The 56,018-nt window shown below is 62.4% G+C and carries 57 protein-coding genes and 2 pseudogenes (1 of these 59 only partly in view); 17 read left to right on the top strand and 42 right to left on the bottom strand.

Annotation, left to right across the window (positions count from 1 at the left end; genetic code table 11):
* The 10 genes from KIH81_RS05935 to KIH81_RS05890 form a co-directional block, all read right to left on the bottom strand.
* On the bottom strand, positions 1–59 hold the 5' end (the start) of the coding sequence (locus KIH81_RS05935; protein WP_109056110.1) for a small basic family protein. The gene continues 274 nt to the left of window position 1, outside the view; the window shows 59 of its 333 coding nt (coding positions 1–59); its start codon is at positions 57–59; its stop codon lies off the left edge, out of view.
* A complete protein-coding gene (locus KIH81_RS05930; protein WP_214304518.1) occupies positions 59–1,036 on the bottom strand; it encodes a DUF881 domain-containing protein in 978 nt (325 codons plus the stop codon). Before KIH81_RS05930 ends, KIH81_RS05935 begins: the two co-directional genes overlap by 1 nt.
* Complete coding sequence (locus KIH81_RS05925; RefSeq protein ID WP_109056112.1) at positions 1,026–1,643, bottom strand: CDP-alcohol phosphatidyltransferase family protein; 618 nt, start codon at positions 1,641–1,643, stop codon at positions 1,026–1,028. The genes KIH81_RS05930 and KIH81_RS05925 overlap by 11 nt, the downstream gene beginning before the upstream one ends.
* Positions 1,644–1,656: 13 nt before the next feature.
* Positions 1,657–2,508, bottom strand: coding sequence for an ATP phosphoribosyltransferase (gene hisG / locus KIH81_RS05920; protein ID WP_214304517.1), 852 nt, complete (start codon positions 2,506–2,508; stop codon positions 1,657–1,659).
* 121 nt (positions 2,509–2,629) lie between these two features.
* Positions 2,630–2,893 (bottom strand): phosphoribosyl-ATP diphosphatase, encoded by a 264-nt coding sequence (locus tag KIH81_RS05915; RefSeq protein WP_100495722.1) that lies wholly within the window; start codon positions 2,891–2,893, stop codon positions 2,630–2,632.
* Between the two features lie 104 nt (positions 2,894–2,997).
* Complete coding sequence (rpe, locus tag KIH81_RS05910) at positions 2,998–3,666, bottom strand: ribulose-phosphate 3-epimerase (protein WP_214304516.1); 669 nt, start codon at positions 3,664–3,666, stop codon at positions 2,998–3,000.
* 64 nt (positions 3,667–3,730) lie between these two features.
* Positions 3,731–4,663, bottom strand: a complete 933-nt coding sequence (gene lgt / locus KIH81_RS05905) for a prolipoprotein diacylglyceryl transferase (RefSeq protein WP_214304515.1) — start codon at positions 4,661–4,663, stop codon at positions 3,731–3,733.
* Between the two features lie 99 nt (positions 4,664–4,762).
* Positions 4,763–5,632: a tryptophan synthase subunit alpha gene (trpA, locus tag KIH81_RS05900; RefSeq protein WP_214304514.1), complete on the bottom strand. Its 870-nt coding sequence runs from the start codon at positions 5,630–5,632 to the stop codon at positions 4,763–4,765.
* Positions 5,633–5,732: 100 nt separating this feature from the next.
* Positions 5,733–7,820, bottom strand: a complete 2,088-nt coding sequence (locus KIH81_RS05895; protein ID WP_214304513.1) for a bifunctional indole-3-glycerol phosphate synthase/tryptophan synthase subunit beta — start codon at positions 7,818–7,820, stop codon at positions 5,733–5,735.
* Between the two features lie 36 nt (positions 7,821–7,856).
* The gene (locus KIH81_RS05890) at positions 7,857–8,735 is read right to left on the bottom strand and encodes a hypothetical protein (protein WP_214304512.1); all 879 of its coding nucleotides are present in this window, start codon (positions 8,733–8,735) and stop codon (positions 7,857–7,859) included.
* A gap of 508 nt (positions 8,736–9,243) precedes the next feature.
* On the opposite strand from KIH81_RS05890, the gene KIH81_RS05885 reads away from it, so the two are divergent.
* The gene (locus tag KIH81_RS05885) at positions 9,244–10,605 is read left to right on the top strand and encodes an MATE family efflux transporter (protein ID WP_214304511.1); all 1,362 of its coding nucleotides are present in this window, start codon (positions 9,244–9,246) and stop codon (positions 10,603–10,605) included.
* 58 nt (positions 10,606–10,663) lie between these two features.
* On the opposite strand, the gene KIH81_RS05880 is transcribed toward KIH81_RS05885, so the two are convergent.
* The 6 genes and pseudogenes from KIH81_RS05880 to KIH81_RS12060 form a co-directional block, all read right to left on the bottom strand.
* On the bottom strand, positions 10,664–11,359 hold the full coding sequence (locus tag KIH81_RS05880; protein WP_214304510.1) for an SOS response-associated peptidase: 696 nt from the start codon (positions 11,357–11,359) through the stop codon (positions 10,664–10,666).
* Positions 11,360–11,414: 55 nt separating this feature from the next.
* On the bottom strand, positions 11,415–11,714 hold the full coding sequence (locus tag KIH81_RS05875) for a DUF2316 family protein (RefSeq protein ID WP_214304509.1): 300 nt from the start codon (positions 11,712–11,714) through the stop codon (positions 11,415–11,417).
* Between the two features lie 175 nt (positions 11,715–11,889).
* Entirely contained in the window at positions 11,890–12,348 is a 459-nt protein-coding gene (locus KIH81_RS05870; RefSeq protein ID WP_214304508.1) for a hypothetical protein, read from the bottom strand.
* Positions 12,349–12,702: 354 nt separating this feature from the next.
* Positions 12,703–12,777, bottom strand: a pseudogene (locus KIH81_RS05865) (GNAT family N-acetyltransferase); the annotation flags it as partial.
* An 11-nt stretch (positions 12,778–12,788) separates the two neighbouring features.
* Entirely contained in the window at positions 12,789–13,130 is a 342-nt protein-coding gene (locus KIH81_RS05860) for a hypothetical protein (RefSeq protein ID WP_214304507.1), read from the bottom strand.
* Positions 13,131–13,141: 11 nt separating this feature from the next.
* Positions 13,142–13,621, bottom strand: a complete 480-nt coding sequence (locus tag KIH81_RS12060; RefSeq protein ID WP_236029338.1) for a hypothetical protein — start codon at positions 13,619–13,621, stop codon at positions 13,142–13,144.
* A gap of 96 nt (positions 13,622–13,717) precedes the next feature.
* Here KIH81_RS12060 and KIH81_RS05850 point away from each other — a divergent pair, with 96 nt between their 5' ends.
* From KIH81_RS05850 to KIH81_RS05840, 3 genes are all read left to right on the top strand, one after another.
* Positions 13,718–14,038, top strand: coding sequence for a hypothetical protein (locus tag KIH81_RS05850; protein WP_214304506.1), 321 nt, complete (start codon positions 13,718–13,720; stop codon positions 14,036–14,038).
* Between the two features lie 78 nt (positions 14,039–14,116).
* Positions 14,117–14,518 (top strand): helix-turn-helix domain-containing protein, encoded by a 402-nt coding sequence (locus KIH81_RS05845; protein ID WP_214304505.1) that lies wholly within the window; start codon positions 14,117–14,119, stop codon positions 14,516–14,518.
* A 20-nt stretch (positions 14,519–14,538) separates the two neighbouring features.
* On the top strand, positions 14,539–15,021 hold the full coding sequence (locus KIH81_RS05840; RefSeq protein ID WP_214304504.1) for a PIN domain-containing protein: 483 nt from the start codon (positions 14,539–14,541) through the stop codon (positions 15,019–15,021).
* A gap of 83 nt (positions 15,022–15,104) precedes the next feature.
* Here KIH81_RS05840 and KIH81_RS05835 read toward each other — a convergent pair whose 3' ends face one another.
* From KIH81_RS05835 to KIH81_RS05825, 3 genes are read right to left on the bottom strand one after another with little or no spacing between them, the layout of a single operon-like run.
* Positions 15,105–15,794: a hypothetical protein gene (locus tag KIH81_RS05835; protein ID WP_214304503.1), complete on the bottom strand. Its 690-nt coding sequence runs from the start codon at positions 15,792–15,794 to the stop codon at positions 15,105–15,107.
* A 13-nt stretch (positions 15,795–15,807) separates the two neighbouring features.
* Positions 15,808–16,617, bottom strand: coding sequence for a hypothetical protein (locus KIH81_RS05830; protein ID WP_214304502.1), 810 nt, complete (start codon positions 16,615–16,617; stop codon positions 15,808–15,810).
* 5 nt (positions 16,618–16,622) lie between these two features.
* Complete coding sequence (locus KIH81_RS05825; RefSeq protein ID WP_214304501.1) at positions 16,623–17,321, bottom strand: ABC transporter ATP-binding protein; 699 nt, start codon at positions 17,319–17,321, stop codon at positions 16,623–16,625.
* Positions 17,322–17,415: 94 nt separating this feature from the next.
* On the opposite strand from KIH81_RS05825, the gene KIH81_RS05820 reads away from it, so the two are divergent.
* Both KIH81_RS05820 and KIH81_RS05815 read left to right on the top strand, forming a co-directional pair.
* On the top strand, positions 17,416–18,168 hold the full coding sequence (locus KIH81_RS05820; protein WP_236029336.1) for a response regulator: 753 nt from the start codon (positions 17,416–17,418) through the stop codon (positions 18,166–18,168).
* Positions 18,144–19,361, top strand: coding sequence for a histidine kinase (locus KIH81_RS05815; protein ID WP_236029334.1), 1,218 nt, complete (start codon positions 18,144–18,146; stop codon positions 19,359–19,361). Before KIH81_RS05820 ends, KIH81_RS05815 begins: the two co-directional genes overlap by 25 nt.
* Before the next feature lie 289 nt (positions 19,362–19,650).
* Here KIH81_RS05815 and KIH81_RS05810 read toward each other — a convergent pair whose 3' ends face one another.
* The 9 genes from KIH81_RS05810 to KIH81_RS05770 form a co-directional block, all read right to left on the bottom strand.
* Positions 19,651–19,872, bottom strand: a complete 222-nt coding sequence (locus tag KIH81_RS05810) for a hypothetical protein (protein WP_033493609.1) — start codon at positions 19,870–19,872, stop codon at positions 19,651–19,653.
* 180 nt (positions 19,873–20,052) lie between these two features.
* Complete coding sequence (locus KIH81_RS05805; protein WP_214304500.1) at positions 20,053–20,286, bottom strand: hypothetical protein; 234 nt, start codon at positions 20,284–20,286, stop codon at positions 20,053–20,055.
* Positions 20,287–20,445: 159 nt separating this feature from the next.
* Positions 20,446–21,108 (bottom strand): heme ABC exporter ATP-binding protein CcmA, encoded by a 663-nt coding sequence (gene ccmA, locus KIH81_RS05800; RefSeq protein ID WP_214304499.1) that lies wholly within the window; start codon positions 21,106–21,108, stop codon positions 20,446–20,448.
* Positions 21,109–21,111: 3 nt separating this feature from the next.
* Complete coding sequence (locus KIH81_RS05795; RefSeq protein ID WP_214304498.1) at positions 21,112–23,175, bottom strand: hypothetical protein; 2,064 nt, start codon at positions 23,173–23,175, stop codon at positions 21,112–21,114.
* A 217-nt stretch (positions 23,176–23,392) separates the two neighbouring features.
* The gene (locus KIH81_RS05790) at positions 23,393–24,439 is read right to left on the bottom strand and encodes a hypothetical protein (RefSeq protein WP_214304497.1); all 1,047 of its coding nucleotides are present in this window, start codon (positions 24,437–24,439) and stop codon (positions 23,393–23,395) included.
* 45 nt (positions 24,440–24,484) lie between these two features.
* Positions 24,485–25,105, bottom strand: coding sequence for a glycosyltransferase family 39 protein (locus KIH81_RS05785; protein ID WP_214304496.1), 621 nt, complete (start codon positions 25,103–25,105; stop codon positions 24,485–24,487).
* Positions 25,102–26,292, bottom strand: a complete 1,191-nt coding sequence (locus KIH81_RS05780; RefSeq protein WP_236029332.1) for a glycosyltransferase family 2 protein — start codon at positions 26,290–26,292, stop codon at positions 25,102–25,104. The genes KIH81_RS05785 and KIH81_RS05780 overlap by 4 nt, the downstream gene beginning before the upstream one ends.
* Positions 26,293–26,572: 280 nt before the next feature.
* The gene (locus tag KIH81_RS05775; protein WP_236029330.1) at positions 26,573–27,052 is read right to left on the bottom strand and encodes an ASCH domain-containing protein; all 480 of its coding nucleotides are present in this window, start codon (positions 27,050–27,052) and stop codon (positions 26,573–26,575) included.
* Positions 27,045–27,566, bottom strand: a complete 522-nt coding sequence (locus tag KIH81_RS05770; RefSeq protein ID WP_214304495.1) for a GNAT family N-acetyltransferase — start codon at positions 27,564–27,566, stop codon at positions 27,045–27,047. The genes KIH81_RS05775 and KIH81_RS05770 overlap by 8 nt, the downstream gene beginning before the upstream one ends.
* A 184-nt stretch (positions 27,567–27,750) precedes the next feature.
* On the opposite strand from KIH81_RS05770, the gene KIH81_RS05765 reads away from it, so the two are divergent.
* The 3 genes from KIH81_RS05765 (at position 27,751) to KIH81_RS05755 (ending at position 30,036) form a co-directional block, all read left to right on the top strand.
* A complete protein-coding gene (locus KIH81_RS05765; protein ID WP_214304494.1) occupies positions 27,751–29,058 on the top strand; it encodes a DUF2142 domain-containing protein in 1,308 nt (435 codons plus the stop codon).
* Between the two features lie 411 nt (positions 29,059–29,469).
* On the top strand, positions 29,470–29,739 hold the full coding sequence (locus tag KIH81_RS05760) for a type II toxin-antitoxin system RelB/DinJ family antitoxin (RefSeq protein WP_214304493.1): 270 nt from the start codon (positions 29,470–29,472) through the stop codon (positions 29,737–29,739).
* Between the two features lie 3 nt (positions 29,740–29,742).
* Entirely contained in the window at positions 29,743–30,036 is a 294-nt protein-coding gene (locus KIH81_RS05755) for a type II toxin-antitoxin system RelE/ParE family toxin (RefSeq protein WP_214304492.1), read from the top strand.
* Positions 30,037–30,156: 120 nt separating this feature from the next.
* Here KIH81_RS05755 and KIH81_RS05750 read toward each other — a convergent pair whose 3' ends face one another.
* The 4 genes from KIH81_RS05750 to KIH81_RS05735 all read right to left on the bottom strand — a co-directional run bounded on the left by KIH81_RS05750 (position 30,157) and on the right by KIH81_RS05735 (position 33,161).
* Complete coding sequence (locus tag KIH81_RS05750; protein WP_274608203.1) at positions 30,157–30,492, bottom strand: SdpI family protein; 336 nt, start codon at positions 30,490–30,492, stop codon at positions 30,157–30,159.
* A gap of 158 nt (positions 30,493–30,650) precedes the next feature.
* Entirely contained in the window at positions 30,651–31,970 is a 1,320-nt protein-coding gene (locus KIH81_RS05745; RefSeq protein WP_214304490.1) for a sensor histidine kinase, read from the bottom strand.
* The gene (locus KIH81_RS05740) at positions 31,949–32,650 is read right to left on the bottom strand and encodes a response regulator transcription factor (protein ID WP_214304489.1); all 702 of its coding nucleotides are present in this window, start codon (positions 32,648–32,650) and stop codon (positions 31,949–31,951) included. Before KIH81_RS05740 ends, KIH81_RS05745 begins: the two co-directional genes overlap by 22 nt.
* 91 nt (positions 32,651–32,741) lie before the next feature.
* Complete coding sequence (locus KIH81_RS05735; protein ID WP_214304551.1) at positions 32,742–33,161, bottom strand: VOC family protein; 420 nt, start codon at positions 33,159–33,161, stop codon at positions 32,742–32,744.
* Positions 33,162–33,737: 576 nt separating this feature from the next.
* On the opposite strand from KIH81_RS05735, the gene KIH81_RS05730 reads away from it, so the two are divergent.
* Positions 33,738–35,060 (top strand): MFS transporter, encoded by a 1,323-nt coding sequence (locus KIH81_RS05730; protein WP_214304488.1) that lies wholly within the window; start codon positions 33,738–33,740, stop codon positions 35,058–35,060.
* Positions 35,061–35,186: 126 nt separating this feature from the next.
* On the opposite strand, the pseudogene KIH81_RS12360 reads toward KIH81_RS05730, so the two are convergent.
* A pseudogene (locus tag KIH81_RS12360) lies at positions 35,187–35,723 on the bottom strand (Type 1 glutamine amidotransferase-like domain-containing protein); the annotation flags it as partial.
* A 97-nt stretch (positions 35,724–35,820) separates the two neighbouring features.
* Between KIH81_RS12360 and KIH81_RS05725 the strand changes: the two are divergent.
* Positions 35,821–37,254 (top strand): MATE family efflux transporter, encoded by a 1,434-nt coding sequence (locus KIH81_RS05725; protein WP_338024742.1) that lies wholly within the window; start codon positions 35,821–35,823, stop codon positions 37,252–37,254.
* A 2-nt stretch (positions 37,255–37,256) separates the two neighbouring features.
* Here the strand turns inward: KIH81_RS05725 and KIH81_RS05720 are convergent, their stop codons facing one another.
* From KIH81_RS05720 to KIH81_RS05680, 9 genes are all read right to left on the bottom strand, one after another.
* Positions 37,257–37,508, bottom strand: coding sequence for a hypothetical protein (locus tag KIH81_RS05720; protein WP_214304487.1), 252 nt, complete (start codon positions 37,506–37,508; stop codon positions 37,257–37,259).
* Positions 37,509–37,904: 396 nt separating this feature from the next.
* Entirely contained in the window at positions 37,905–41,501 is a 3,597-nt protein-coding gene (locus tag KIH81_RS05715; protein WP_214304486.1) for an ATP-binding protein, read from the bottom strand.
* Positions 41,498–42,343: a DUF4194 domain-containing protein gene (locus KIH81_RS05710; protein ID WP_236029328.1), complete on the bottom strand. Its 846-nt coding sequence runs from the start codon at positions 42,341–42,343 to the stop codon at positions 41,498–41,500. Before KIH81_RS05710 ends, KIH81_RS05715 begins: the two co-directional genes overlap by 4 nt.
* 8 nt (positions 42,344–42,351) lie before the next feature.
* Positions 42,352–43,875 carry a DUF3375 domain-containing protein gene (locus KIH81_RS05705; RefSeq protein WP_214304485.1) on the bottom strand — a complete coding sequence of 508 codons (1,524 nt, stop codon included), beginning with the start codon at positions 43,873–43,875 and terminating at the stop codon, positions 42,352–42,354.
* 212 nt (positions 43,876–44,087) lie between these two features.
* A complete protein-coding gene (locus KIH81_RS05700; protein ID WP_214304548.1) occupies positions 44,088–45,287 on the bottom strand; it encodes an ABC transporter permease in 1,200 nt (399 codons plus the stop codon).
* Positions 45,280–46,056 carry an ABC transporter ATP-binding protein gene (locus tag KIH81_RS05695; protein WP_338024741.1) on the bottom strand — a complete coding sequence of 259 codons (777 nt, stop codon included), beginning with the start codon at positions 46,054–46,056 and terminating at the stop codon, positions 45,280–45,282. The genes KIH81_RS05700 and KIH81_RS05695 overlap by 8 nt, the downstream gene beginning before the upstream one ends.
* Positions 46,053–47,171 (bottom strand): peptidoglycan-binding protein, encoded by a 1,119-nt coding sequence (locus KIH81_RS05690; RefSeq protein ID WP_214304484.1) that lies wholly within the window; start codon positions 47,169–47,171, stop codon positions 46,053–46,055. The genes KIH81_RS05695 and KIH81_RS05690 overlap by 4 nt, the downstream gene beginning before the upstream one ends.
* 270 nt (positions 47,172–47,441) lie before the next feature.
* The gene (locus KIH81_RS05685) at positions 47,442–48,302 is read right to left on the bottom strand and encodes a hypothetical protein (RefSeq protein ID WP_214304483.1); all 861 of its coding nucleotides are present in this window, start codon (positions 48,300–48,302) and stop codon (positions 47,442–47,444) included.
* A 215-nt stretch (positions 48,303–48,517) separates the two neighbouring features.
* Positions 48,518–49,417 (bottom strand): hypothetical protein, encoded by a 900-nt coding sequence (locus KIH81_RS05680; protein ID WP_214304482.1) that lies wholly within the window; start codon positions 49,415–49,417, stop codon positions 48,518–48,520.
* Between the two features lie 305 nt (positions 49,418–49,722).
* Between KIH81_RS05680 and KIH81_RS05675 the strand changes: the two genes are divergently transcribed.
* From KIH81_RS05675 to KIH81_RS05650, 6 genes are all read left to right on the top strand, one after another.
* Positions 49,723–50,394, top strand: a complete 672-nt coding sequence (locus KIH81_RS05675) for a response regulator transcription factor (RefSeq protein ID WP_214304481.1) — start codon at positions 49,723–49,725, stop codon at positions 50,392–50,394.
* Positions 50,391–51,971, top strand: coding sequence for a sensor histidine kinase (locus KIH81_RS05670; RefSeq protein ID WP_214304480.1), 1,581 nt, complete (start codon positions 50,391–50,393; stop codon positions 51,969–51,971). Before KIH81_RS05675 ends, KIH81_RS05670 begins: the two co-directional genes overlap by 4 nt.
* Before the next feature lie 84 nt (positions 51,972–52,055).
* Positions 52,056–52,715 (top strand): MptD family putative ECF transporter S component, encoded by a 660-nt coding sequence (locus KIH81_RS05665; RefSeq protein WP_236029322.1) that lies wholly within the window; start codon positions 52,056–52,058, stop codon positions 52,713–52,715.
* Positions 52,715–53,566 (top strand): energy-coupling factor transporter transmembrane component T, encoded by an 852-nt coding sequence (locus KIH81_RS05660; RefSeq protein ID WP_214304479.1) that lies wholly within the window; start codon positions 52,715–52,717, stop codon positions 53,564–53,566. The genes KIH81_RS05665 and KIH81_RS05660 overlap by 1 nt, the downstream gene beginning before the upstream one ends.
* 74 nt (positions 53,567–53,640) lie before the next feature.
* A complete protein-coding gene (locus KIH81_RS05655) occupies positions 53,641–55,086 on the top strand; it encodes an ABC transporter ATP-binding protein (RefSeq protein WP_236029320.1) in 1,446 nt (481 codons plus the stop codon).
* 141 nt (positions 55,087–55,227) lie between these two features.
* On the top strand, positions 55,228–55,893 hold the full coding sequence (locus KIH81_RS05650) for a hypothetical protein (RefSeq protein ID WP_214304477.1): 666 nt from the start codon (positions 55,228–55,230) through the stop codon (positions 55,891–55,893).
* Positions 55,894–56,018: the final 125 nt, after the last annotated feature.

Below are 56,018 nucleotides of genomic sequence, written 5' to 3'. Positions count from 1 at the left end.
TCCGGCTTCACAAACACGCCGACGACCACGCCGATGATCAGTCCGAGAACGGCTGCCATTACTCGTTCCTTTCCGCGTACTGGACCTCTCCAGCCACCGCTGCCTCAAGTGTAATCGAATTGGATTTGCTCACCTGCGGGTAAATGCCTGCTTCTTTGAAGGATTCGTAAAGGCTTGCGAGTTTTCGTTCCCCCATGGCCTCGGCCAGCGCGTTTTTGTCGCCGATGGCCTCGATGGTATACGGGCTTTGGATTGCGGACATGCCGATGAGGATGTGTCCGCCGGCCTTGCGGATCGAGGTCTGTGCGCCGAGCCGGTTGCCGTTGATGGCGATGGCTTCCGCGCCGTTCTGGAACATCAGGGACACGAGCTGCTGCAGGTCGAGATCGGTGACCACGCGGATGGAGGTGGAGGTGCCGACCCTGGACGAGGAGGTTTGGTCCGACTGGCTGGCGGCGATGGGGTCGGCTAGGGTCATCGTGATGCCTTCGCCTTCGACCGCCACGGTGCCGTTGAGCATCTCGTCCTGCAGGAGGGTGTCGCTTTTGACCGATCCGGAGATCTTCTTGGATTGGGCATCTACCTTACTGCGCAGATCGTTGACCTGCTGGGTGAGTTCGTCGATCTGCGTGTTGCGATCCTCCAGCTGGCTGCTGAGCGTCTGCCGCACTTGTTTGCGAGGGTCGGATTGGAGCTGCTGGACGAACAGGCTGCCGGCGAATCCCACGGCCACGCAGATGAGGAACACGACGATGCGGTTCACCCAGATGGAGAACGTGGAGCGGTGCTCATGGACAAGCCGGGCGTCATGGAACATCGGATCCATGGGACGGTTGACGAGGTCGTCGATGAGGCGCAGGGAGTCGTCGTTGGTCTTGCGGCGTCGACGGGTGCGGATGGCCGCGGCGTCATCCGGGGAAAGCGCATGGTGTGATTCCACCCCGCGCACGGAGGCGGAGAACACCGAGCGACGGCGCACCGGCTCGTTCTCCTTGGATACGGGGAACGAGACCGGGGCCGTGGAATCAAGAGGCATGCCGCTCCCCCAGCTCCTTGCGCAGCAACGAGACGCCCTGCCTGGTGTAGATGTATCCGGCGAGCCAATACATGGCCAGACCCCAGATACCAGCCGCCAGCGCGGCGAGGTAGAGCAGGTGGAAGAAGGTGGACGTGCCCAGATCCGCGAAGATCAGACCCACGATGGAGATCATGAGCAATGCGGTGCCGGCCTTGCCCACGAAATGCACGGGCAGCGGGCCGTAATCGTACTGGGCGAGCCAAAGCACCTGAATGGCCATCCACAGGTCGCGTAGTCCCACGATGATCAGCATCCACCATGGGATGATGCCGGCGATGCCGAGGGCCAGGATCGAGCAGAAGATCAGCAGACGATCGGCGATGGGGTCGAGGATCTGTCCGATCTTGCTGACCTGGTTGAACTTGCGTGCGATGATGCCGTCCAGCCCATCAGATGCCGAGGAGATGGCGATCAGCACCAGTGCGGCGATCATCTCGTGCCGTGACACCAGAACGGTGATGAACGGGATGGAGATGATGCGCAGCGCACTGATGAGATTCGGCACGGTGAAATAGATGTCCCGTGCCTCCGGGCTGTATCTGGTGTTGGCTTTCTGGTTGGTCATACTGCCTAATAGCCTACATGCGCGAAGCCTGCAGGGCGGTAACGATGATGCCTCGCGCGCCGACTTCATACAAATCATCCATCAGCTGGTTCACGGTGGCCTTGGGCACCATCACGCGCACGGCGTTCCACTGCTTGTCGTGCAGCGGGGAGATGGTGGGGCTTTCGAAACCGGGGGTCACGGCCACTGCGGCGGCCACCTTGCTCACCGGGATGTCGTAATCCATGAGCACGTACTGGTGAGCGGTGAGCACGCCCTGGAGACGGCGGGAAAGCACGGCGAGACGCGGGTCGTCGTCGGTCAGGCGCGGCGAACGGATCAGGCAGGCTTCGGAGTGCATGAGCGGTTCGCCGAACACGCGCAGGCCGGCGTTGCGCAGGGTGGTGCCGGTGGAGACCACGTCGGCGATGAGATCGGCCACGCCGAGCTGCACGGAGGATTCGACCGCGCCGTCCAGGTGGATGGTCTCGGCCTCGACGCCGTGCTCCACGAGGTAGTCGTGGACGAGCTTGTCGAACGTGGTGGCCACGCGCTTGCCCTGGATGTCCTCGAGCTTGGAGATCGGGGATTCGTTCGGTGCGGCGAAGCGGAAGGTGGAGGCGCCGAAGCCCAGCGGCAGATGCTCGATGGCCTCCGTGCCGGAGTTCTTGAGCAGGTCCTCGCCGGTGATGCCGACGTCGATGGCGCCGCGGCCCACGTACACGGCGATATCCAGCGGACGCAGGTAGAACAGCTCGATGTCGTTGTCCGGATCCTGGACGACGAGCTGGCGCGGGTTGGTGCGCAGGCGGTAACCGGCTTCGGCCAGCATGTTCCATGCGGGCTCGGAAAGCATGCCCTTGTTCGGTACGGCGATTCTCAGCATGAGTGCTCCTCTCCCCTGGCGGGAGTCTGGTTCGGCGCGAAATTGGTTGATGTGATGATGATGGCGGGGTGAGGTCGGACCGCGTCGGTCCTGTTGTCGGGCCTCACCCCGCCGGGCGCACTCACAGGTGCTTGTAGACGTCCTCAAGGGTCAGGCCGTGCTTGATCATCATGACCTGCACGTGGTAGATGAGCTGGCTCATCTCCTCGGCGGTGCGGTCGGCACCCTCGTATTCGGCGGCCATCCAGGTCTCGGAGGCTTCCTCGACGATCTTCTTGCCGATGAAGTGGGTGCCCTTGTCCAGCTCGTCGACGGTCAGGGAGCCTTCGGGACGGGTCTGGGCCTTCTCGCTCAGTTCGGCGAACAGGGATTCAAACGTCTTCATGTTTTCGTGTTTCCTTGGGTTGTGTGTGGTTTGCTCGCCGGCGAAGGCATCGCGGACTGCGTTCGGGCGCGGTGCGAATGACGATCCCACGCCGGCGAAGTGGCTCAGTCCTTGTATGCGGCCTCGGCCTTGGCGCGGATGTCGTCGATGGCCTGGGCCGGGCTCTTGGCACCGTAGACGGCGGAGCCGGCCACGAGCACGTCGGCGCCGGCCTCGGCCACGATGTGCGCGGTCTTGGGGCTCACGCCGCCATCGACCTGGATGCGGGTCTTGAGGCCGCGGCGGGTGATCTCGTCGCGCAGGCGACGGACCTTGGCCATCTGGTTGTCGAGGAACTTCTGGCCGCCGAAGCCGGGCTCGACGGTCATGACGAGAATCATGTCGAACTCGTCGAGGATGTCGAAGATCGGCTCGACCGGCTCGGCCGGGCGCACGGCGAAGCAGGCCTTGCAGCCCATGTCGCGTAGCTGGCGGGCAAGGCGCACCGGGGCGTGGGTGGCGCCCATGTGGAAGGAGACGGAGGCGGCGCCGAGCTTGGCGTATTCGGGGGCCCAACGGTCCGGATCCTCGATCATGAGGTGGACGTCCACGGGCAGGTCGGTGACCTGGCAGATACGGCCCACGATCGGCTCGCCGAGGGTGAGGTTCGGCACGAAATGATGGTCCATCACATCGACGTGGACCAGATCGGCGTTGGAGATGGCCTTGAGATCGCGCTCAAGGTTGCAGAAGTCGGCGGACAGGATGCTGGGGGCGATTGCAATGTTGCTCATAATTCCTTACCTTATCTTTCAAATCGGACTTGCACCGGGTTGGTGCCCGCGTTGCGAGTCGCCGTTAACGCTTCTTTTGCTTGTTCTTTTCTTCCTCGACGCTTTGGCGTTCGAGCTCCTCCGCGGTGACCTCCTGCAGCCTGCGTGCCTGGGCGTCCACGTCCGGCCCGTACTGGTAGAGCACCACGAAGAGGATGCAGCCGAGCACGAACACGACGATGGCGGTCCACACGTTGGTTCTCAGTCCCAGGATCACCGTGGAGTAGTTGATGCGCACGTTCTCAATCCAGGTGCGGCCCAGTCCGTACCACATCATGTACATGGCGAACTGCTGGCCGGCCTTGAGACGGTCGGCGAGCTTGCGGCCGAGGACGACGATCAGCGCGGCGCCGATGAGGTTCCAGATCATCTCGTACAGGAAGGTGGGGTGGAACAGGGCGGTGGTGTAATCCGGGCACTGGGAGCCGTTGTAGCAGATCTCGGATTTGCCGATGGCGTCCGCATCGTTGAGCTTCAAGCCCCAAGGCAGGTTGGTGGGCCAGCCGTAGAGCTCCTGGTTGAACCAGTTGCCGAGACGGCCGATGGCTTGGGCGACCAGCAACGCGGGGGCGATGGAGTCGGCGAAGATGCCGAACGGGTAGCGGCGGTGGCGGCACCACAGGAAGGCGGTGAGCGCACCCACGGAGATGCCTCCGAAGATGGCCATGCCGCCCTCCCACACCTTGAGGATGTTCACCAGCTCGCCGGTGGGCGGGAAGTAGGCGCTCGGCGTGGTGATGCAGTGGTAGAGTCGCGCGCCTACCAACGCGCATGGCACGGTGACCAGCGTGGTGTCGAGGATCTGGTCGAAATTGCCCCCGTACCGCTTCCACCGTGTGGTGAGAATCCACACGGCCACGCAGATGCCGATCAGGATGCAGATGGCGTACATGTGGATGGTGAACGGGCCGACCTGGAATTTGGAGAAGGTCGGTGAGGGGATATAAGCCAGATTCATAATGCCTCGTGTCTGCTGGTGGTCATGCTCGTTGTGGTACGCCCACTACCCTACCGTGTCGCGCGCGGAATGGGAGCAGGCGCACCGGGCCTTGACCCGTCAGCGGGCGTTGTGGATGCCTTCGGCGAGTTCCTCGCTCTTGGCGGCCAGCAGCTTCAGGCCTTCGGCCGCGTCACGGGCGGTCTTGTTGTCGTCCGCGAGCAGGGTGTGCACGAGGGCGGAACCCACGATCACGCCGTCCGCGTAGGAGCCGACCTTGGCGCCCTGCTCCGCGGTGGACACGCCGATGCCGACGCATACGTTCTTGGCGCCGGCCTTGCGGGTGCGTTCCACGAGCACTTCCGGGGAGGCGTCGATGGTCGAACGCTCGCCGGTCACGCCCATGCGGGCGGCGGCGTAGACGAAGCCGCGGGCGTTGCGGGCCACGGTCTCGAGGCGTTCGTCGGCGGAATCCGGGGAGACCAGGAAGATGCGGTCCAGGCCGTGACGGTCGGAGGCCTCGATCCATTCGCCGGCCTCGTCAGGAATGAGGTCCGGGGTGATGAGGCCCGCGCCGCCGGCGTTCTCGAAATCGGTGGCGAAGCGTTCGACGCCGTAATGGTAGATGAGGTTCCAGTAGCTCATGACCAGCGGCACGCCGCCGGCGTTGGCCACGGTCTCGACGGCCTCGAACACGCGCTTGATGGTCTCGCCGTTCTTGAGGGCGATGGACGAGGCGGCCTGGATCACCGGGCCGTCCATGACCGGATCGGAATACGGCAAACCGATTTCGACAGCATCGACGCCGTGCTCGACCATGGTACGGAAGGCGTCGAGAGAGACTTCCGGATTCGGGAAGCCGTAGGGCAGGTAGCCGATGAAGGCCGGCTTGTTCTGGGCCTTGAACTTGGCGAACATCGCCTCGGTCTGGCTGGGCTTGTGGCTGATGCCCAGCGGCTGGCCGGAGGGCATGGTTGCAGTGTTGGTCATATCAAAATCTCCTTTTGTCCCCTGGCTCCCCTCTTTGAGGGGAGCTGGCAGCGAAGCTGACTGAGGGGAGGTTCCACCTGTGGTTTTTATTGCGGTGAGGTCACGCCACGGTGTTGCCGTGGGCTCCGGTCACGTCAAGCGCCTTGGCCTGATCGTCGGTGAGGTAGCCGAACCACTTGCCGGCGGTGGCCATGTCCTTGTCTCCTCGGCCGGAGATGTTGATGATCATCACGGCCTTGTCGTAACCCTTGGCCTTGAGGTCGGCGGCGGCCTTGTAGGCGCCGGCCACGGCGTGCGAGCTTTCGATGGCGGGGATGATGCCCTCGGTCTGGCTCAGGTCGCGGAAGGCGTTCATGGCCTCTTCGTCGGTGGCCCAGGAGTAGTTCACACGGCCGATGTCCTTGAGCCATGCGTGTTCGGGGCCCACGGAGGCGTAGTCGAGGCCGGCGGAGATGGAGTAGGTGTCGAGCGTCTGGCCTTCGTCGGTCTCCAGCAGGTAGCTCTTGGCGCCCTGGAACATGCCGAGCTGGCCGGTGCCGGGGGCGAAGCGGATGGCGTGCTTGCCGGATTCGGGGCCGTTGCCGCCGGCCTCGTAACCATAGAGGTTCACGCGGTCGTCATCAAGGAAGGCATTCATCACGCCGATGGCGTTGGAGCCGCCACCCACGCACGCGCACACCGCGTCCGGATGGTCGATGCCGTACCAGTCCTGGAGCTGTTCCTTGGCTTCCTCGCCGATGATCTTCTGGAAGTCGCGGACCATGGCGGGGAACGGGTGCGGGCCGGCCACCGTGCCGAGCAGGTAGTGGGTGTCCTTGACGTTGGTCACCCAGTCGCGCAGCGCCTCGTTGATGGCGTCCTTGAGGATCTTGTCGCCGAGGGTGACCTCGACCACCTCGGCGCCGAGCATGCGCATGCGGGCCACGTTGAGGGCCTGGCGGCGGGCGTCGATCTGGCCCATGTAGATGCGGCACTTGAGGCCGAGCATGGCGCACACGGTGGCGGTGGCCACGCCGTGCTGGCCGGCGCCGGTCTCGGCGATCACTCGGGTCTTGCCCATGCGCTTGACGAGCAGGGCCTGGCCGAGCGCGTTGTTGATCTTGTGGGCGCCGGTGTGGTTGAGGTCCTCGCGCTTGAGGAAGATACGGGCGTCAAGGCCGGTCTTGTCCTTGACGAGCTGGGCGAAGCGCGGCGCCTCGGTCAGCGGGCTCGGACGGCCCACGTAACGCTGCTGCAGGGTCATGAACTCCTTGTGGAATTCGGGGTCGGCCTTGGCCTCGTTGTAGACGCGCTCCAGCTCGTCCAGCGCGGTGATCAGTGCCTCGGGCACGTAGCGGCCGCCGAACTGGCCCCAGTACGGTCCCTGATGTTCACTCAGCGGGGTGGATTCGGATGCTTTCACTTGTGCTCCTGCCTTTACTAGTCGTTCCACTGCAAGTTCATGATCGTCGGCGGTGGCCACGCCTTCGCCGACCAGGACCGCGTCCGCGCCCGCACGGGCGTAATCCTCCACCTCGACCGCGCCGAATACGCCGGATTCCGCCACCTTGATGACATCCTCGGGCAGATCCGCGGCCAGTTCGTTGTATTTGTTGACGTCCACACGCAGGTTCTTCAGGTTGCGCGCGTTGATGCCGATCACGCGGGCTCCGGCCTTGCGGGCGCGTTCGATCTCCTCGCGGGTGTGGGTCTCCACGAGTACGGTCATACCGAGTTCGTGCGCGAGGTCAAGCAGGTGCTTGAGCCGGTCGTCGTCCAGCGCGGCCACGATGAGCAGCACCAGGTCGGCACTGTGGGCGCGCGCCTCGAAGATCTGGTAATCGGTGACGATGAAGTCCTTGCGCAGCACCGGGATATGCACGGCGGCGCGGACCTTGTCCAGATCGTCCAGGGAGCCCAGGAAGCGGCGGCCTTCGGTGAGCACGGAAATCGCGCTTGCACCGCCCTTCTCATACTCGCGGGCCAATGCGGCCGGGTCGGGGATATCGCTCAGGTGGCCCTTGGACGGGGAGGCGCGCTTGATTTCGGCAATCACGGGGATGCCGTCCGCGCGCTTAAGCCATCGCGTCGCGTCGATGGGAGCCGGGGCCGCCAGCGCGGCCTTCTTCACTTCCTCCAGCGACACGGTACGCTCACGGGTCTGCTGGTCCTCCAGCGCGCCCGCCACCAGTTCGTCCAAAACCGACATGATCCTCCCTTTGTTGGTGGTCGATCATGCGACACTCTAGCCACAGCGAACCGCGCACGGACCGCCCGTTCTACATTCTGGGCGCAACAATCCGTGATATTCCACAGAGGTCAATGATCGTCCATCATCGGCATGGCCGTTTTCGGCATGGTCGCCGCGCATGATGGCGCTGGCCTTATATTCGTTGCGCTCGTAGTCCGTATAGTAGAGTTCCCAGTCGATGCCGGCGCTGGTTTCGACCACGCAGAACACCGATGCGTCATTGATGATCAGCGACGCATACCCCGGTCCTATGTTGACACCCGAATCCAAGCGGACCTGTTCGATGGGCGCGTCCAGGCCATCGGCGCCTTCGACGAAGGAGTCGCGTAGGTTCTGCTCTCGTTCGGGCACGTCCCACGTATACGCCAGCACGGCCACCGGGGCGAGTGTCTGACAGATTTGTTCACTAATCATGCCGTAGGTGAATATGCCTGTCCCGCCGTCGCGGCCCGAACCGCCGGAATCGCCGAAGAGACCGTCCAACGAGCCATCCGGCGTCAGTTCGCGGTACGGCTCCTCGCCGCCGCCTTGCCAATACCGTTCCCAAGCATCCGTCCAGGCATCCTGTTCCGACGGCATGGCAGCACGCAACGTGCCGTCCGGTTGCGGCAGATGCACGATGGGCATGTATATCGGGAGCACCGATGTGCTGACCCGTATGCCCAATACGCTGAGGACGATAGTAAGTACGGCGATGACTACGCCGATTCCGGAGATGATCACCCGGTCCTTCCTGCGACTGTTCACGACTCCCCCATCCGGTCGCCGCAAGACGGTCCGTCGTATGTGATTGACGATGCGGCACCTTTGCTGGTGCATCGCCGGTCGCTGTACGACAGTGTCCACCCTGCGATTGACAACGTTTGCCATCATCGTGGTTCATTCATGCATATATGCAAGGCCGACGATGATGTTCGCGTTGCTTATTTCCCCACAATCCAATGTACGGTAAGCTTGTTTGCGACTTGCCGAAGCCCAGTGAACTCTAGTGCGGGGTTGACATAATTCGTTTGCGGCGCAGCCTAGCATTCGAGCAGGGTCCGCCGAGCCGGCCGCAAGGAACCATCAATGCTAACGATTGCACTATATGCTGAAGGCAGCGCTTCGGAAGAACGAATGCGCCGCTGAAACAGCCAAACAGAACGTTCGCAACAAGCACGGTTCCGTACACCGGAATTAACCGCGGACTCGATGAGATTACCCTTCAGCCATCTTTATCTGCTTTGGCGAAGCAGATGGGTGTAAGGCACATCGATGCAAGCCGCACGGCGTGTTGTTGTCCGCACTGTGGTTGGTAGCATGCCCGTGGTGATTCGCGTGATGGACGCAACGCAGGCGCACATCCACAATCATGCATCAACGAGAGGCGGCAAGGAGCGGCATGGATAACGAACTGTTCGAGAAAGCACCCATCCCGAAGGCGTATTTCTCGCTGGCCATGCCGGTGGTGCTCAGCATGTTGGTCACGCTGGTTTACAACATGGTCGACACGTACTTCATCGCGCATACCGGGGACACGAACATGGTAGCCGGCGTCTCCCTGACCGCACCCGTATTCACCGTGATGATCGCACTCGGCGACATCTTCGGTCTCGGCGGCGCCTCCGTCATCTCGCGACTGTTCGGGCAACACAAATACGCGGACGGCAAACGACTGAGCGTGTTCTGCTTCTATGCGGCCATCGTCACGGGCCTGCTCATCGTGGTTTTCGGCCTATTGTTCCGACCGCAGATGCTCACACTGCTTGGCGCGGACGACAACACATGGCGGCATGCGTCCGACTTCTACACGCTGATCATCGTCGGTTCGCCGTTCATCATCGTCTCCATGACGCCGACCAACCTGCTGCGTACGGAAGGCCACGCCGTGCAGTCCATGATCGGCTCGATCGCCGGCACGGCGGTCAACATCGTGCTCAACCCGCTGTTCATCCACGTGTTCGGCTGGGGTGCGGCCGGATCGGCCGGCGCGACCGTGATCGCCAACATCTGCACCGACGTGTACTACATCTGGTTCCTCGTCTCACGCAGCCAGAATCTGTCCATCAATCCGCGGCTCATCCTCTCCCACATCGGCGCCGCGATCAACATCGCCGGCCATGAGATCCGCGAGGTCCTCGCCATCGGCATCCCAGCCGCCATCACGAACCTGACGCAAAGCGTGGGCATCGTCATGGTCAACCTGTTCCTGCTCCCCTACGGCACCGACACGGTGGCCGCGATGGGCATCGCGCTCAAGATCATCATGATCGCCGTGCTCATCTTCGCTGGGTTCGCGTTCGGCGCGCAGCCGCTCATCGGCTACAACTACGGTGCCCGCAACATGCCGCGCCTGCGCGCGATCATGCGGTTCTCATATGCGTTCCTGTGCCTGTTCGCGCTCGGCATGACCCTGGTGCTGAGCCTTGCCGACCGTGTGCTGATGCGCTTCTTCATCGCCGACGAGACGATTGTGACACTGGGTGCCGGCATGCTGCGCGTGCAGTTACTGAGTCTGGTGTGCGTGGCGGTGGTGATGGTCACGACCTGCACGTTCCAATCGGCAGGCAAGGCGCTCGGCGCGTTCGTGCTGTCCATCAGCCGTCAGGGTGTGATGCTCGCCGTCACGTTGTTCGTCGGCTCGCGCCTGTTTGGCTATACGGGTGTGATTGCCGCGCAGGCCATGGCCGATCTGCTCACCGCCGTGCTCGCGATCATCCTGTTCGCCGTTATGCTGCCTGAGCTGCGTGGCCGGTCCCGATAATGGCGTCATGCCGGCTTTCGTACATTCTGATGTTCGGAAGCAGGACCACTTTCACACATCAGAACAGGTAATCGGCGTGGAATCGAGGCAATGGTTGAGTCAACTTGTGCCCGTCGTCCGACGGACCGAACGCGGCGACTTCATGGAACGCAAGACCGCGGGATAGGGCGATGCTGCCTTCCTGCATATCCGGCAGCAATGACTCGCCGTCAACCGAGCGGTCAAGCCACGTGTCGGTCATGTCGCGTGGCACGAGCAGCGGCATACGGTCATGGATCGTGGCCGGACCGCCCACGGCCTGACAGGTGAGGATCGTCGCGGTCAGCAGCCACGGGGATTGGCCTGCACGCCACCAGGAGAACAGTCCGGCCAACGGCAACGGGGCGTCATCCGGCGCATGGAAGTAATACGGTCGGCGGCCGTGAAATTCGTAGTATCCGGAAGCGGGGATGACCGCGCGCATGGACTTGGCCGAGTCGGCGAACGTGGGTTTGACGCACGCCGATTCGATGCGCGCATTGTATGTGGGATACGACAGGTTTTTGGTGGTGCCCCACGCCGGAATCAGCGACCAGTACGCGCCGGCCAGGTGACGCCGCCCATCCTTCCCCTGCGCCACGATGCCGATGGTCTGCTTGGGTTGGAAATTGTACGAGGGCTGCGGAAGCGTGGCGGGATCCGTCTGGTCTTGCTCCACATCGAATTGCTCCGCGATCGCATCCCAATCCAAATCAGCGGCAAAGCACCTGCACATGGCGTCAGCATACCATTCCGTGATGCTCCAAAACCGTCAGGTCAGTCCGACTGCCTCAGTCCAGTCGGTTCGCGTCGATGACACGGTCGTCAAGGAACCAGTAGTCGTGCGGGTCGCCGCGCAACGCGCTGAACGGCACGGGTTCCACGCCTGCGGCGGCGGCCTTGTCGAGTAGATAGCGTCGTATGATCCACGGATACTCCAGCACGCCGGACTTGAGTTCGATGATGCGCTCAATGGTCGCGCCGGAAACCCCGAAATCCGCTCCGATCTGGTCTGCGGTCAATCCGAGCAGAGCCATGTTCTCACGAAACTCGCGGATGGTCGCCGCACGCTGTTCGGTCGTCAAAGACATGCTTTACTCCCCTAGCTATCAGTACAAAATCCATGTCCAATCTAGTCCCGAATCATGCCGCATACTACGCATATTGGCCTATGAATGTCTTACGTCGGACGTGATTTCATAAGGCAGTGTGGTCTGACTGATGCCGAATCCGTCTGATGCCGAATCCGTCTGGCAACCCTGCCTGCTATGCCTGTTTGCGTGAACGCCTGTCGGTGACTTCTGCAAACAGAACGCCAATCAGGATGATCGCGGCCAACGCCCAGGCCACGTACTGCAACGGCCTGATTTGAAACATCATGGCGACGATGAACAGGCAGCCCCATAGGTTGATGCCAAGAATGGCCAGCAGCTGCTCGCACAAACGGTCGGACCGACGCAGCCGTTCATCGGACAGCGGATGGGCCGCCTCCCACCTGCGGCAAACGAAACCTCGTATCGCATACGCGAGGGCCGCCAGCAATGCGAGACCGGCGGGCAGCATGATTGTCCAGAACGGTTTGCCCTGCCCGCCGTATTGGATGACGCCGCATGCGATGGCCGTGATGGAACACACCGCCAGAGTGAACGCGACGCCGAACGAACTCACTTGCCGCTCACTGACCGTCATGCGGTGGGAGGTCTTCGAAGCGTTGTTTCCGTTCATGATCATCCGCCTCTTTCATCGCGGCACACATACATCATTACTATCATGACGCGCCACATTCAGTTCGACAACTTGATGTCAAGCGATTGCATGACAGTTGCTTAGCAACCGCATCTTTAGAGGGTCGGTTATCGGAGATAGGCGATGGTTGCATACGCATTATGTGATGATATTGGTTTGCGTCCAACGGACGGATACGACTCCAAGAACCACGCCTGCGGCATCCCTGATTCAGGGACTCTGTTCTAATGGCCATTTCAGAGCATGCGAGTGGCGACGTAAAGAGTTCACATGAATGTCGATACTCGGAAAATGAATATCGACAATGGAGAACCGCCGTTGGTTTCCCTACTATCAATAGTTAATCATTTCGAGCTCCAGCCCCATGTCTTCGGTTTGGGTACGGCCGGTCTCGTGGAAGCCGATGTGCAGTGGCTCAGTCATTTATGCCGACTAAGGGGCACTTGCACGGCGGTGACGCCGAACACGGACTGCACACAGAACAGTCCCGTGAGGAACACCAACACGGCGGGACGGTATGCACGATAGAAATCAACCATGTCCGGTTGTGCATATGGCATAGCGATGGTGTACGCACAACCAGCAAGCAGGGCAACGAGCAACGAACCGATCAGCAGTGTGATGACGGCGAAACGCAGTCGCCGCCGGTCTTCGCACGCATGCGCAAGCCAGCGAAACGCCAGAATTACACAGACGCTGACCAGCAGATAGCACAGTAGCCCGTACGTGGGCAGCATATCGATGATAAGCAGATACTTCATGGGAGATCCTTTCAGATCAGGCATTCGAAGAAATGCCATTCCGAGGAATCAGCATCACGGATGATGATCAGCGTACCGTTCTCGTTGTCTATCTTCCTATGCGGCTGCTCGTACAGATCATCAAGTTGTGTTCCCAGATCCAATTGCAGAGTCGTATTCGCTTCCTTGACCATGCGTATGCTCTCCTGCGACAACCGATTGCTGGAGTACTCTCTGCCGTCCAGAATGGTGCCGTTAACTTTTTCCGGGTCGGCGGTGATCTTCACGTACCTGTACCCGTCTCCGTGGAAACTCTCCTCTTCCTTACTGACGATTGCCCTCGCATCCTTGGGAAATGAGATCGAGAACCTCTGCGACAAATTCGAAACCGGACGGTAGCTTTGGTATCGCGTCCATCCGAACCATAATCCCGCCACCGCCAATGCCGTGACGACCACAATAGCGATGATCGTTCCGACACGGCCGCCATCTTTCCTTACGCGGTTTCCCATCCGTGGTCTCCTAGCCTTCGTCGTGTACCAATAATCTCATTGAATTCATTAAATCCACGCACGTATCGCACCCGCAACATCATGTCAAGCAATCACATGACAGCGATGCCGTTTCATGCCGGGGAGTCAGTGGCCGCCGGCGGTACAGTGGGTGTCATGGGACTTGGGAACGAGCCTGAAGCGGTGGGCGTGATCCGCATCGGCGTGTTGGATAATGATCCGTTCGCGTTGGATGCGATTGACCAGGTCGCTGCGAGTCCGGGTCTCAGCATATCCACCGTTAAAAACTCACATTGGCAATATCCTCAGGAAAACCGTTCAAACCAACCGCGTGCGCCTCATCGCCTGGACCGCTCGGCATTCAATGTAGGTTTGTATTCCATACGCAACATAGCCTATTTCGCTATCAATCGATAGATTGTCCGATATGTCCGATATTGCCGAAATGTCTGGTTTGAGGTAGGCTGGGTTCAAGACTTCAGGAAAGGACTCGCCATGACCATATTCGAGGCAATCCCTATTTCCCAGATCGGTAAAGGATCCGCATACATCACTACGGGTGATGGCAAGGCGTATCCATTGGATGCGGAGCAGCTGCGCCGCGCGTTCGCGGCCATCGTACACGACAATTCGGCAGAAATGATTACTACCGGCGAAGCCGCGCAGATTCTCGGCGTATCGGCAAAGACCGTCGCCCGCATGCTTGATGCCGGCGAGATTCCGTTCGTCCGCTACGGCGCGAAAGGCAATCGCATGGTTTCCCGAGCACAGGTCATCGCCTACCGCGACAAGTCGGAATCCCATGGCCATGAGGCATTGGAGACCATGCGCGAGGCCGCCAGTCAAGGTGGATTGGACGACATCGACTACTCGGCCTATCTGACTCGTTACAGCTGAAAAAACGAGAGGAATTTGAGTTGGTAGTCACTTTTCTCGACGCGAACATCTTCCTGCACACCTGGCTGACGGATGTGCTGCTCACGTTTGCCGACCATCACCTGTTCGACCCCGAGTACTCCGACGACGTGCTTGAAGAAGCCCGCCGGGCATTCGTCGATGTTCTCAACAAAGATCCCATTTGGGTTGACCGCTATCTGTCCGCCATTCGCAATATCAAGCCGTATTATCTTGTCTCCTCCATTCCGGAACTGACCGGTGACGTCGTGTTACCGGACGACGGCGATCGGCATGTGGTGGCCGCCGCCTATAACGGGAATGCGGATATGATCATCACCTTCAACCTGAAAGACTTTCCAGCGAACCAACTCGCCAAGATTGGATTATCCGCCCGTCACCCTGACATGTTTCTGACCAGCGTCGCCGAAGCATATCCTGAGCGTGCGATCAAGGCCATGCTTGAACTGGTCGCATCAAAAAGGCATCCACCACGCACCATGTAGGAGGAACTGGAACGGCTTGAACATTCCGGCATGCCGGGATTCGCCCATATGATGCGCAGACTGATGAATGGATGGTCCCAAATCTAACCCATGTCGATGGCCCTATGCAGTCGCAGCCCCATCGCGGCATAACCTGCGATTATGAAGACAAGCAGCCACATGATTGACACCAACGTCCCGACAAGTGAACAATCTGCAGTCGCCGCGCGTATCGTCTCCGGGTAGGACAGTCCGTTCGTAGCAGGTATCAGATACATGATGAATGGTTTGAGCAGTATGGGTACGAACAGGTAAATGGATAGGCCGAGCAGTACATTCCCGGTGAACATGGACAGCGACAGCGCTGCAATGCCGTTCATGACCGCCAGCAGCAGGCAACAGAGCAAAAGACAGCCGACGTCGCCGTCTCCATAGACGACGACGTTGCCGATGATGTCCAGCATGGCCAGAAACAGTCCGGCGATGAGAATAATCACGACCTTTTCCGTTATCAAGGCATAGGCCATGCGACGTCGGGAGCCGGCGATAAGCGCTGCCATCACCGTTTCTCCTGAACCAATCTCGATGTTCGACAGAACAACGGCAATGATCACCGTCGCCTGAGATGCAAGCGTCATACTGCTTTCGGCGTTCAGCGGGTTGTTTCCGGACTCATCCATGCTGATCGGCATGAGTGCGACCGCGTATACGACAATCACCCAGCACATGGCTGTCAGACATGCGATTCGCAGGGGGCGAGACGTCACATCTTTATAGAGCAGGGCCTTGACCATATGAGACTACCTCCTACGCCTGTGACCGCTGAAGAAACTGTCCGCGAATGATCACCGCAGCGCAGAACGTCACTGTTAGCCAGCATGCCATGACAATTGAGGACGCTGCCATGGGGATGTCCCCGGCATCGGCGATTCGCCCGAATGCGAAGCTTTTGCCTCCGATCATCGGCAGCAGCACGTCCAAGTGGATTGCCTTCAGCACGCCGGACAGCGAGACGATGAGCAGCAGGAGGATCATGGCCAAGGCCGGTACGTCGCGTTTCGTGGCCACGGCCGTAATGTAGCCGACCAGTCCCATGACCACGGCGAATACCATGACACGCAACGGCGTCGTGACGACGGTCATGGTGAGGCACATGGGCCGCAGGACAGGATTCAATGTCGCGACGAGTATCGCCGCGTTCAGCAGTGATGACAGCAGCGAGACGCCGGCGCAGTAGATCACGGTCGCGAGCACGTCCCCGATCGCGAGCGGCCATGGCCGGTTGACCAGCAGTCGTAGTTGTCGTTCGTCGCCTGCGCGGAATCCTGCCGCGACGTTCAACGCCACGATGATCGGAATAAGGATGATCGAGGTCTGGTAGGGCGAGGCAAGTACGGCGTCGGACACGATATGCGCCGGATCCGGGTCCAGGGAATCAGTCGACCGTATGGCGCCATCCGCGGCGATGGACACCGTCGAGGAGATCGTCTGCACGTCCAGTACCGCGAACAACGCGGTGAGCGCCAGTACGGCGAACGCCGACCAATAGAACTGCCGGTTCGAGCAGTACCGCACCAGCGAGCAGGACACATACCGGGGTGAAACATTCGTTCCCATGATGGTCATTCCTTCACCACATTGAAGTACGCCTGTTCCAGACTGACATAACCGTCGAGGAGCGTGTCGATATCATCGTCGAGCACCTTCCGCCCGTTCGACAGGCCCACGACACGGTCGGCCACCAGTTCCAGTTCAGCCATGTAGTGGCTGGAGACCAGGACGGTCCTGTGACCCGAGACGTAGTCCTTGATGAAGTCGCGCACCCATTTGATGCCTTCCGGGTCGAGACCGTTCAACGGCTCGTCCAGAATGAGATACGGGGCGTCGGTCAGTATCGCGGTCGCGATGCCCAGCCGTTGCTTCATGCCGAGTGAATAGGTCTTATACATGCGGTTGCGTGCCTCGTACAGGCCCACGAGCCGCAGGCATTCGTCGCAACGGGAGAAAGGGATGTCGGCGGCCAGCGCGATCCAATGAAGATGATTGAGACCCGTCCTCGACGGATACGGTGCCAACCCGTCGATGAACGAGCCGACGACCGTGAGTGGGTTGGGGCCAAGTTCGTTGTACCGTTTGCCGTCGAACGTAGCTGTGCCGCTACTGGCTGGCTCCAATCCGAGCAGGATGTGCAATAAGGTCGATTTGCCGGCGCCGTTCGGACCGATCAATGCCGTGACCTTGCCCGATTCGGCACGGAACGAAACATTATCCAATGCACGTTTATCCCCATAGATCTTCGACAAACCAGAAATCTCAATCATTGCGGCCGTCTCTCCTTTTGAAGTATGCAGATACCAGCATTGGCCATTGAAGGCTGCCTGTGAGCATCAAGGCAACGTCATGTCAAGCAAACGCATGACACCGTTTCATGCCGGGGAGCTGATGGTCGTCGGCGGTACAGTGGGTGTCATGGGACTTGGGAACGAACCGGACGCGGCGAACGTGATTCGCATCGGCGTGTTGGATAATGATCCGTTTGCGTTGGATGCGATGTGCGCGATGATCGCGGCCATGTCCCGGGATTTCCATGTCGTGTGGAGCACGGGGTCGCCGGCGGTGGCGATCGAGCACTGCCACAACGCGCATACGCGGCCGGACGTGCTCGTGTTGGACATGGCGTTGGGCGGCATCACGGGCGCGGACGTATGCCGGCGCATCCGGCGCAGGACGAGCGAGGTGGGCGTCATCTGCGTCACCTCGTATTCGACGGACGTCTACCGGGATGAGGCGATCAAAGCGGGCGCGCAGGGACTGCTCGCCAAGGAACGACTCAAGACCGGCATCGCCGACGCCGTGCGGCAAGCGGCGCATGGCCTGCCGACCGCCGCTCAGGCCGAGGCGGGATTCCGTGACGCGGTTTCGGCGCATGCGCTGCTGTCCGGCACGGTGCCGGCGAAGATGTCCGAGGACATGAAGGACTCATTGTCCGCACGTGAGAAGGACATCCTGCGCCTGTACGCGCAGCGTTTGACCACCGACGAGATCGCACAGCAGCTGGGTATTGCCAAGGGCAGTGTGTTCACGTACGTGCATCGCGCAGCCGACAAGCTCGGCGTGACCAGCCGCAGGGAGGTGCTGGAGGCATGCGCCAGATACGATCTGCTGTAAGTCGATTTATTGGACGGCTGGGCTCGGATAACAGTCATCCGGTCATCGCGGCGGCATGCGTGCTGCTGGCTGCGGCCCTCATCGCGGAATACATGACCCGGGCCGCGACGGATGCCTCCTCAACGGTGAGCGTGCGGCATCTTGCGCTGGTTCTGGTGACGCTCGTCGGTCTGATCGGCGGCATGTTCCGCCCGCAATGGTTCCTCTGGGCGGCGCTCGTGGCCGGGGAGATGCTCATGCTGGCAATGCCGATGATCACGCCACTTGCCGTCATCATCACCTGTACGGGATTCCTCGCCTATCTGGACACCTGGTCGGGTGCGATCGCCACCGGCATGCTGCTCATCTCCACCACGTTCGGCGTCGAACCAAGCAGCGGTCGTCTGCTGGTGGCGACCTTGCAGAACCTTGCGTTCTATTGCTTCCCGCTAGTGACCGGCCTGTTGCTGCACATGATGCGGCAGCGCGATCATGACTCGTATCTGCTGCGTCGCCAGCAGGAACGCGAGGACACGGCCCGCGGCATGCATGACACCATCAGCAACGATCTCGCCTATCTCATCCTGCGTATCGACCACGCCGAGGCCTGCGGCATGCCCGCCGGCGAACAGGAATACCGGCAACAGCTCCGGGAACTACGCATCGCGGCAGATAGCGCCATGACCCACACGCACACGGTCATCGACTCGCTGGAGGAACATGTAGAGCAACAGCCGCAATCACAACCATCGGAACCGCGAAGCACGGCAGCACTTCCGCTGGCACCGGATGCAGATCACGCCACCGTGCAGCAGGCAGAACTGCAATCCCTGATCGACGACGAGGAGGCGAAGCTCGAATCGCTCGGCTTCACTGGCGACAACCTGCTCGGAGAACTCCGCCGCCCGCTCTCCCCCGACATGATGCGACTGCTCACGGGCCTGCTGACGGAACTGTACGCGAACATCGCCAAGCACGCCGACCCAGCCGAATGGTACGCCGTCTCCATCAGCTTCGACGCTGAAGAACTCCATATCTCCGTCAGCGACACCATCGCCGAACATGACGGAAAACTTGGATTGGGCAGCGGCCTCGACCGTTACCGCGCCATCATCGAAAAAGCCGGCGGCAGCTTCACCATCCACACGGAACAGCGGTACTGGCAACTGGATGCCGCCATCCCAAACAAGTCGGACAACGGACTACACCCGTAAAACGCCGAATGCCTCCTGCCGAACCTGTCACTTGTCGAAATGGCAGTTACCGAAGAAACTGCGTCATGATTGCACGAAGCCGTTCCAATTGCGGCGTATGTACAACTGAATCTTCCGTGTCGTCTTGGCATCCAACGTGGTCGAGTCCACGACCACATCCCCGTCAGCGGTCAGCACGAACTTGGCAAGCCGCTACGAGTTGTTACGTTTGATATGAAAATGCACGCCGTGACCGCCGCCATTGCTGGTCACATAAAACTCGTATCCGGCGACGTCTTCAAACCAGATCTCACGCATATTCGCGATCAACTTCGCGCGCATCCTCCACGAACGGGTAGGAACGCTTGAAATATCCTTCCACCAGTGGAAGCGATTCGGAGGGGAACGTGTTGCTGCGCACCGTGCCATCATTGTTGAACACGATCTTGAATCCGGTCGCCGGCTCGGTGACCGTAACCGTTCTCGCCGTGTATCCCAGTCGAAGACCATTTGCCTCCAACAGGTTGCTCATGCCGATCCTCGCCATGACGGTCTCCAATCCATGATTCCCCTACGAAATATTACGCATTCCATTGTATGCGGATCCCTTGCGAAGCATGGCCCGGACCCTCTGCTCTTATTTATCAGGCTCGAAGACCACCACCAGCTGCATTACGGAACCTGACTATATGCGATGTCCCTGCTCACAGGCTTAATCCGCCCGATTCTTCTTTCTTTTTGCAAGAAGTATTCGGGCGGCCCGGACCGATAGGATTGCTAAAACAAGTGGAACGACCACCCATTGGGGGAATTGCATCGCGTTGAAAACCAATGCCAGCACAAAAATCAACACGTACGCCAAAAGTTCCCACCATTTTAGAAGCAAACGATACGATACGTTCCCCTCACGTTCTTGCACCGGTGTTTCATTAACGGACTTTCCCATTGCGATCGATTCCCTTCCTCGTGGCTCGATTTCTTTGCAATCACTGTGATACGTCGATATATAACGTCGTCATGCAGGACGGGACAACATGCTGTCAAGCAATCGCATGACAGTGGCCCCGAACGTTACTGTTCCATCATCAAAACCGCCGACGGCACATCACAGTTGGATGGTCCAGTCGCATGATTCGGCCACGTGGTCGGAGTGGGTGGCAATGATGACGGCGCCGCCGTGCTCGGCCATGTCGCGCAGGGTATGGATGACCATGTCGGCGTTGTCGTGGTCGAGGGCGCCGGTGGGTTCGTCGGCGAGTATTATCGCTGGGTTTTTCACGATAAGACGTGCCAGCGCCACTCTTTGCTGTTCGCCTCCGGAAAGCTGGTAGACCGGCTCCTTTTCACGGTCGGCCAGGCCGACTTGCTGCAGGGCTTGGGATATGGCGGTTCTCCTTGCTTGTGTCGAACGGTGAAGCAGGGCGACGTTCAGGTTCTCCTCGATGGTGGCGTTGTCGATGAGCGCGTAATCCTGGAATAGATAGCCGAGCGTCTTTTCCCGGAACAGGCGCGTGGCGCGGGAACGGTATCGGGTGATATCTTGCCCGTTGACCTCGATCACGCCGCTGTCCGGTTTCTCCAGTAGTCCGATGCAGTTCAGCAGGGTGCTTTTCCCTGATCCCGATGGTCCGGTGAGGGCAATCATCTGCCTCGGACGGACCGAGAACGTGAGATCCTTCCACAGCAGGTGGTTGCCGAAGGATTTGGAGAGATCCCTGATGTCGAGCCGCGTTGTGGACGGCGTGTGATCGGATGGTGCGGTGGTCATCGGTTACTCCTCCCGGGTGTGGGCCTGGACGTTTCTGCGCACGTATATGGCGGTGGACAGCATGCAGACCGCGAAACTCGTCACGGCGATGAGCATGGCAAGGAGCGGCTGGTATCCGTCGAGCAGCGACGGATCGTTCTGGGCATATGAGACTACGATTCGACCGGCGGCCCGAACGGTCTGCGCCGCGAACCATATGCACGGGGCGGCCATCAGCGCCGATTCGACCATGACCAGACTCAGATGGGTTCTCGTGAAGGACCATCCGTGAATGTAGCGGGCGAAGATGGTCTGGGCGCGTTCACGGACCCTGATCTGGGCGATGGCCACGGCCGAGGCGATAAGGACTATGACGGACATCGCGACGTTGTATACGTGGACGATCAGGTCCGACCTGAGCTGCGCGTAATGCGCTGCGGCGCTTTGCCCGGCATCGTTCACGGCGAAGATGAAGTCCTTCAAGCCGGCCTGTCGCGAGGAGACAAGCGCGTATCGCGTGCTTTCCAGCAGCGCGTCGCCCTGGCTGGCATACGCGGCGTAATCGTCAGTGGAGAACAGTCCGCTATCATTGTCGGCCACGACGAGCAGCGCGTCGTCGAACAGGGCCGGGGTGTCGGGCAGGGCGGACCCGTAGCTGAACAGCTGCTGGCCCCTGTCGCCGCGCACGTAATCGATCTCGGGGACGGCGATGCCGCGGGCGGATGTCCGGGATTGCACCCAGCTGCCGATCGCATTCTCGTATGTTTTCGTGGCCGCCGCATCCGCGGCATACGGTATCACCACCGTGACACCGTCACCGCCGGCCGTCAGGCGATGCCCGTCATCGTCTTTGACCGTCTGGTGCCGCAGATAGTTGCCGTTGACCAGCAGCACCGTGCCTGATACCGTTTGCCCGTCGTCCGCCGGGGACGACATGAAACGAAGGTCGTCTTCATGGGCCAGGACCATCCGTCCTTCGTCCTCGGCCCGTTCCAGCCATTCACCGGTTTTGCGACTGTATTCGTCCTGTTCCTCCGGCGACAGGTTCGGATTGAGATGCACCTGTGCCACCCCGCCGGCGTCCCGCCATGCCTCCTGGGCCTGCTGCTGGTTGTGCAGGTCGCCCAGGGCCGTGAAGAGAAGGGTCACCGCCCATATGGTGATGAACACGGCCGGCACGCGGACGCAATACACCATGATGGAAGGCAGCCTGCAGGGCAGCCGCCCCTTGACCGCGGACAGCAACGGCTCCGCGGATGCGATCGCGAAGCCCACGCCATAGGCGGCCGCCATGACCACACATACGGCCAGGAAGATCACGGCCGACAGCATACCGAACAAACTCCACTGGGCCCCGTGGTTGTACGCCATCACCGGCCCGCATACGACGGTGGCCACGACGCACATTCCCAGCAGGCAGGCGGCCGCATTGGCCTTGATATCCCGCCCCATCAACACCAGCGGACCCGCCCCGTGGAGCCTCTGTACGGCGTATCCCTTCGCGTTCATCAAGGAGAAACCGCCCGCGAGCGTCGCGCACAGCAGCAGCGCGACGACCAGACTCACCCCGACGGGCCTGCCGATGACCCATTGCGCATACGAGCCGAGGAAGCTCGTCTTGACCAGAACGCTGTACCCCTGATCTCGCAGTTCACGCTGCATGTCTACCGCCGACGTGGCCGACCCGTCGAACACGTAGTACGTGCCACGGGGGTCGGAGCCGGCCAAGTCGCCCATCCGGCCGACCGTGGTCCGCATCGAGGTGTTGAACGACGGATAACCATGATTGATCCATGACGCGGCCCCGCCGGCAGGATTGCCCACGGCGACATATACATGCCTGGCCCCGCCGGGGTCCTGCACATCGGCGACATTCTTGGTGATATTGACCCTGTTCGCCTGCGCCACCTCGGATATCACGTCGATCGTCTCCTCGCTCCTGACCCGAGGGGACGGCCCAGACACCTGCACGGTGGCCCGCACCGCAAGAGGCGCCGACAAATCCAACGCATTCAGGATCAGAAACGATCCCAGGACCGCGACGAAAGCCGCGATCCACAACGCAAGACGAATGGAACCACTCCGCATAATCCCTCCCCCTCTAGAAACGTTTGGATAAGACGAATCCCTTTCGACGATCATGTGATAAGTCGATATATAGCGCCGTCACGTAAGCCGGACAACATGCTGTCATGCAATCGCATGACAGTGGCTTCGGCGATGGCTCTTGGCCCGTCCAGTCTCTCCCATTTCAGCGTTGCTCCTTAAAAGATGCCTTCATGGGTTTTTGTTCCGCGAGAACCGGTCATCGACGGTAGGCGATGGCTGCGTTCGCATCACGCTTGATGATGCCGGTTTGCGTCCATTGGTCGGCTGTGGAGCCGAGGAATTTGTCGTAGTTGCGTGTTGTGGACCAGGACAGGAGCGTGAACCGGTTCGCGCTGAGATCGGCGACGGTTTTCAGTTGCGCGGCGGAATCATGCAGCGGCGCGTATCCGCCGCGATCGGGAACGTCGCCTGATTCCAGGAAGTAGTAGTGCGGGCAGTCGCGGTAGTACCAGTATGCATCGATGTACGTGTATTCGTCCTGCGCGACGACCGGCTGCGCGGCCGAGCAGACAACCTGTTGGCTGAGCGTAGCCGATCCGGGCGTATCGTTGCGGTCGAAACTATGGTTGCCTCGCACGCCATACGCAATCGTTCCGGCGGCCAGTATCGCGACTATCGCAACGTAGACGATCATTGCGCAGCGTCCGCGCGTCCGATAGGCGACAACGCACGCCAGCGCGAGCGTGGCATAGAAGAACGGCGCGACCACGCTCAGATAGCGCACGGAGAACATGCCGTATCCGCCGCTGAACAGTTCCTTGACGGCGGACCATGCCATCAGGAACGCGGCCGGCATGGCGAACAACATGACGAACAGCATGACGAACAGCCGCATGGCTTTGGCAGACTCCTGCGATGCCGTCGCACTAACCGGCTGTCGCTCGCGCCAATGTTCCGCAATGAGTATGCCGACGATCAATGTCATCGCGGCCGCGACCAGCAGCGAGACGATCGACGGCAGCTCTGTTTCCGTCATACCGAGCAGCATGACGTCGAACGCATTGGCCACGCCGGACATGTTCGCGCGTCGACGGACCGGCGGCAGCACGGAACTTCCGCCGAGCTGGCCCAGCAACGCCGACATCCACGGCAGAAACAGTATGATCGACGCGGCATAGGCGAACAGCCATCGCCATGCGGACAGTCGTCGCATGCGCCATGAGCGCGCGGTGAGCCAGATCGCGTGCGTCAGCCATACGAATGCGGTCAGATACAACGTCAGCGTGCCGAGCGTGACGGTCACGGCGTACGCGCACCACCATGCGATGCGACGACGTCGATCATGCGATCAGCAACAGTCGTCTTGTCGATTGCCCACGTCAATCTCGGCCGCATCCGCAACGTGATGCCGACGGTCGCGCTGCCCGATCAACCCGACCGCGTGCAACAGCATCGTCGTGCCACCCACGGCCAGCAGCATCGCAGGCGAGTACATGCGCAGCTCGTAGCCGTAGCGCAGCATGAATCCGCCGCACACCAGCATCGGCATGCACGCCACTGCGACGCGGTCGCCGAACAGGTCACGCATCAACATGATCAGCACGAACACGGCAAGGCCGAGGCACGCGCAGTTCGGTAGTCGCAGCAATGCGACGTTGTCACCGGCGACGGGCATCCAAGTCTTGAGCAGCAGATAGTACAACGGCGGATGCGCGTCGACGGTGGTGAGCGTGATCAGTTCCGATACCGGTCGACTCGCCAATATCAGCGAGTACTGTTCGTCGAACCACAACGACTGATTGCGGCCCATCAGCCAGCTCAAGACTGTCGTCGCCAGCGCGCAGCAGGCAGCCAGTGCGGGGATTGAGCGGCAGATAGCGGATGCGATCCAACCGGCACGGCCATCGTCGGTGCTTTCACAGGCATGTCCGGTGTCCGGAATGACGGCTTCGTCCTTCACTGTCGTCATGACGGCATCTCCCCGTCATGTACCGGACGGTCGAAACGGGTATTGCCGGTATCACGAACGTTGATGTTGCCGTCGCGCACGATGTAGTTCGGCCGGCGTTTGGATTCCAGGTACGTGTTCGCCAGATACCGGCCGATGATACCCAGGCACATCAGCTGGAGTCCGCCGATGAACGTGATGATGCACGCGAGCGACGGCCAGCCGGCCACCGGGTCGCCGAACATGGCAGCGCGAACAGCGATGAAACAGGTCGCTCCGAACGCGACGGCGCACAGCAGCAACCCGATGTACGAGGCTACGGCTAGCGGCACAGTGGAGCATGAAATAAGACCTTCAATCGCGTAGCGGACCAACGCGAAGAAGTTCCAACTGGACTTGCCCGCAGCCCGGCGCGTGTTCGGATAGTCGATCCATGCCGTATGGAATCCCACCCATGCGTACAGTCCCTTGGAGAACCGGTTGCGTTCGGTCAGCGACGTCAACGCATCGACGACCCGTCGCCGCATCATACGGTAATCACGCGCGCCATCAGGCACCTCAACCGGCGACATGGCGTTCATCAGCCGGTAGAACATATGTGCGCACACGGATCGAATCGGCGGCTCGCCTGCGCGCGTGGTGCGTCGCGTCGCTACGCAATCCAGTGTCGGGTCGTCGGCAAGCATCGAGAACATGCGCGGCAGCAGCGACGGCGGGTCCTGCAAATCGGCGTCCATCACCGCCACGAAATCGCCTTGTGCGGCGTCCAGTCCGGCGAGCAACGCGCCTTCCTTACCGAAATTGCGGGACAGCGACAGCCAGCGGACTGCGAAGGGCGGCATATCCAGGTTTGACGCGGGGATACCGCTGGTACGGCGTGATTTCGCCGGGTTATGGCATGACAGTTGCTGTTCATCCGCGGCCTGTCGCAACAACGCTGCCGTCCCATCCGTGGAACCATCGTCGATCAGCACTACTTCGGCCGTCGTACCGGGATACACCGCCATGATTTCGCGGACGGCCCGCGCGGCTGATGACAGGAACAGCGGCAGGCACTCCTCCTCGTTATGGCAGGGCACGACGATGGACAGCGTGACCTGCCGTTCGGGATACGCATTATCTGCGATATCCATCGCCGCACGGGGGTTGCGTTTCACAGGAGCATGAGTGGTACGGCGATGCTGCGAATACCGATTGACCATAATCATGCCTTCTTCCCGTCGGCGAGCGCCACCTTGCGATCCGTCGTATGACTTGTGTCAGTACGATTCCAGTGTGCGTTCGTCGGAACGTGGAACATGCCTGTATCACCCCTGGTTTGTCGGACGCATTACCCTCATTGCCGTTTCAGGGTATGTGGGGGGGCGACGTAAGGGAGTTCAAACGAGTGTTGGCAGCCGCGCCCTCTCTCCCGAACCATCGTGGTTCAATCGATGCGACGCGAATCGTCATTGCATGCCGTTGAGGGTTGATGCTCGTGCGGATCGTTTAGCTGTTCCTCGCAGCGTTCATGCAACGTTCCATGACGGTGAAGCGTTCCAATACCACGAGTGTGTCGTCGTTGATAGGGAACGTCGGGTCGGTGAACCATGCACGGTATTCTTCGGAGTTCCAATACGCCTCATGCGTGCGCCGCCATTGCGCCGCGGTCGTGTCGCCTTCGCCTTCGGCCAAAGCATGTCGGTCGGTCACGTCGCCCAAACGGACCACGGCGGCATCGGTGGTGGTTAATACCGCTACGCCCTGTCCATTTGAATCGACCAGGACGGTGCGATCGCCGACGCGGGGCAACGGATCGCCGCACTCCTCATAGTCGATCAGCAGCGAGGCAGTGGCCGTCTTCACGCCGTCAAGAATCAGTCCGACCAGCCGATCACGTGTCGGCCCGGGCGTCATGAACTCGGCCTTCGGCAGATCGGCGTATTCCGGTGGTAGGGGCAGGTTCGGCATCGTCGTATCGTCACTCATCGCGCATTGTTCCTTTACTCGTGTCAATGCGCGTGTAGTATTCCCGCTCGTCCTCATGGTCGATGCGCGCGCCGCAATGCCGCTGCACCGCGAGGCTCGCGGGATTGGTTTTGTGCACGCTCAGATACGCTTCCTCGATGCCGAGCTCGTACGCTTTGGCGAGCGTGAGCTTCAGCCCCGCGGTCGCGTAGCCGCGATCACGGTATTCGCGGGCGATGCCGTAACCGATGTGGCCCGGCCCGTTGCTCAGGAATTCGGTGAGCCGGTGGCGCAGGTTGAAGATGCCCACGTACTCGCCTTCGTCGTTGACGAGGATGTATTTGGTGGCCGGCACCCAGCCGTCCGGCAATCCGACGCCCCTCGACTCGTTGCGCAAGCCTTGCACGTATGCGGCGAACTGCTCATGGTCCATGCCGGCCGCGGGGTTCTCGAATCCCGTCTCCTCCGCCGGGAACTTCACGAACAGCTCGAACGCGCGCTCCGGATCCGCCAGCCATGTCTCGACCAACTGCATAGTCACCTCCATTGTTACGATGCGGATTACATTACACTCGGCCGTTCGGATCGCCGTGTTCTTGCATCCTGCTGTCGTCTAAAGATGACGGATTCCGCTTCGATTGGTGTGAATCGCCGGAGTGTGGTCATCATGGATTACGTCCGGCATGGTGCCGGTCCGCGGAGTCCTGTGGTGGTTTGTCATGAATCCGTATCCGAATGGTCACGATGGCCGGTCGCGTCAAGGTCGAACGACGGTCATCGTGCTTGCGTTGGTGGCGCTGTGCGGCGTGCTGGGCATCATACTGACTCCTCCGGGGTCGACGCCGGACGTGTGGGCGCACGTGTACCGTGTGGACGCGATGCTCAACGGCGACGTGATCGCCCGACCTGTACACGCGGCGTCCGACTATCATCCCGACGCGGAACACAACACGGGCGGCTGGGTCGATGATGACGTGGTCGCGTTCTCGCTGGCCAACGATCGCCATTACGTGTCCGGTTTGGTGAACGCCTCGTCCATCACCGTCCACGACGGGCATCGCAGCGAGGCGCCGTTCGACAACACTGCCGTGTACCCGCCGATCGCGTACCTGCCGCAGCTGGCCGCCTTCGCCGCCGGACGCCTGCTGCGATTGGACGCGGCATGGCGGTTCTATCTCGCCGAAGTGTTCCAGCTGGCCGTCTATCTCGCGGCGGTGTGGATCGGCTTGCGTTTGCTGGCCGGGGTGTCGCCTCGTTGGTTTCGCCTGTTGGCTGGGTTGTTGGCCGTGTGTCTGGCGGTGCCGGATTCGTTCATGTTCTCTCCTGACTCGACGGTGGTCGCTCTATCCCTGCCATTGGCCTGCATGCTGATCCGATGCCTGCAATCCGATCGGATCAGCGCCGGCGACTGCGTGCTGCTGGTCGGAACGACCGGGGTGCTGGCGTTGTCGAAGTTCGCGTACGCGCCGTGCCTGCTCATGACGTTGCTGCCGATGATCGCCCACCGTCGTATGCCGGTGCGTTCACGGCTCATCCTCGTCGCCGGATGCGTGCTGCCGGTTATGTTGTTGCTGGCGTGGTTGAAGCTGGGAACCGGATTCGCCACGAACCCGTCGCGAGTCCCGTACGATGAGGTGCGGCAAAGGCAACGGGAACTGCTGGCCGCCCCGCATATGTTCCTGCCACGGATGTTCTACAGCATCGTTCGTTTGCAGGGCTGGTCATGGTGGGAGCCGCCGCTGCTGTTCCTGTTCTGGACGCTTACCGCTGCGGCCCTGATGCTGACCGTCATCGCCTGGAGACGTGATCGGCGGCGACTGCTGTTCTGGCTGATCTCATGGATGGCGATCATGGGGTGTGTGACGCTGGTGTACGCGGCGATATGGACGCAGTTCACGCTGACCGGACAGGCCGGCGTCGTCGGCATCAACAGCCGATACTTCCTGCCGTTGGTGCCGCCGTTGATCATGCAATGTGCTGACGCGCTATATGCAATCAATCGTCCGCGAGCGACGACCATTCCTTGACCTTGCGCAATGACATCGTACGTGTCCTGTTCCGATTATGGTTCGTTTACCGTTGTGCGGGTTCGCCGGATTATTGTGATACAGGGACGACGCCGCGTGCGCCGATCGGACAGCAATGATCACAACGGTCAACATTCCGATGATGGTCTGTTGACAGCAGTCTGCCGCCGAAACCGTCGAACGTTCCGAAAATCCCGCGGGTGCGCATTGTTGCGTTTCATTTTCTTCATGATGATTGTTCGCAAGGAATCGCGCTGATCGGAGGAGCGGTTGTCATCCAAGGACAACAAACATGGATCTGATGATCATGCTCGTCTCGGTCGCGGCAATCGGCGAATCCTATGTTTATTGACTATTGTCATACGAACTTATACTATTGTCTTACAATAGAGTGATGTTGGGAGGTTTACGATGAGCATGGCATCGGTCACCGTCCGCGTGGATGCGGACACCAAGCAAAAGGCCGCGTCCATCGCCGAGGATTTCGGTCTGGACCTGTCTTCGGTCACCCGCGCGTTCTACCGGCAGATCGTGCGCGAGAAGCGCATCCCGCTCAGCCTGTCCTACACGACCGTACCGGACGAAACCATGCAGGCGTTGACCGAAGCGAAGAGCAAGATCGCCGACGGCAAACCACGGTTCAACAACGCCGACGACATGTTCGACTCGTTGGGAATCTGACGGATGCTCAAACCGGATTACACCGTCGCGTTCCAGAGAGACGTCAAGAGACTCAAACGCAGGCATGTCGACATGGCCCCGCTCAAAGAAGTCATACGGCTGGTGCTTGAAGACACCGCGCAATCCAAGGAGACGCTAAGGCGCAGGCATCGGGCGCACACGCTTACCGGCGACTTGGCCGGCGTGCTGGAATGCCATATCGGCAACGCCGGCGACTGGCTGCTTCTATGGATACGTGACGACGGCACCGCCGTGTTCATGCGCACCGGCAGCCATGACGAGCTGCTGGGCAAATAACCGCTTTACCGCAAGGCCTCGTAGCAGTCGGATCCCATAAGTGACAACGTCGCCGATGGCGTTCAACGCAGTTAAAAGCAATTCGGCGACGTCTTCAAACCATTGCATGGGACCTTCAATTCATTCACGGTTCCCCAGTGCAGCATCCAAATAGTGGTTCTTGGCGTCGTGATTCGCGATGATTCCGCATATGACAAGCCATGCGACGAGTATGACGGCAAGTGCAAGGAGCATCCACCACCAGATCATGTCCATGGTATTGATGTCACGGTCCGCGATCATGCCTACCGCCACGTCTAATGGCATCAGAGCGACCAGAACGCCACAGCCAAGGAACACGAATGCATACTTGTGGTGTACGTACTCCCACGTCTCGTCCGAGGCGATGGTCCAGCGAGTCTTGATGCCCATATGGTAATTCCTCTCCAATTGGCCGCTCTTCGCGAACCCATACATGGAGAAGCACCACCGTGCCACCGGCAGGAAGAGAACGATCAAGCAAAGAAGCATATCCCGAATCCTTTCCGATGCCCTCAATGATAATAATCGGCGAAACCGCACGACCGACGATGTCGACTATGGTTGACGGGGACTATCGGAGAACAATGAGATCACTATGACAATGGAACGCATGGCAGTGTCGCGTGCAGAATCCAGGTGCCGTCTTCGGCGGACGTGCTGATCGAACCGCCGAGGGATGCGAACCGCATACGGTGCAGGGAGAGGCCTTTGCCGGAGTGGGGTTTGTCGGACAGGAGGGACTGCGTGGCAATGTCGTTGACCTGGTCGACGGACAGGCTATCACGATTGCGGCGTACGACCACGCGGTATTCGCCGGACGGATCGCCGTGCACGGCGATGTTGGTGTACAGCTCGCGCAGCAGATTGATTACGGCGGACTCTCGCTCGTGAACGACATCATCCGAATCCGTCGTTTTGTGCTCGGGCAGGTTGTCGATCAGCGTTGAGTCTCCGGTAAAGCCAAGCTGTGCGAGATATTGGTCGCCGTGTTCCAATACATCGCGGACACGTTTGGGGAACGTGGTGCAGGACGAGGGTGTTGTGGCCGAGTCTCCGTTTTCGACATTGTCGTCGCCGGTATGTTCGGCGTCACCGTAGTCGATGTCGTTTCGCGGAGAGACGTCGTTGCGACCATCCCCAATGGGATCAGGGGCCTTTCCGGTATCCGTGTCATCATCGTTTCCATCGAGCATGTCGATGACCGTGCGCACCTCGCCGAGTGTGTCGATCGTATGCCGGTACAGGTCGTCGAGCAGCTCGACATGCTCGATATTCGTCTCGCGTGAGCGTTCGTAGTCCAAACGCATGGCCATATACGCGAGATTGCTCGTCACCGCATCGTGAATCCTGCTCGCGGCTCGTGCGTCGCGGCGCATAGCCTCCACCCGGTCGCGCTCCCGCTCGTAGCGCAGCCGGTCCTGTTCCGCCTGCACGGCCACAGACCTCCACGACATCGCGCGTCCGAACGCATACACGACGAAGAACGACACCAGCAATATCACGTAGTCGCCGAACGGAACCCCGGCGCGGGCCGCGACCATCCAACGCACCGCGGCGATCAACGGCGGCAACAGCCACCACCAGCGCGACCTGCCATACCGACCGACGGCCGCCAACGCGACCCACATGCCATAAAACAGACTCGCCCCGCTCATGTCCGGCAAGAGCGCGCACCCTACATACGTGACGGCGACCGCCACGCTCATCGGCAACGGGTAAAACGGCAGCACCAGCAGGCACAGGACATGCATGACCGTCAGCACCGTAGTCGCCACGAGCTGCGCGGGATACTCGACCATCTCCAACACCGTCAACCCGGCGGACAGCAGCACGACGCACCACATGACCGGCCCCACACCGGCGGCACGGACACGCTCGCCCGCGCGTCTGATCAGTCCTGCCACATCAGCCATTCGGCCACCGCCTGCGTCCGGTTCCGCGCACCCAGCTTCTTCGCCGCACGCATCACAGACGTCTTCACCGACGACTCGCCCACCTGCAACAGCTCGCCAATCTCACGCGAACTCCTGCCCTGCGCACACAGTCGCATGACCTCACGCTCACGCTCCGTCAGCGACACCACAGCAGCAGCCGAGCCAATACGGGAGCCGCCGGCAACCGTTCCGGCCTCGGCTTCAGCCTGCGCCGCGAGCAATGCATGCGACTGCGCGGCGGTCAGATCGGACACATACCGGGTCTGCGGCCTGCGACCGTTGACCAGCGCGACCGCCGCATCGCAGATATCCTTCACCCTCGCCTTGTCCATCACACACTGCGCGCCGGCAGCCAGAGCATCGGCCGCGTAATGCTCCAACGAAAACGATGTGATGCCGATCAACACCACATCGGTCGTCGTCGCACGTACCCGCCGGCACACCTCGATGCCGCTCAACCCCTCCAACGACATGTCCACCAGCAGCACATCCGGCCGGGAACCGGCAGACAGACAGCGGGCGACCGCGTCACGGCCGTTCCGGCACACCCATGCCATGTCCACGTTGGGAAGCTCCCGCCGAACCAGCAGCGTTAGCATCCTCAGCGTCAATTGGTCGTTGTCCACCATCGCAAGGCTGAAGCGCTCACCGTCGTACATATGTCACCACCTCGTCATACCGCCATGCCACAAAGACATCGCGCCCATTCCTGCATTGGGATTACCCCGCATCACGCCTTGCGATGCATATTCAACGTTCCTGACGACCCTCGAACCAACCGGACCAATCGACCACGGCCTCGATGTTGTTGCCGTCCGGGTCCAGCACGAACGCCGAATAGTAGCCGGGATGGTAGGGCCTGGGACCGGGCGCCCCGTTGTCCCGGCCGCCGGCCGCGAGCGCGGCCTGGTAGAACGCCTGCACGGACTCACGGTTTGGAGCGAGGAACGCGATGTGGGTGACCGGCGAGGCTTCCGCGTCGTCCACCGGTGAATCGTTGTTCATCGGCGAAACGTAGAAGTCGGAGTGGAGCGTGCCGTCGTCCACACCGAAGCCGATCGTCGGTTCGTGGTGTGCTTTGGCGACGTATCCCAGTGGGGCGAGCGCCTGCCGGTAGAACGCGATGCTGCGTGTTATGTCTCGTACGTGCAAGGTGATGTGATCCAACATGACTGCCACTGTACGCGCATTATGTTCGGTCTGTCCGGCTTCTGGTCACGCCTCTTAGCTGGAATCGGAAATCGGGAGCATCCACTGTTCGCCGCCCGCTGGACCAAGACCTGGCCGCAAACCAGCCAGACTCGCAACGCCCTATGGTCCCTCACCCCGAACGCGAAAACCACCGGCGACGACGCGCCCACCCTCAACGCCACACAAACCACCATCACCACCAACACCGCCACATATTTCGGGCGTTTGCTCCGCTCACAGCGAGCTATCATGAACATATATGCAATGTTGCTGGGAATGCCAGCCGGGCGTTCCCAGCAACAGGACAGCGTTGTCATAGTTTAGGAGACTTGCATGTACGTCGTTCTGGAATCCTTCGCATACGACTAAGCGGATTGACGGTTCATCTCTCTCCGTCTCTCCCCTATCGCCGCGGGCCGCTTCGGGCTCGCGCGATATGTCGTTATGCCTGATTTCCGAACGCATCCCATGAACGCGAAACCGCGATCGCCGTAATCGTCTGTACTCGATTGGCTTTCGCATGCCGTTCATGGCAGTCATGAAACGAGTTTCACCATGAACACCGAAACCCACCCATCCGATCACTCCCCTGCCGAAACCGCGCACAACACTCGCTCACTGTGGAGGCTTGCCGCGTACCGCAACTGGTTCGCCGCCGACACGGCCGACGTGTTCGCGGTCAGTCTGCGTACGTTCGCCATCCCGCTGGTCGGGCTGGCCCTGTCCGGTTCGACGTTCGTCTCGGGTCTGCTGGTCACCATCGAATCGACCATCGGACTGGTACTGATGTCGATCGGCGGCGCGATCGCCGACCGTCACGACCGCAGACGACTAATGATTCTGCTTGGCTTGGCCGGTATGGTCCTGTCCCTCGCGACGACCGTCCTGCTGGCCGCCGATATCATGAGCACGATTCCGTTCGCGCTGTTCGTCGTCCTGTTCGCCGTGATGAACGGTCTGCTGGGGCCTTCCAACGACGCGATGCTCAAGTCGATCATGCCGATGGAACGCTTCGCCAAAGCGCAGGCGATACGCGAGGCGCGCGAATCCTGCGTCGAACTGTCCGGCGGCGCGATCGGCGGACTGCTGTATAGGATCGCCGGCTGGTTCCCGTTCCTCGCATCCACGGTGCTGTATCTGGCGGCGGCCTTCACCGCATTGGCATTGCCCAAGAGGACTAAAGCCGCGACTGAGAACGGTCCGTCATCATCGAATCGGCCGACCAGCGGCGGACAGACGACGAATCCGTCATTCCTCACCCAGTTCATTGAAGGCTGGACATGGACGTTGACCAGACGGACGGTGCTCGCGGCCATCGCCCAGGGCGCGGTCATCAACGTCGCCTGCTATGGGAGCATCATCGGCGTGCAGATCATGCTCGCCGCGCGCGGTACGGACGCGGCGCTCATCGGCCTGGTCGGCACGGCCACCGGTATCGCGGCATTGCTTGGCTCGCTGGCCGCCGGCTGGCTGGTCGACCATATTCCGACCGGCAAGCTCATCATGCTCACCTTCGCCGTGTTCACGTTTGCGATGGTTCCGTTGCTGTTCACCGACTCATACGGCGTAATCGTCGCGTGCATGACGGTCGCGTCGCTGCTGTTCCCTGCGCTGAACGCCGGAGAACTTGGGTTCATCTACGGACGCACCCCGGATCACATGCAGGGCAGGGTGTTCACCGTATTCGAAACTGCGATCGGCGTTCCCGGAGCCCTGACTCCCGCGCTGGTCGGCTGGCTGTTGCAAGCATCCGGGTTTGGCTTCCGGTCGGTCATGATGCTGGTCGTTGTTTGCGCGGGTCTCGGCCTGTTGCTCGCCTGTGTCACCCCGACGCGGTGGATTCCGCTGCCGGCGCAGTGGGAGCAGGCCGAACTGTAAGACGACGGCCGCAGTACGGCGAATCACGCGGGAGTGCCACGTAGGAATCGCGTCGCGCTCCCGCGGACCGCAATCGCCTCGTTTGTTGCGCATCGGCTTCATCGCGTATCGTCCGGCGTACCTTTTCATGATGGTGCGCGTGGATGTCAGGAACGGCAGGCTTCCCCAGTGCGGCACCGGGCGGAAGTCCACCAATCCGAGTGCGGCGCAATCCGCGTAGCCGTGCAGTTCGGGGGCTTTCGCCGTGCTGTCCATCCAACGGATGTAGGCGATGTTCGGCGAAGCGACGACCGACCCGGCGGACTCCCCCACATACGGTTTGCCCGCAATCACCGCCTCGCGGATAGCCTTGTCGGCGGCGCGACGCCGTAGTTCCTGCAGCAGATAGAACGTGTTGCCGCCAGCCACATAGATCAGATCGTCGTGGTCGATGCGGTGGCGGATTTCGGCGGGAGTTTCAATCGCCGCATCCAACACATCGACCTTGACCCCCAACCGTCCGAATGCCCGTTCGGCCGCGCGCACGTGGAACCGCAGCCATGATGCCCGGCTCGCCGTGGGGATGAAGGCGACGGTGGCGCCGGCATTCACGACACCGGGCAGGCATTCAGGCGTCAGCGAGGCCACATTCGCGAACAATGATGTCAACAGCAATGTGCTCATGCCACCGACCGTAATAGGCGATTCGGCCGTTTCTGTAACCATGCGTCTAGGCACATCAACGGTCCCCGCGACGGCACTGGCGATACAATGTCCTCTCGTGACGAAACGCGAGACAAATGAGCGGGCGGAGACGGCGACGAGGCGGCAGGCCGCCAATGACGACCTTGGCACGAAGCCGATTGGACGGCTGGCGGTGTCGCTGGCGATTCCGGCGGTGGTGGCGCAGGCATGCAATGCGGCGTACACGATCGTCGACCGGCTGTTCCTCGCGCACATCCCCGGTGCGGGCGATCTGGCGATGACCGGCGTGGGCGTATGCTTCCCGATCACGCTCGCCGTCTCCGCGTTCGCGATGCTCGTCGGCATGGGCGGCGGCCCGCTCGCATCCATCGAACTCGGCCGCGGCGACCGGGACAAGGCGGAACGCTACCTTGGCACGTCGGTGGCGACGATCGTCGTGATCTCGATTGTGCTGTCGGTGCTGATCCAGCTGTTCAAGACACCGATCCTCATCCTGTTCGGCGCGAGCGACGCCACATTGCCGTACGCGGTCGATTTCCTCACCGTGTACCTGTCCGGCACCCTGTTCGTGCAGTTCGCGTTGGGCCTCAACACGTTCATCACCGCGCAGGGCAAGGCGCTTGTGGCGATGGGTTCGGTGCTCATCGGCGCGTTGAGTTCGCTGGCGCTCGATCCGCTGTTCATCTTCGCGCTCGGTATGGGTGTGCGAGGTGCGGCGTTGGCGAACGTGGTGGCGCAGGCGATGTCGGCCGCATGGGTGATTCGGTTCCTCGCCTCCCCGCGCAGCGCCATCCGGCTTCGCACACGGAACATACGGCTGACCCGTCTGCTTGGTCCGATGCTGTTTCTCGGCGTCTCGCCGTTCATCATGCAGATCACCGAATCCGTGATCCAGGTGGTGTTCAATGCGTCGCTGCAACGGTACGGCGGCGACTCCTATGTGGGTGCGATGACGATCATGACGAGTCTCATGCAGCTGATCTTCGTATTCTCACAGGGCATTTCGCAGGGCGTGCAGCCGATCATCGGCTACAACTACGGCGCAGGCCTGTATGCCCGCGTGCGGCGCGCGTATTCGGGCACCATGATCGTGCAGGTCGCCATCAACTGCACGATGACGACGCTGCTCGCGATGTTCCCAGGGCCGGTCGCCTCGCTGTTCACCTCGGATGCGGCGATCATCGACGTGGTGACGCGCACACTGCCCTACTTCGTTTGCGGCATGGGCGTGTTCGGCATCCAGAACGTGGTCCAGTGCGCGTTCGTGGGCATGGGTCAGGCGAAACCGTCGCTGTTCCTGGCGATATTCCGCAAGCTCATCCTGCTGGTGCCGTTGGCGCTGATACTGCCCCGGCTTGGACTCGGCACGACTGGCGTGTTCATCGCCGAGCCGATTTCGGATGCGACTTCGGCGATCGTGGCCGGACTGCTGTTCGCATGGTATGTGCGGCGTCTGCTGGCAGGAACGTCCGACACGGCCACAGCAACCGGGACAACCGGGAGTCGCTGACGTCAGCGGCAAGCCCAAGCCATGGTCCAGTCCTCGGCGGCACCGAGGTCGGGGGTCATGTGGTGGAGGACGGCGTGATTGCCGACCAGCTCGAAATCGACGTCGGCGGGCACCTTGTTCGGAGGCATGATGACCGTGGCGTTGAAGGGAAGCTCCTTGGTGAAACGCACGATGCGCGCCTCGAAGCCGGACGGGCATCCGGACAGACGCTCGGCATAATCGAAGGGATGGGTGTTGTCCTTGATGAACATCATGGGAATGGCCTTTCAAAAACTATAGAGAAGCCGCGCCGCTCATCGACGGCATTGCGGCAGTGATGGTAAAGATGACAGATACGACGCAGTGCCGGTCGCGGTGGTAAGGATGCGAGACCTCGACACTGCCGACGTATGCAATGGTGGAAACAATGGCGATTTGCCGAAAACGGTAAATGACGCAGCGTCTGATCTTCAGTCACATTCCTATCCGAAGATGGATGCTATGACGACTGGTCAAGATGGATTCGAATTCAATGATGCAAACGCTTTCGTATGAGAGCATAGCACATGTTCTCATACGAAAGCGTGCCACCCGCAATTACGTTCGTTACACGAATGCGTATTCAACGCGAATGGTCGCGACAGCACGCATGGCACAATCGCGACCATATGTCAGTCTTCGCTTTTCGCGGTGCCGGTCTGGGTTGCGGGCACACCTTCAGTCTCAGTAGAGGCTTCCTCGTAGCCGCTCCAGGTGGCTTCGCGCAGGGAGGTGAATCCGCTGGACGGATCCTTGACCGTGACGTACGCCTTGGTGGATACCTCGATGATCTCGCCCGTCTTGCTTTCGGGCGCGGAGACGATGACCTGGAAGCCGAGGCGCGGCAGCACGCCCAGGGCGCGCTGGGTGTAGCGGCCGTCGGCCTTGATGAGCGCCTCGTCGAGGAACAGCGTGGTGTAGCTGGGCTTGAGTCGGTTCTCCATGCCGCCGCCGAGCAGGTAGATGAGCGCGGCGCCGTACACGAACGACGTGAGCTCCTGCAGTGCGCCGCCGGAACGTCCGCCGGTCGAGGTGATGCGCTCGTCCTGTCCGTCGTCATGATGCACGATCGCGTAGAACGATGAACGGCAGCGCGGGTCGAGGTCGCGTGCGCCGTAGCTGCGGATGCCGTTGACGTCCTTGACCTGCGCGAGTTCCTGACGCAGCAGTTCGATCATCGGCGCGCACGCCGCGAACGCCCGCTTCGAATCGTCTGTACCGGAGCCCGACTGCTCGTGGGTGCCAGTACCGGTCATCCCCGCCCGTCCGGATTTCCAATCATTAAGCGTGCCGATGGCGCGTTGCAGCTGCGACGAAAACGCGCGGTCGGGGCGGCGTACGTCCGCGTGCAACGACAGGCTGCCGTGACGCGGGCCGAATTTCTGACCATTGAGCATCTGGTTGATGCGGTCGAGCTGGTCGCGGATGTCGCCCGCGTCCGTGTCGATGGCTCGTTTGATGGTCAGCAGGCTCATGAGCAGATGGTCGAGGCATCGCCGGTATTCGGCGTCCGTGGCGGCCACCGCGGCCAGATGCGCGAGACTGTCGAGTTCCTCGAGATAGTACCGGTAGTCGTTCACGCTGGCGGTGAGCGCGTCGTCGTCGGTCGCATACCGTTCGATGTACGCGCTCATCTTCAGTTCGACGTTGGTGCGCGCGGTCTCGACACGCTCGTTGAGCGTGAGGATGTGCGCGGCCAGATCCTTGCCGATGCCGTCGATGATGCGGTCGGCGAACGTGCCGCCCGATTGCGGTTGCGTGGTTCCGCTCGGCGCCGTCAATCCAGCGCCGATGATCATGTGCGCACGTAGCGCCGCGTTGGGGAATCCGGCGAAACGCTGCTCATACGCCTGCGTGAGTTCGGCGATGATGTCGTCGCCGAGCATCGCCCATGCGGACACGGACGCGGCCGTACCGGCGGCATCACCGTCGCCGTTCCGATGCGCATCCAGCCATGCACGACCTGCCTCGACGGCCGAGGCAGCGGATTTCGCCGCCTGTTCGGCCTCGATCTGCTGGCGTTGGACGCGGTCGAGTTCCTCGCTCAACGTGTCACGCATGTCGGCGAGTTTGGCGAGTTTCGGATTGTTCCTGATCGAGGCGATCGTGTCCTCGATCTCGCCGATATGACGCTCGGCGCCGTCCACGTCAATCTTCTCCCATGCCGTGTAGGCGAGCTGGTCGGCGAGTTCGCGCTCGCGGTGCAGTCGGTCGACCGCCGCCTTCGCGTCCGCATACTCCTGCGCCGCCTCGTCGGTCTGGGCGCGGGCGGCGTCGATCTGCGAGCGCAGCAGTTCCAGATACCGTTCGTTGACGAAGCCGATGATCTGCTGGCGGTCCTTGACGCCGTGCTGGCCGCGTTTGCCTGATTTGATCTGTCCGTCGAGCTGCACCTGGCGGGTGTCACGGTCCGTGTCGTCGATGGCCTTCACGCAGCGCGCGTCGAACCGGTCGGAGCGGGTCTGCTCGCGCAGCCATCCGGCGAACGGGGAGTCCTCACGGTAGCGCAGCTTGTCGGACATCCATGCGTCGGAATCGGCCGTGGCCGCCGCATCGGTCTCGCCGTCTCCGTAGTCGCGCGTGGTGTCGACGAACTGCCAGGTGCGGCGGGCCATCGCATGCGGGTCGATGGTACTCACCTTGGCGGCGAAGCCCTGTTCATGCCGCTTGTCCACGAGGATGGTCTGCGCGATCGGCGCGTAGACCACGTTCATCGCGAGCCGCCATTGTTCCTCCGTGTCGCGCACGTCCATGAGTTCGGCGACGTACGGCAGTTCGTCGGCGCTCAGCCCGGTCGCCCGGCAGAGCATGGCGCGCGTCTCGTCCATCTGCTGCGTGATGCGCGTGCGTTGCGCGCTCTGCCGCTGGTAGTCGCGTTCCAGCATACGCAGGGTTCCACGGGCCTCGGATTGGCGTCCGAATGCCTCGTTGCGCGCCTCTTCGAGCTCGTTGTTGCGTCGTTCGTAGGCGACTTTGAACGTGACCGCATCGATGCGTGCCTGTTCCCAGGCCTTCTCGTCATCGGGCATGGCTTGTCCCGCCGCGTCGTAGCCTGCGGCGATACGGTCGCGGACAGCTTGCACATCCTCCAACGTGCGTTTCGCGGCGTCGAGCTCAAATTCGAGACGGGCGAGATTGCCTCCGTCCAGGCCTTGCATCTGGCTGCGGATCGTGTCGATGCGCGAGCGCAGGTCGTCCGCGCGGCGGCTGGCCGCGATCGCATCGGTCTGACGTGCGGTCCGTTCGGCTTCGTCGGCCGGCAGCTGCGCGGCGGCTTCGCCGGCCATGCGCGCGATCGCCCATCGCCGTATCGTCTCCTCGCCGGACGGCGTGGACGGGTCGACCGGCGTGAACCGGCGTGCCTGCCGTTTCGTTTCGCTGTATCGCTCGTAGCCGTCGCGGATGTCTCGCAGCTTGGCCATGCGGTTGGCCTTGTCCTCCATGGCTTGGAAGTTCTCCGCGTACCGGTCGTAGTCGTCGACCGTGGTGCGTGCCAGGTCGAGTGCCTCCGGTACGCCGAGCACGCCCTGTTTGAAGATGTCGTCGAGCCGGGAGGGCGCGTCGGCCGACTGGATCTTGGCGAGCAGACGGCATGCTTCGGCGCTCAGGCCCATCACCGACCAGATGTGTTCGTGGAAGGCTTCGGCGCTGGGGAACGTGAGGCATTGCGGGTATGCGGTCTTCAGCTGCGTGGGCGTGAATGGCGCGTCACGGTAGGCGTCCATCGCCCGCGGGTCGATCGGCCGGTCCCAGACCGCGTATTGGCGACGTACGGCGTTGCGTTCGTCGCCGGGCATGAGGTAGAGGAACTTGGCGCATGAGAGCGTCTGTCCGTCGGTCAGGTTGCGGTAGGTGTCGACGATCGCGCCCCAGACGGCCTGGGGTGCGCCGTTCGCGTCCCGTCCTCGCAGGTAGATCGGCCGGTCGCCGTCGCCGGTGTCGCCCACGCCGACCATGCCGAGCAGGTACGTGTAGTCGCTGCGTTCGGAGCGGCCGGAGTTCGAAGCCTTGTTGAATGGGGTGCCGGTCGGGTACAGCAGAGAGATCTGCGCGTCCACGAGCGTCGATTTGCCGGATTCGCTGGCGCCGGCGAGCAGCGTCACGGGCAGGTTCCTGTCCATGGACGGGCGGAATTCGTGGTATCCCTCGTATGAGCCCCAGTTGATGAGCTGACGGCTTTCCATCATCCACCGGTCGGCGATCATCTGCAGGTCCTTGGCCATCGTCACTCCCCTTCCCCGTCGCGTGCCGAATCCGTCTCGTCCGTCGAATCAGTCGCGGCTTCGGCCGGCCCATCACCGAAGAGCGGTTCGGCGTAGTCCGTCTCATCGATGGCATTCTCATCTTCCGCTGGCAGTTCGTCGGCCGCGACCGACGTGCCGGACGCTGGGACGTCGGCCGCCGTCTCGAAATCGTTGTCGGCGACGTCCAGCCATGTGCCGGCCAGTTCCCGGTCGAGCACCACCGGCACGAGCGGCGTGATCCGGTACATGGTCTCGTCGTCCGCCGTGCGTTCGAGATACCCGTACGTGCACATGGCCGACACGATCGCGCCGACCTGCTTGAGTACGGTCTCCTCGTCGTTGCGTGCCGCCAGGAAGCCGGTGCCGGTGGCGAGCGCGGCGCGGATCTCCTCGAAGCTCACCAGCCAATGGTCGGTGGATTCGCGTGAGTTCTCGTATTCGAGCACGCGGATGCGCAGGAACGCGAGCAATGCGGCCTCCTCGCGTTTGAGGCTGATACGGGTTTTCAGCGCGCGCAACGTGATGTCGGGGCCGGTCACGGGCATGGCGATCATGATGCGGTAGCGTTCGTTGACGACCAGTTCGAGCAAATCGTTGTTCAGCGAGCGTGTGACGGCGTCGAGGTTGTCGAGCACCGTGTCGTACAGGTCGCCGGTGATGTAGCGTTCGCGTTTGAGGGCGATCGCGGCCATGCGCGCGTCGGCGGTCATGTCGCCGCGGTCGCCTTCGAAGAGGGCGTATGGGTTGACGGCGCCTTCGGCCGGGTTCGTGGCGTCCTGCGTCTCGTCGGCGGTTGCGGTGCCGGCCATCGTGTCCGTGTTATTCATGGGTTCGCTCATCCTTGCCTCACGATCTCGTCCAGTTCGTCCCGTGTCGTCAGTACCGGCCGTGTTATCCAGTCGCGTTGGGTGCCGTCCAGTGTGGTGCAGTGCCAGGTGGTGCCGGTCGCATCGTCGGAGCATGGGATGGCGCCAAGGAATCCGACCAGTTCGCTTTCGCGTCGCTCCTCGTCCGGCAGACGGTTGAAGCTTGCGGCCACGTCGATGCGCCCGTCCGTGCGTATGGCCGGATCGTGCTGGATCAGGGCGATCATGCGATGCAATCGTGGCCCGCCGCCGATGATCATCGATTTGAGATCGACCAGTGACGTATCGTCGCCTTGGGCCAGCTGCATGTCGGACAGGCCGGGGGCCGCGGTTCGGGTCATCGAACGTGCCGGACGTGTCGGCAGGGCCGCGAACTGGGCGCCCGCGCTGTTGGTCGGGTATGGCCGTGAGGCGTCGTTCGGGTGCGCTTTCGCGTCGGCGTTGAGTCGTACGAACAGGCGGTTGAGCGTGCCGAGCATGGTGCGGTACCGTGTGTCGGTCTGTTGGCGGACCAGTCGGCTGACGGCTTCGTCGGAGACGCGCATCTGGCCGCGCACCGCTTCGATGCCTTCGTAGATGCGGGCGAGTTCGTCGCGGATCTGGTCGAGCAGGGCACTGGATTCGCCGGCCAGGTACGGGGTTTTCGCGATGTCGCGCAGCGCGTCGTCGATCTGCTGGCGGCCTTCGTCGGTGATGATCACCTGGAATGCGTCCTCGAAGCGTCGGCCGCTGTCCGATTCCCGGAACGAACGCCTGTATTCCTCGTGATAGGCGGTGAGGATCTCGTCGACGCTCATGTCGCCGCCCTGCATGCGCCGGCGGAGGGCGTCGCCGTTGTCGCGTTCGGCGAGCACGAGTTCGCGCAGGTCGATGGGCACGCCGCGCAGCGTGTTGTGGATGACGGCGATCACGTCCCTGACCTGGTCGTCGCTGAGTGCGGCGTGCTGCTGGCCTTGTTGGATGCGTTTGATCTCGTGCCGGCGTTCCTTGATCTCCTGGTTGAGCAGGCGTACCCGTTCGCTTGGGTCGGCGGTCAGTTGCATGCGCGCGTGCTCGATCTCCATGATGATGGAATTGGCCTGCGCGCCGGACAGGGTGCGGGTGTCGTCCTCGAGCCGGCCGAGCGCGTCGATGGCGCGGTGGGCGCGGGCGGTGAGCCGGTAGAGGAACCGGTGGGATGCGGCGTCGTGCGCGTTGGCGAGCCATGCGTAGTCGCCGTCGCCTTCACGACTCAGATCCACGAGGATCTGGTGCGCCGCCTCCGCATACGACTGATCGGGTTTGGGCGTGTAGTCGCCGGTGTCGGCGAGGGCGGACAGGCTTTGCGCGAATCGTTCCTCGAGGGTTTCGCGCGGCAGTTCGCCGGTCAGGGGGTCGAACGCGGCGCGCAGTAGGGCCACGTAGAGTTTGGCATTGGCCCGCAGCAGCAAGCGCAGCACGCCGGTCTCGTAGACCGGTCGCAGCCGTTCCATCTCCCGTCTGACATCGCCCATCGATCGTCGCCTCGCTTTCCCGTCGGCTTACAAGGCTATCATCCGGGGCGTTGATCGCGGAGCGCATGCCGGCGTGTGCCGGGGGCGGGCGAATTGTGCTTGACTTTATGCTCTGTTATGTCAAGGTGATATTGAACCGGCCAGACTACCCCTCAGTCGGCTTCGCCGCCAGCTCCCCTGACAAGGGGAGCCCAGAACAGGGTCCTTCGCCGTTATTCGCCGCGCAACGCCTCGGTGGGGGTCAGGCGCGCGGCGCGGGAGGCCGGGTAGAGGCCGGCGAGGATGCCGACCAGCACGGCCGCGCCCCAGGCCATCGGCAGACCGGCCCAATCGAGGGCGGGCGGCTGTCCGGCACCGACCGCGACCGACATGGCCGCCCCGGCTCCGATCACCACGCCCGTGAACCCGCCTATGGCGGACAGGAGCGCCGCCTCGGCGACGAACTGCAGGCGGATGTTGCCGGGCGTGGCCCCGAGGGCCCGTCTCAGGCCGATTTCGCCACGGCGTTCCATCACGGTGACGATCATCATGTTGGCGATGCTCATGCCACCCACCGCGAGCGCGATCACGCCGATCATGAGTCCCAATGCGGTCAGGGAGTCGTTGGTGGCGTTGCGCGCCTGGGACAGGTCGGCGGACGCGGTGACGGACACGTTGCCGCCGGCAAGGTTCGCGGCGTGGGCGATCATGCGTCGCAACGATTCGGCGTTGCCGGGCGTGGTGCGCACGTAGATCTGGTTGATCGCGCCGATCGATTCCGTCTGGTCCGGGTAATGGTCGAGGGCCCATCGGGCGCCGATGATGACGGACGAGTTGATGGCCTGCGCCTGCGGGACGGGGTCGAGGATGCCGATGACCCCGTACCATTCGTTGTCGATGAGGATGCGGTCGCCGGGCTCGTTGACGCCGAGACGGTAGGCGGCCTCGGAGCCGAGGACCGTGACCGGCAGACTCTCGTTATGCGCGTCGATGCCGCGACCCTGGGCGAAGGAGACGTCCACGGCCTTGAGCGCGCCGGGCCGCATGACGGCCACGGCCAGCGCGTTGCCGTTGGTTTTGGGTACGAGCTCGTTCTTGAAGACCTGCGCGCTCGCGGGCGGGGTGAGGAACACGCCCACCCGTTCGACCGCGGGTTGCCGGGCGATGGTTTCGGGCGCGTAGTCGGGCAGTGGCACGGGCTGTCCCGTCGCGTCCTGTCCGGGGGCCACGACCTGCAGGTTCGCGCCGAGCGCGTCGAGTCGGGCGAGCAGGGCGGCCTGGTTGGAGGCGGCGATGCCGGAGAGCGCCACGTAGGCGGCGACGCCCAATGCGATGCCGAGGGAGGCGAGGATGGTGCGCGAGACACGGCCGGTGGCACCGATCCATGCCGCGTGCAGGAGATCGGCGATGCGTGTGGCGAGCGGTTTACTCATGGCGTGCGCCTCCTTCGTCGAGTTCCGTGACCACGCCGTCCTGGATGTGCAGGCGTCGGGGGAAGCGTGCGGCGATGTTCGGGTCGTGGGTGACGACGACGAGGCTTGCGCCCTGATCGGCCGCCCCGAGCAGCAGTTCGATGATGGCGTGGCCGGTGTCCGTGTCGAGCGCGCCGGTCGGCTCGTCGGCGAAGATGATGTCCGGCCGTTTGGCGAGCGCGCGGGCGATGGCCACACGCTGCTGTTCACCGCCGGACAGTTGCGAGGGCCTGTGGTGCAATCGTTCGCCGAGCCCGACCTGTTCGAGCGCTTCGGCGGCCTGCGCGCGGCGTTCCCTGCGCGGCAGGCCGGTGTACTGCAGGCCGGTCATCACGTTCTCCAGGGCGGAGACGGTGGCGATCAGGTGGAACTGCTGGAACACGAATCCGATGCGTTCGGCCCGGAGCGTGCTGCGATGCTTCTCCCCCATCGCGGCCACGTCCTCGCCGTCGTAGGAGAGCGTGCCGGAGGTGGGCATATCCAGCGTGCCGAGCAGCGAGAGCAGCGTGGATTTGCCCGAGCCGGACGGGCCCACGATGGCGATGCGTTCGCCGTGGCCGATGGTCAGGGTCGTGGGGTGCAGGATCTCCAGCGGGCTGCCGTCCTTGCCGGCGAACGCCTTGGTGACGTGGTCCAAGGTGAGCAGGGCGTTGTCCTCCGGCGTCCCTTGCCGGAGGGAACCACCGCCGGGGGCGGCTGCGGGAAGCCCGGTAATCGGCGTTGCGCTCACGAGACCACCACCTTGTCACCGGCCTTGAGCCCGTCGGCCTTGGTGATCTGCGCCTGGGCGCCCGCCACCAGCCCGATCTCGACCTTGATGCGTTCGAGCCCGTCCCCGCGGATCACCTCGACCGCGTACGAGTCGCCGGTGCCGGCGATCAGTGCGGTGACCGGCACGATGAGCGTCTCCTCGTTGGCGGCGTTCGCGTTCGGCACGATGATCTGGACGGTCGCGGGCCCGAATTTCGTCACCTGCGTCTGGTCCGGGAAGTCGATGCGCGCGGAGGGCGAGGTGGTCTGCCCGTCCTTGCCGGTGGGCTGGCCGCCTTGGTCGACGGCGGCGAGCGTGGTGTCGATCGTGGTGTTGTCCGGCAGGATCACCTGCGCCTTGTCGCCGGCCTTGAACGTGGCGGCCTGGGTGGCGGTGATCGTGGACTGCGCGTGCAGGGTCACGCCCGTGTAGCTGGCGGGGCTCACGTTGGTCTCGCCGAGTTTGGCGGTCACGGTCTTGATGCGGATGGGTGCGGCGGAGGCCACGGCCACGGCGGAGGGTTGGAAGACGCCGTTCACCGCATCGCCCGTGAGTCCGAGCGAATACAGCTGCCATTGGCGGACGGCCTCCTTGGTGTAGGCGTCGAAATGGTTGTCCGGCACACCCCAGAAGTAGCCGAGCTCGGCCAGGTTCTGCTCGAGTTGGGCCACGTCCGGCCCGTCCGTCACGCCGGTGTCCAGGGTGCGCCAGAATGGGCGCTCGCCGTGGAAGAGCACGACGGGCACGCCGTCCATTTCGTACACCTGTTCGCCGGTGCCGATCTGTTTGCCGGCCACCGGCAGTTGGGTGATGACGCCGGTTGCGGCGGCGAAGTCGGAAGCGTCGTCGTATTGCAGGGTGGCGCCGAGCCGGGTTTCGGCGTTGAGCACGCCCTTGGTGACCGGCTGCGCGCGCAGGGTGGTCACGTCGACCTTCTGCGCGGATTGCTGGCCGGCCGAGGTCATGTGGCCGACGAGCGTCCATGGTTTCATGACCGCGCAGGTGACGGCCAGGCCGATCACGGCGATGAGGGCGATGACGATGGTGGCGATTCTGCGGCGTTTGGAGAACCGTCGTGCTTCCGTTCGCGTCATGATGTTTGCTCCTTATGCGTTTTCGGAGATGCTCCCCTCAGTCGGCCTTCGCCGACAGCTCCCCTCAGGGAGGGGAGCCATAGTGTGGTCTGGTTTTCGGCTCCCCTCTTTGAGGGGAGCCGGCTCGCGTAGCGAGACTGAGGGGAGTCCTTCCGATGGTTCAGTTCGTCGCCTGCTAGACGGCGAAGGTGTCGTACGGGTAGTCGCCTTCCCAGCCGATGATCACGGGCACGTCGGCGACCGGGCATTCCCGGAAGAAGCGGCGCGCGGTCAGGAGGTCACGCCCATGGCCTTGTCCATCACCTTGGTGTAGTCGTAGCCGAAATCCTCGGCCGTGCCGTCGAATCCGAAGGTGATGCTTGCGTCGCCGACCGGGCATTCCTTGAAGAAGCGGCGCAGCTCGTCCTCCCCCACGGTTTTGGGAATGAGGATGGTGGTCGGCTCGTCGCCGGTCGGGTCGGCAACCCAACTGAAGCCCTTGTCGCGCGCCTTCTTCGCGTAGTCGAGCGCCGCTTGCTTGTCCTCGTCGGAGTAGGTGGGCGTCTGGTTCAGGTCCTGGGCGGGCTGGGCGAAGTTCGGGTTCTCAGCCTCGCAGTCCGCGTAGTCCTGCCGTTTCGACTCGTACGGGCTGCCGGCGAGCGCGGTGGAATCCTTGAACGCCACCCACACGGTGCCGTAGTCGATGGAGGTGAACATGGCGTTGGCGTACATCTGCTGGGTGGCGGAGTCGGTGCTCACGCTCATGCCGTCGTTGCCGGATTCGACAGGCTGTCCGTTCGCGTCGAGCATGCGCAGCATGACCATGTTCTTAGTGTTCGGCGTCTTCATTTTGCCGTTCTCATCGGGCACTCCGGGGGCGGCCGTGGCCTGCGCCTCGAAGCCTTTGCCGGTCAGGCAGGAGACGAATTTCTTGGCGTGGGCGTCGGTCGCGAGGTTGTCAGTGGCGTTGGAGCCGGAGCCTGCGACCGTGCCGGAATCGTCCGTATCGGTCGCCTGATTGGTGAACGGCATGGAGCAGCCGGCGAGCGCCGTGAGGCACAGGCCGGAGGCGATGACGGCCGCCAACGTGCGGCGGAACGGGTGCCTGGCGGTGTGGCGGAGACCGAAGTCGGGATCGATATCGATGGTCATGACGGTTCCTTTCGTGTGAACGGTCCGTGTGCGGTTGATGGTTCCATCCAACCCCGCCCGCGGTGGCGAGTCGGTGTGAAATCGTCTTACTTTCGCCTTACCGAGAACCTGGATTGTTGGGGGGGCAGGCCGAAAAATCAACATTGGTCGGGGAAGGCTACCCCTCAGTCGGCTACGCCGACAGCTCCCCTGACAAGGGGAGCCGAGACGAGGCACTACCGTTCTTCGATGAGACGGTTGTAGGCGGTGCATTCGCCGGTGCAGAAGGTGCCGAACGGGATGCCATCATGGCTGGGCCACTTGTCTCCGGAGTAGGTGTCGTAGAAACGGCGCAGTTCCTCGTAGGACACGTCGGATGGGATCTCGACCGACTTGTCCTCGCCGGGCGCGGGATCGGCCATCCAGTCGAATCCGTCCTTGCGGGCCTGCCGGGCGAAGTCGATGAGCGTCTTCTGCGCCTCGGCGTCCGATCCCGCCGCGGACGCGCCGCCGGCTGCGGTGACGTTCGCCGAGTAGTTCGGTTGCGCGAAGTCGGGGTTCTCCCGCTCGCATGCGGCGTAGTCGGCCTGCTTGTCCGCGTAGATGGAGCCGGCGAGCGCCTTGGAGTTTTTGAATCCCACCCACATACCTTCGTCGGCGGAGACGATGCTGTACATGACATCCGGGTAGAGCGGGTCGGAGTCCCCGCTGATCTCCATGCCCGGTCCGGGGATGATCGGGGTGCCGTCCACTCCGAGTCTGCGCACCACCACGGTGGTCTGCGGTGCCGCTTCGGCGGTCGAGCCGACGGGCAGCAATGCGTAGCTTGCCGTGACTTTGGCGTCGAATCCCTTCCCGACCAGGCAGGCGGTGAACCGTTTGGCGATCGTCTCCAGTTCGGCTGTGCTCAGGTCGGCCGCCGGTCCTGCGGCGGAGTCGTCCGCGTCATCGGATGTGCCGGTCGTCGTTTCGGCCGTGACGCCGCCGGCCGGTTTGTCGCGTACGCCGTCATCGGCGGTCGTGGCCGGCGACGAGCAGGCGGCCAGGCCGATCAGGCACGCCACGGCCAGTGCCGCGGCGCAGGTGTTTCGGATTACCGCCGCGATGGCAGTGCCGTGACCTGCATGTCGGTTCATCTTCGCTCCCCTTTCCTCCGATCGTCCCGAGGCGTCGATGCCTTGGGATTCCCCGCGCGACCGGTTCCGCTTGCCACCGTCCTTCGCGGGTTTCGGAATGATTCCATTCAATCCCACGGCCGGTGCCGGCATGGTGAGGAACATGATTACCTTCGCCTTACCTTGCGCGGCGCAGAATGGGCCGATAATGGGATAGGACGGGTCCGGTCGCCATTCATCGGCCGGCGGGCGGCCGCATCGCACCGGCGTATGAACATCCTGCGGCATGCGGATGGATGGGCGTCGCGGGATGGAAGGGGTATGGCATGAGGATTCTCATCGTGGAGGACGACCACGAGCTGGCGGCCGCGTTGGACGACGCGCTGCGCTACGAGGGGTACGCCACATCGTTGGCCGCCACCGGCGTGGAGGCGCTGCGCATCCTCTCCGAGCAGAACGTGGACATCGTGCTCCTGGACCGTGATCTGCCGGTGCTGTCCGGCGACGCGGTGATGGCCACGATCGCCGCGAACCGCATCCCCGTGGCGGTCATCATGCTCACGGCCGCCGCCGAGGTGAGCGACCGTGTCAGCGGACTCGACCTCGGCGCCGACGACTATCTGACCAAACCGTTCGCCTATCCGGAGCTGCTGGCCCGCATCCGCGCCCTGCAGCGCCGCGCCGGCAAGGGCCAGGCCACGGCGGCAGTGCTCGCGCACGGTGATCTGACGCTCGACACCACGCGCCGCCTCGTGTTCCGCGACCACGGGCAAACGCTCGTCAAGCTCACTCCCAAGGAGTACGGCGTGCTGCTCGAGCTCATGCGCGCGGACGGCGGGTATGTGACCGTCGCCGAACTGTACGAGACCGTCTGGGATGATGCGGCCGCCGCGGAACCGGCTGACGTGATCAAGACCACCGTCTACTCGCTGCGCCGCAAACTGGGCGACCGCGACGCCATCGAATCCGCGCGCGGGGAAGGATACCGACTCGCATGAAGCATCCTCCGTTCCCGGCTTCCCTTGCCGCCGGCCATAGGCACGTATTCAAATCCGTGCGGAATCATCTTGCCGCCATCGCCGGCAGACTCATGCCGAAATCGTTCCGCGCGAAGATCACGCTGGCCATCGCGCTCATCATCATCGCGATGATGACGGCGCTCATCGTCACGCAGAACATCGTCGTGGCACGCACCACCGCCGAGGCGAACCAGACGATGACCATGTGCGCGAACGAGGACGGCACGGTCTCCGTGACCACCGGCTCGGACGCCGAGAACGACCCCGCCGTCAATGGCACCGGAGATTACGCGGTGGTCTGCTACACGGGCGCGAAACGCAACCTCGACGGCATGGAGTTCTACGTGCCCTACACCTCCCAGGAATGGGACGCGGCGAAGGACAAGACCAAGAACGGCCCGTGGATCCTCGACGAATACAACGGCGTGATGATCAACACGGCGAACGCCGTCACCAACACGCTGACCACCACGATGCGCACGGTCTCGATCATCGCGCTCGCCGTATTCGGTGTGTTCGCGGTAGTGGCGGCATGGCTCATCGGCACGATGCTCTCCCGGCGCGTGACCGCCGTGGACCGTCAGGTGGCCGCATTGCAGCCGAACGACCTGACCGCCCGGCTCGACGTGAAACCCGGCCACGACGACATCGACCGGCTGGTCGACTCGATCAACGGCATGCTCGACCGTGTGGAGGCGGCCTCGGAGGCGGAACGCCGGTTCGTCTCGAACGCCTCGCACGAGTTGCGCACGCCGATCGCCGCCGTGGAGACCAATCTGGACGCGCCCCTTGCGCAGGGAAGGTTCCCAGCCGATGTGGAGCCGTCCGTGCGGCGCGCGCTCGCCGCCAACCGTCGCGGGGCCGCGCTCGTGCAGGCGTTGCTGACGCTTTCGCGCATCCAAAGCGGCACCATCGGCGGCGGACAGCCGTCCGGCGATGACGGGCCGGCGCATGACCGGGCCGCTGCCACGGCCGCCTCGCAAACCACGGATCTCCGGGCGTGCGTGGACAAGTCACTGGCCGATATCGCCGGTTCCGCGGCCGCGCACGGCATCACCGTGGACGTGACCGGTCTCGGGGACGGGGAACCCACGTCGGACGATGACGGCACGGCAATCGCCGGAAACGCGGCACTGTCGGTCCACGCTGACCCGGCGCTGCTGGACCTTGCTGTCGGCAACCTGCTGCGCAACGCCGTGGTGCACAACAGCGAGCACGGGTCGATCGCCGTGGCCATCGATCGCACGCCGGCCGACGGCCCTGCCGACGATGCTGCCGGAATGAACCACGCAGCCGGAGACCCCGACGCATCCGCGGACCGCCGGTCACAGACGACCCTGACCGTGACCAACACGACCGACGAAACGTTGCCCGACGACCTTGCCGAGCTCATCCAGCCGTTCCACCGAGGCGAGAACTCACGCATCAGCGCCACGCCCGGCGTGGGATTGGGCCTGTCCATCGCGGACGCCGCATGCCAGGCGATGGGCGCGACGCTCGATCTTTCCCGTACCGATGACCACCGATTCCGGGCGTCCATCCGATTCGCCGGATAATCGAAATTGGGTATTGCCTTTGCCTTGAATCACCGTTAGATTGGCCTGAGGAACATACCCGTCCCTCAGAAGAACGGAATCGATTTGACTTCACCGAACGCATCCATCACCCCTGACCATTCCGCAAGCACCAACGCGACCGCACCGGACAGGCCGCGCAAGCTGGAGGTGGCCGACCTCATCACCATCGGCGTGTTTGCCGCGCTCTACTTCGTGATGGTATGCGTGGCCACGCTGGTGAGCACCCTGTTCACCGGAGGCTTCGGCTCCATCTTCCTGCCCGCCATCGCCGCGCTGATCTCCGGCTGCGTCTACATGCTGCTGGCCGCGCGTCTCGGCAAGTTCGGCGGCATCACGGTGATGGGCGTGGTCATCGGCCTGTTCCTGTTCGTCTCCGGCCATTTCGTGCTCTCGTTCATCGCCAGCATCGTCTTCCCGGTGGCCGCCGACCTCATCGCGCGCGCCGGCAAGTACAAGAGCAAGGCGCTGTTGCTCGTGAGCTACGTGGTCTTCTCCTACGGGCTCACCGGCCCGATCCTGCCGCTGTGGTTCATGAAGGACGCCTACGTGGCCAGCCTTCAGGCACGTGGCAAGGACGCGGCGTACATCGACGGCGTGTTCGCCAACATCAACACCGGAACGTTCTTCGTTTCGATGGCCGCGATCCTGGTGTGCGCGCTGATCGGCGGATGGTTCGGTCAGAAGATGCTGAGGAAGCATTTCATCAAGGCCGGCATCGCCTGATGCGATCCTCTTTTTCCACGGAATCCGTGACGTCCGATTCCCGGACGCCCCTTCAGCCCCCGGCGGCCACGACGGCACCGGGGGCGCCCGCGTTTTCGGCCGATACCGCTGGCCTTCCATCGGCCCGATCCGGCAGCTCTAGGCGATCCGGCCTCGCCGACCGTACGCTCGATCCACGCACGAAACTGTTCCTGCTGCTGACGGCCAATCTCATGCTGTTCTTCCATGTGACGCTCACCACGCAAATCATCATGGTGGTGCTGTTCCTGGTTCCGCTGACGGCTGCGGGCCGGTGGCGGCTCACGGCGAATTTCGCGGTGTTGTACGCCGTGCTCACCGCGCTCGGCCTGCTCGACCCGGAGGCCTTGGGACTGCCGTGGCTGCACGTGGTCTCCGCGCTGGCGGTGGGCGCCACGATGATGTTGCCCTGCTTCATGACCGGCGCCTACGCCTTCACCACCACGTCCGCCAGCGCGTTCATCTGCGCGATGCGTCGCATGCGTGTGCCGGAGACGGTGGTGATCCCCTGCGTGGTGGTGATCCGGTTCTTCCCGACCATCGCCGAAGACTACCGGCAGATCCGCAACGCGATGGCCTTGCGCGGCATCGCCTCGGGCGGTTGGGGACTCGTGCGGCATCCCGCGCAATCCCTGGAGTACATTCTCATTCCGCTGCTCATGAACGCCACCACCGTGGCGCAGGACCTGTCCGTGGCGGCGCTGACCAAGGGGCTCGGGCGTGAGGGCGAGCATACGTCGCGTACGCTGATTCGCCTGCGTGCCATGGATTGGCTCGCAATGGTTGCCGTGGTAATCCCGCTCATCCTTGATATCGCGGGGGTGATTCGCTGATGACGCCCGAAGTGTATTCCGACAACATGTCGTTCACTTACGAGCATGCCGACACCCCGGCATTAATGAACATCATGTTGAGCATTCCTCGTGGCCAATGCGTGGTGCTGTGCGGGGCCAGCGGCTGCGGCAAGACCACGTACTCGCGTGTGGTGAACGGGCTGGCGCCGCAGTTCTTTCATGGCGCGTTCGCCGGCAGCCAGCGCACCTGCGGGCTCAACCCGGCCGTCATACCCATCGACCGGCTCACCCCATTGGTCGGCAGCGTGTTCCAGAACCCGAAGACCCAGTACTTCAACGCCAACGTGACCGACGAACTGGCCTTCCCCGCCGAAAACATAGGACTTCCGGCGGATGAGATCGACCGGCGCGTGAACGCCGTGGCCGAACGTTTCGGCGTCACGGGGCTGCTTGGCCGCAGCATCTTCCACCTGTCCGGCGGGCAGAAGCAGCGCATCGCCATGGCCGCGGCCTGCATGCTCGACCCGAGACTGGTGGTGTTGGACGAGCCGACCAGCAATCTCGACCAGGCCGCCATCGCGGACATGCGTGTGCTCATCGAGGCGATGAAGGCCCGTGGGCTGACCATCGTCATCACCGAGCATCGGCTCGCCTGGCTCAACGGCGTGGCCGACCGGTACGTGGTGTTCGACGGTGGGCGTATCGCGCGGCAGTACGAGGCGGACGAGTTCCTGGCGCTCTCCCCCGGCTGCATTGCCGCGATGGGGCTGCGCGCGCTTGATCTCGGACCATATCGCCGCCGCATCGCCGAACTGGAGACGCGAAGCGGCGCGCAACGGGGATTGTCCCCGAACTTCGACGGGCGGACAACTCCAGGATCATCTCAACTTGGCGACGAGGCATCATCGGGGATGCAAAGTCCAGAACCGTTGCTGTCCACGCGGGATCTTGTCATCGGCTATCGCGGACTCGACGACTTCACCCGGCACATCCCGGACCTGGAGTTCCACGCCGGCGACATCATCGGGCTCATGGGCCACAACGGCTGCGGCAAGACCACGCTCGTACGAACGCTGACCGGATTGGCCAAGCCGATTTCCGGCTCCGTCACGCTCAACGGGCGCACGGCGAAACCACGCGACCTGACCCACGCCGGATTCCTGGTGATGCAGGACGTGAACTATCAGCTGTTCTCGGACAGCGTACGCGAGGAGCTCATGATCGGACTGGACGAGACCGACCCGGCCGTGTTGGCACAGGCGAACCGCGTGCTGGTGGATCTGGATCTCGCCCGGTTCGCGGACCGGCATCCGATGAGCCTGTCCGGAGGGCAGAAGCAGCGTGTGGCCATCGGCTCGGCCCTGATGTGCGGCAAGGAGCTCATCATCCTCGACGAGCCGACCAGCGGCCTCGACCGCTACCACATGGAACAGGTGGGCGAACTACTGCGGGGACTGGCCGCACAAGGCAAGACGATTCTCGTGGTGACGCACGACGAGGAGCTCGCCGCCGGCTGGTGCACCCGCATCGTTAACCTCGAACGGACTTTCGCGGCATGAAGACGAATCGCATTTCTTGACTCCCCTTGTCAGGGGAGCTGGCGGCGAAGCCGACTGAAGGGTAGTCAATCAACAAACAGGCAACCGGAACACAAGAATCTGCAGCAATATGTACCCATACGTACCGGAAAGGAACCCATAGTGAATACCACGCAACAGCAAACGGCGGAATTCCAGTCTTTCAACCTCTCTGATTGGCTTGGTGATTGGGAGAGTTTTGAGCACTACATCGACTCCGAGGATTCGTCTATCCGGAGTACCTGGGAGGAAGCCGAGCAGGCGGTGCTCGCCGACCCGAAGATGGCACCCATGGCCGCCCACGGCATCCGCACGTTCTGGTCGATGGCCTGCGCCACCACCAGCCCGGAGAACATCATCCACATCGGCTACTGGACCGTCGGCGAACCGCAGAGCAAGCAGGCGGACGTACGCATCACCTGGTACGCGGAGGACAACACCGACCTCGACACCTACGACTACCGCATCGACCATGTCATCGAACATGGCCTGGAGGGCTCGCCCACCTACGTGTTCACGACCTACGATCCGAACGCCGAGGACAGCCCGTTCCGCTGGCTGCTGGCCATCGCTCCCCTGCCCTCGCGCAAGGCGTTCGGCGAAGGCGGTCTGCTCAGCCACTTGCACTTCCAGTACGCCAACGACCTCGGCACGCTCGTCACCGCGGGTGAGACCGAAAACGCTGGCGAAACCCTGCGCAACCCGCGCTGGTACGCCACGATGTGCGCCGACGAGGGCGATGTCGAAGACCGTTGCCGCATCATCCGCGCACTACATCATCTCGACTGAGCACAACGACCGCGCAGTTACTGTCTCTTTTCCATCAAATACAGGCAGTAACTGCGCATTCTGACAGGAGCATCGCGCAACTACTGCCTGTTCAAGTAACGGAAAAGGCAGTAACTGCGCGCCCG

It is taken from the genome of Bifidobacterium miconisargentati, assembly GCF_019331675.1.
Taxonomy (GTDB): Bacteria; Actinomycetota; Actinomycetes; order Actinomycetales; family Bifidobacteriaceae; genus Bifidobacterium; species Bifidobacterium miconisargentati.
This window is presented reverse-complemented; position numbering and strand designations above follow the sequence as displayed.

Excerpts from the sequence above, each read along its gene's own strand:
- KIH81_RS05930 (WP_214304518.1), bottom strand. The coding sequence starts at position 1,036 with ATGCCTCTTGATTCCACGGCCCCGGTCTCGTTCCCCGTATCCAAGGAG.
- KIH81_RS05925 (WP_109056112.1), bottom strand. The coding sequence starts at position 1,643 with ATGACCAACCAGAAAGCCAACACCAGATACAGCCCGGAGGCACGGGAC.
- hisG (WP_214304517.1), bottom strand. The coding sequence starts at position 2,508 with ATGCTGAGAATCGCCGTACCGAACAAGGGCATGCTTTCCGAGCCCGCA.
- KIH81_RS05915 (WP_100495722.1), bottom strand. The coding sequence starts at position 2,893 with ATGAAGACGTTTGAATCCCTGTTCGCCGAACTGAGCGAGAAGGCCCAG.
- rpe (WP_214304516.1), bottom strand. The coding sequence starts at position 3,666 with ATGAGCAACATTGCAATCGCCCCCAGCATCCTGTCCGCCGACTTCTGC.
- lgt (WP_214304515.1), bottom strand. The coding sequence starts at position 4,663 with ATGAATCTGGCTTATATCCCCTCACCGACCTTCTCCAAATTCCAGGTC.
- trpA (WP_214304514.1), bottom strand. The coding sequence starts at position 5,632 with ATGACCAACACTGCAACCATGCCCTCCGGCCAGCCGCTGGGCATCAGC.
- KIH81_RS05895 (WP_214304513.1), bottom strand. The coding sequence starts at position 7,820 with ATGTCGGTTTTGGACGAACTGGTGGCGGGCGCGCTGGAGGACCAGCAG.
- KIH81_RS05890 (WP_214304512.1), bottom strand. The coding sequence starts at position 8,735 with ATGATGGCAAACGTTGTCAATCGCAGGGTGGACACTGTCGTACAGCGA.
- KIH81_RS05885 (WP_214304511.1), top strand. The coding sequence starts at position 9,244 with ATGGATAACGAACTGTTCGAGAAAGCACCCATCCCGAAGGCGTATTTC.
- KIH81_RS05880 (WP_214304510.1), bottom strand. The coding sequence starts at position 11,359 with ATGTGCAGGTGCTTTGCCGCTGATTTGGATTGGGATGCGATCGCGGAG.
- KIH81_RS05875 (WP_214304509.1), bottom strand. The coding sequence starts at position 11,714 with ATGTCTTTGACGACCGAACAGCGTGCGGCGACCATCCGCGAGTTTCGT.
- KIH81_RS05870 (WP_214304508.1), bottom strand. The coding sequence starts at position 12,348 with ATGAACGGAAACAACGCTTCGAAGACCTCCCACCGCATGACGGTCAGT.
- KIH81_RS05860 (WP_214304507.1), bottom strand. The coding sequence starts at position 13,130 with ATGAAGTATCTGCTTATCATCGATATGCTGCCCACGTACGGGCTACTG.
- KIH81_RS12060 (WP_236029338.1), bottom strand. The coding sequence starts at position 13,621 with ATGGGAAACCGCGTAAGGAAAGATGGCGGCCGTGTCGGAACGATCATC.
- KIH81_RS05850 (WP_214304506.1), top strand. The coding sequence starts at position 13,718 with ATGACAGCGATGCCGTTTCATGCCGGGGAGTCAGTGGCCGCCGGCGGT.
- KIH81_RS05845 (WP_214304505.1), top strand. The coding sequence starts at position 14,117 with ATGACCATATTCGAGGCAATCCCTATTTCCCAGATCGGTAAAGGATCC.
- KIH81_RS05835 (WP_214304503.1), bottom strand. The coding sequence starts at position 15,794 with ATGGTCAAGGCCCTGCTCTATAAAGATGTGACGTCTCGCCCCCTGCGA.
- KIH81_RS05830 (WP_214304502.1), bottom strand. The coding sequence starts at position 16,617 with ATGGGAACGAATGTTTCACCCCGGTATGTGTCCTGCTCGCTGGTGCGG.
- KIH81_RS05825 (WP_214304501.1), bottom strand. The coding sequence starts at position 17,321 with ATGATTGAGATTTCTGGTTTGTCGAAGATCTATGGGGATAAACGTGCA.
- KIH81_RS05820 (WP_236029336.1), top strand. The coding sequence starts at position 17,416 with ATGACACCGTTTCATGCCGGGGAGCTGATGGTCGTCGGCGGTACAGTG.
- KIH81_RS05815 (WP_236029334.1), top strand. The coding sequence starts at position 18,144 with ATGCGCCAGATACGATCTGCTGTAAGTCGATTTATTGGACGGCTGGGC.
- KIH81_RS05810 (WP_033493609.1), bottom strand. The coding sequence starts at position 19,872 with ATGAGCAACCTGTTGGAGGCAAATGGTCTTCGACTGGGATACACGGCG.
- KIH81_RS05805 (WP_214304500.1), bottom strand. The coding sequence starts at position 20,286 with ATGGGAAAGTCCGTTAATGAAACACCGGTGCAAGAACGTGAGGGGAAC.
- ccmA (WP_214304499.1), bottom strand. The coding sequence starts at position 21,108 with ATGACCACCGCACCATCCGATCACACGCCGTCCACAACGCGGCTCGAC.
- KIH81_RS05795 (WP_214304498.1), bottom strand. The coding sequence starts at position 23,175 with ATGCGGAGTGGTTCCATTCGTCTTGCGTTGTGGATCGCGGCTTTCGTC.
- KIH81_RS05785 (WP_214304496.1), bottom strand. The coding sequence starts at position 25,105 with ATGACGACAGTGAAGGACGAAGCCGTCATTCCGGACACCGGACATGCC.
- KIH81_RS05780 (WP_236029332.1), bottom strand. The coding sequence starts at position 26,292 with ATGATTATGGTCAATCGGTATTCGCAGCATCGCCGTACCACTCATGCT.
- KIH81_RS05775 (WP_236029330.1), bottom strand. The coding sequence starts at position 27,052 with ATGAGTGACGATACGACGATGCCGAACCTGCCCCTACCACCGGAATAC.
- KIH81_RS05770 (WP_214304495.1), bottom strand. The coding sequence starts at position 27,566 with ATGCAGTTGGTCGAGACATGGCTGGCGGATCCGGAGCGCGCGTTCGAG.
- KIH81_RS05765 (WP_214304494.1), top strand. The coding sequence starts at position 27,751 with ATGAATCCGTATCCGAATGGTCACGATGGCCGGTCGCGTCAAGGTCGA.
- KIH81_RS05760 (WP_214304493.1), top strand. The coding sequence starts at position 29,470 with ATGAGCATGGCATCGGTCACCGTCCGCGTGGATGCGGACACCAAGCAA.
- KIH81_RS05755 (WP_214304492.1), top strand. The coding sequence starts at position 29,743 with ATGCTCAAACCGGATTACACCGTCGCGTTCCAGAGAGACGTCAAGAGA.
- KIH81_RS05750 (WP_274608203.1), bottom strand. The coding sequence starts at position 30,492 with ATGTATGGGTTCGCGAAGAGCGGCCAATTGGAGAGGAATTACCATATG.
- KIH81_RS05745 (WP_214304490.1), bottom strand. The coding sequence starts at position 31,970 with ATGGCTGATGTGGCAGGACTGATCAGACGCGCGGGCGAGCGTGTCCGT.
- KIH81_RS05740 (WP_214304489.1), bottom strand. The coding sequence starts at position 32,650 with ATGTACGACGGTGAGCGCTTCAGCCTTGCGATGGTGGACAACGACCAA.
- KIH81_RS05735 (WP_214304551.1), bottom strand. The coding sequence starts at position 33,161 with ATGTTGGATCACATCACCTTGCACGTACGAGACATAACACGCAGCATC.
- KIH81_RS05730 (WP_214304488.1), top strand. The coding sequence starts at position 33,738 with ATGAACACCGAAACCCACCCATCCGATCACTCCCCTGCCGAAACCGCG.
- KIH81_RS05720 (WP_214304487.1), bottom strand. The coding sequence starts at position 37,508 with ATGATGTTCATCAAGGACAACACCCATCCCTTCGATTATGCCGAGCGT.
- KIH81_RS05710 (WP_236029328.1), bottom strand. The coding sequence starts at position 42,343 with ATGAATAACACGGACACGATGGCCGGCACCGCAACCGCCGACGAGACG.
- KIH81_RS05705 (WP_214304485.1), bottom strand. The coding sequence starts at position 43,875 with ATGGGCGATGTCAGACGGGAGATGGAACGGCTGCGACCGGTCTACGAG.
- KIH81_RS05700 (WP_214304548.1), bottom strand. The coding sequence starts at position 45,287 with ATGAGTAAACCGCTCGCCACACGCATCGCCGATCTCCTGCACGCGGCA.
- KIH81_RS05690 (WP_214304484.1), bottom strand. The coding sequence starts at position 47,171 with ATGACGCGAACGGAAGCACGACGGTTCTCCAAACGCCGCAGAATCGCC.
- KIH81_RS05685 (WP_214304483.1), bottom strand. The coding sequence starts at position 48,302 with ATGACCATCGATATCGATCCCGACTTCGGTCTCCGCCACACCGCCAGG.
- KIH81_RS05680 (WP_214304482.1), bottom strand. The coding sequence starts at position 49,417 with ATGAACCGACATGCAGGTCACGGCACTGCCATCGCGGCGGTAATCCGA.
- KIH81_RS05675 (WP_214304481.1), top strand. The coding sequence starts at position 49,723 with ATGAGGATTCTCATCGTGGAGGACGACCACGAGCTGGCGGCCGCGTTG.
- KIH81_RS05670 (WP_214304480.1), top strand. The coding sequence starts at position 50,391 with ATGAAGCATCCTCCGTTCCCGGCTTCCCTTGCCGCCGGCCATAGGCAC.
- KIH81_RS05660 (WP_214304479.1), top strand. The coding sequence starts at position 52,715 with ATGCGATCCTCTTTTTCCACGGAATCCGTGACGTCCGATTCCCGGACG.
- KIH81_RS05655 (WP_236029320.1), top strand. The coding sequence starts at position 53,641 with ATGTTGAGCATTCCTCGTGGCCAATGCGTGGTGCTGTGCGGGGCCAGC.